49 protein-coding genes, 1 rRNA gene and 1 pseudogene are annotated in these 54,860 nt (G+C 34.2%); 38 read left to right on the forward strand and 13 right to left on the reverse strand.

Annotation, left to right across the window (positions count from 1 at the left end):
- The first annotated feature begins 600 nt into the window (after positions 1 to 600).
- From fliD to fliT, 3 genes are read left to right on the forward strand one after another with little or no spacing between them, the layout of a single operon-like run.
- Complete coding sequence (gene fliD / locus A9G08_RS00790; RefSeq protein ID WP_065561861.1) at positions 601 to 2,034, forward strand: flagellar filament capping protein FliD; 1,434 nt, start codon at positions 601 to 603, stop codon at positions 2,032 to 2,034.
- Between the two features lie 11 nt (positions 2,035 to 2,045).
- The gene (gene fliS / locus A9G08_RS00795; protein WP_065561862.1) at positions 2,046 to 2,414 is read left to right on the forward strand and encodes a flagellar export chaperone FliS; all 369 of its coding nucleotides are present in this window, start codon (positions 2,046 to 2,048) and stop codon (positions 2,412 to 2,414) included.
- Positions 2,415 to 2,416: 2 nt separating this feature from the next.
- Positions 2,417 to 2,761, forward strand: a complete 345-nt coding sequence (gene fliT / locus A9G08_RS00800) for a flagellar protein FliT (RefSeq protein WP_065561863.1) — start codon at positions 2,417 to 2,419, stop codon at positions 2,759 to 2,761.
- A gap of 247 nt (positions 2,762 to 3,008) precedes the next feature.
- Here the strand turns inward: fliT and fliE are convergent, their stop codons facing one another.
- Entirely contained in the window at positions 3,009 to 3,320 is a 312-nt protein-coding gene (gene fliE / locus A9G08_RS00805; RefSeq protein WP_065561864.1) for a flagellar hook-basal body complex protein FliE, read from the reverse strand.
- Between the two features lie 153 nt (positions 3,321 to 3,473).
- Here fliE and fliF point away from each other — a divergent pair, with 153 nt between their 5' ends.
- The 13 genes from fliF (at position 3,474) to fliR (ending at position 14,082) form a co-directional block, all read left to right on the forward strand.
- A complete protein-coding gene (gene fliF / locus A9G08_RS00810) occupies positions 3,474 to 5,168 on the forward strand; it encodes a flagellar basal-body MS-ring/collar protein FliF (RefSeq protein WP_065561865.1) in 1,695 nt (564 codons plus the stop codon).
- Positions 5,168 to 6,166, forward strand: coding sequence for a flagellar motor switch protein FliG (fliG, locus tag A9G08_RS00815; protein WP_065561866.1), 999 nt, complete (start codon positions 5,168 to 5,170; stop codon positions 6,164 to 6,166). Before fliF ends, fliG begins: the two co-directional genes overlap by 1 nt.
- Entirely contained in the window at positions 6,150 to 6,908 is a 759-nt protein-coding gene (locus A9G08_RS00820; RefSeq protein ID WP_081299432.1) for a FliH/SctL family protein, read from the forward strand. Before fliG ends, A9G08_RS00820 begins: the two co-directional genes overlap by 17 nt.
- Positions 6,898 to 8,295: a flagellar protein export ATPase FliI gene (fliI, locus tag A9G08_RS00825; protein ID WP_065561868.1), complete on the forward strand. Its 1,398-nt coding sequence runs from the start codon at positions 6,898 to 6,900 to the stop codon at positions 8,293 to 8,295. Before A9G08_RS00820 ends, fliI begins: the two co-directional genes overlap by 11 nt.
- Complete coding sequence (gene fliJ / locus A9G08_RS00830; RefSeq protein WP_065561869.1) at positions 8,279 to 8,743, forward strand: flagellar export protein FliJ; 465 nt, start codon at positions 8,279 to 8,281, stop codon at positions 8,741 to 8,743. The genes fliI and fliJ overlap by 17 nt, the downstream gene beginning before the upstream one ends.
- Positions 8,733 to 9,824, forward strand: a complete 1,092-nt coding sequence (locus A9G08_RS00835; protein ID WP_065561870.1) for a flagellar hook-length control protein FliK — start codon at positions 8,733 to 8,735, stop codon at positions 9,822 to 9,824. The genes fliJ and A9G08_RS00835 overlap by 11 nt, the downstream gene beginning before the upstream one ends.
- A 175-nt stretch (positions 9,825 to 9,999) precedes the next feature.
- A complete protein-coding gene (locus A9G08_RS00840) occupies positions 10,000 to 10,461 on the forward strand; it encodes a flagellar basal body-associated FliL family protein (RefSeq protein ID WP_065561871.1) in 462 nt (153 codons plus the stop codon).
- Positions 10,462 to 10,466: 5 nt separating this feature from the next.
- Positions 10,467 to 11,498 carry a flagellar motor switch protein FliM gene (gene fliM, locus A9G08_RS00845; RefSeq protein WP_065561872.1) on the forward strand — a complete coding sequence of 344 codons (1,032 nt, stop codon included), beginning with the start codon at positions 10,467 to 10,469 and terminating at the stop codon, positions 11,496 to 11,498.
- Positions 11,499 to 11,544: 46 nt separating this feature from the next.
- Complete coding sequence (gene fliN / locus A9G08_RS00850) at positions 11,545 to 11,859, forward strand: flagellar motor switch protein FliN (protein WP_370632649.1); 315 nt, start codon at positions 11,545 to 11,547, stop codon at positions 11,857 to 11,859.
- A 13-nt stretch (positions 11,860 to 11,872) separates the two neighbouring features.
- Positions 11,873 to 12,244, forward strand: a complete 372-nt coding sequence (gene fliO, locus A9G08_RS00855) for a flagellar biosynthetic protein FliO (RefSeq protein ID WP_065561874.1) — start codon at positions 11,873 to 11,875, stop codon at positions 12,242 to 12,244.
- A 1-nt stretch (position 12,245) separates the two neighbouring features.
- Positions 12,246 to 12,989: a flagellar type III secretion system pore protein FliP gene (gene fliP / locus A9G08_RS00860; protein WP_065561875.1), complete on the forward strand. Its 744-nt coding sequence runs from the start codon at positions 12,246 to 12,248 to the stop codon at positions 12,987 to 12,989.
- A gap of 14 nt (positions 12,990 to 13,003) precedes the next feature.
- Complete coding sequence (fliQ, locus tag A9G08_RS00865) at positions 13,004 to 13,273, forward strand: flagellar biosynthesis protein FliQ (protein ID WP_065561876.1); 270 nt, start codon at positions 13,004 to 13,006, stop codon at positions 13,271 to 13,273.
- A 5-nt stretch (positions 13,274 to 13,278) separates the two neighbouring features.
- Positions 13,279 to 14,082: a flagellar biosynthetic protein FliR gene (gene fliR / locus A9G08_RS00870; protein ID WP_065561877.1), complete on the forward strand. Its 804-nt coding sequence runs from the start codon at positions 13,279 to 13,281 to the stop codon at positions 14,080 to 14,082.
- A 131-nt stretch (positions 14,083 to 14,213) separates the two neighbouring features.
- On the opposite strand, the gene A9G08_RS00875 is transcribed toward fliR, so the two are convergent.
- The 5 genes from A9G08_RS00875 to miaB all read right to left on the reverse strand — a co-directional run bounded on the left by A9G08_RS00875 (position 14,214) and on the right by miaB (position 21,006).
- A complete protein-coding gene (locus A9G08_RS00875) occupies positions 14,214 to 15,395 on the reverse strand; it encodes a serine hydrolase (RefSeq protein WP_065561878.1) in 1,182 nt (393 codons plus the stop codon).
- Between the two features lie 14 nt (positions 15,396 to 15,409).
- Positions 15,410 to 16,519, reverse strand: coding sequence for a peptidoglycan glycosyltransferase MrdB (gene mrdB, locus A9G08_RS00880; protein ID WP_065561879.1), 1,110 nt, complete (start codon positions 16,517 to 16,519; stop codon positions 15,410 to 15,412).
- Entirely contained in the window at positions 16,519 to 18,456 is a 1,938-nt protein-coding gene (mrdA, locus tag A9G08_RS00885; RefSeq protein ID WP_065561880.1) for a penicillin-binding protein 2, read from the reverse strand. The genes mrdB and mrdA overlap by 1 nt, the downstream gene beginning before the upstream one ends.
- 29 nt (positions 18,457 to 18,485) lie before the next feature.
- Positions 18,486 to 19,487, reverse strand: coding sequence for a PhoH family protein (locus tag A9G08_RS00890; RefSeq protein WP_065561881.1), 1,002 nt, complete (start codon positions 19,485 to 19,487; stop codon positions 18,486 to 18,488).
- Positions 19,488 to 19,578: 91 nt separating this feature from the next.
- The gene (gene miaB, locus A9G08_RS00895) at positions 19,579 to 21,006 is read right to left on the reverse strand and encodes a tRNA (N6-isopentenyl adenosine(37)-C2)-methylthiotransferase MiaB (protein ID WP_065561882.1); all 1,428 of its coding nucleotides are present in this window, start codon (positions 21,004 to 21,006) and stop codon (positions 19,579 to 19,581) included.
- Between the two features lie 266 nt (positions 21,007 to 21,272).
- Here miaB and A9G08_RS00900 point away from each other — a divergent pair, with 266 nt between their 5' ends.
- Entirely contained in the window at positions 21,273 to 22,505 is a 1,233-nt protein-coding gene (locus A9G08_RS00900) for an N-acetylmuramoyl-L-alanine amidase (protein ID WP_065561883.1), read from the forward strand.
- Between the two features lie 29 nt (positions 22,506 to 22,534).
- Here A9G08_RS00900 and rsmG read toward each other — a convergent pair whose 3' ends face one another.
- Both rsmG and mnmG read right to left on the reverse strand, forming a co-directional pair.
- A complete protein-coding gene (gene rsmG, locus A9G08_RS00905; protein ID WP_065561884.1) occupies positions 22,535 to 23,134 on the reverse strand; it encodes a 16S rRNA (guanine(527)-N(7))-methyltransferase RsmG in 600 nt (199 codons plus the stop codon).
- Positions 23,112 to 25,004 carry a tRNA uridine-5-carboxymethylaminomethyl(34) synthesis enzyme MnmG gene (gene mnmG, locus A9G08_RS00910; RefSeq protein WP_065561885.1) on the reverse strand — a complete coding sequence of 631 codons (1,893 nt, stop codon included), beginning with the start codon at positions 25,002 to 25,004 and terminating at the stop codon, positions 23,112 to 23,114. The genes rsmG and mnmG overlap by 23 nt, the downstream gene beginning before the upstream one ends.
- A gap of 980 nt (positions 25,005 to 25,984) precedes the next feature.
- Between mnmG and hda the strand changes: the two genes are divergently transcribed.
- Positions 25,985 to 26,668 carry a DnaA inactivator Hda gene (gene hda / locus A9G08_RS00915; RefSeq protein ID WP_065561886.1) on the forward strand — a complete coding sequence of 228 codons (684 nt, stop codon included), beginning with the start codon at positions 25,985 to 25,987 and terminating at the stop codon, positions 26,666 to 26,668.
- A 1-nt stretch (position 26,669) separates the two neighbouring features.
- Positions 26,670 to 27,449, forward strand: a complete 780-nt coding sequence (locus A9G08_RS00920) for a Cof-type HAD-IIB family hydrolase (RefSeq protein WP_065561887.1) — start codon at positions 26,670 to 26,672, stop codon at positions 27,447 to 27,449.
- 63 nt (positions 27,450 to 27,512) lie between these two features.
- On the opposite strand, the gene A9G08_RS00925 is transcribed toward A9G08_RS00920, so the two are convergent.
- Positions 27,513 to 29,018 (reverse strand): MFS transporter, encoded by a 1,506-nt coding sequence (locus A9G08_RS00925; protein ID WP_065561888.1) that lies wholly within the window; start codon positions 29,016 to 29,018, stop codon positions 27,513 to 27,515.
- A 294-nt stretch (positions 29,019 to 29,312) separates the two neighbouring features.
- Between A9G08_RS00925 and A9G08_RS00930 the strand changes: the two genes are divergently transcribed.
- Genes A9G08_RS00930 through A9G08_RS00945 form a run of 4 tightly spaced genes read left to right on the forward strand, consistent with a single transcriptional unit; the run spans position 29,313 to position 35,941 of the window.
- Positions 29,313 to 30,875, forward strand: a complete 1,563-nt coding sequence (locus tag A9G08_RS00930; protein WP_065561889.1) for an oligogalacturonate-specific porin KdgM family protein — start codon at positions 29,313 to 29,315, stop codon at positions 30,873 to 30,875.
- Between the two features lie 39 nt (positions 30,876 to 30,914).
- Complete coding sequence (locus A9G08_RS00935) at positions 30,915 to 32,477, forward strand: SGNH/GDSL hydrolase family protein (protein WP_065561890.1); 1,563 nt, start codon at positions 30,915 to 30,917, stop codon at positions 32,475 to 32,477.
- Positions 32,478 to 32,495: 18 nt separating this feature from the next.
- Positions 32,496 to 33,662, forward strand: coding sequence for a pectate lyase family protein (locus A9G08_RS00940; protein ID WP_065561891.1), 1,167 nt, complete (start codon positions 32,496 to 32,498; stop codon positions 33,660 to 33,662).
- A 35-nt stretch (positions 33,663 to 33,697) separates the two neighbouring features.
- Positions 33,698 to 35,941 (forward strand): right-handed parallel beta-helix repeat-containing protein, encoded by a 2,244-nt coding sequence (locus tag A9G08_RS00945; protein WP_065561892.1) that lies wholly within the window; start codon positions 33,698 to 33,700, stop codon positions 35,939 to 35,941.
- A gap of 224 nt (positions 35,942 to 36,165) precedes the next feature.
- Here the strand turns inward: A9G08_RS00945 and A9G08_RS00950 are convergent, their stop codons facing one another.
- Positions 36,166 to 36,801 carry an RpiB/LacA/LacB family sugar-phosphate isomerase gene (locus tag A9G08_RS00950; RefSeq protein WP_065561893.1) on the reverse strand — a complete coding sequence of 212 codons (636 nt, stop codon included), beginning with the start codon at positions 36,799 to 36,801 and terminating at the stop codon, positions 36,166 to 36,168.
- A gap of 232 nt (positions 36,802 to 37,033) precedes the next feature.
- Here A9G08_RS00950 and A9G08_RS00955 point away from each other — a divergent pair, with 232 nt between their 5' ends.
- From A9G08_RS00955 to kdgR, 4 genes are all read left to right on the forward strand, one after another.
- The gene (locus A9G08_RS00955; protein ID WP_065561894.1) at positions 37,034 to 38,206 is read left to right on the forward strand and encodes an oligogalacturonate lyase family protein; all 1,173 of its coding nucleotides are present in this window, start codon (positions 37,034 to 37,036) and stop codon (positions 38,204 to 38,206) included.
- Between the two features lie 47 nt (positions 38,207 to 38,253).
- Positions 38,254 to 39,048, forward strand: coding sequence for a gluconate 5-dehydrogenase (locus A9G08_RS00960; protein ID WP_065561910.1), 795 nt, complete (start codon positions 38,254 to 38,256; stop codon positions 39,046 to 39,048).
- A 93-nt stretch (positions 39,049 to 39,141) separates the two neighbouring features.
- Entirely contained in the window at positions 39,142 to 39,462 is a 321-nt protein-coding gene (locus tag A9G08_RS00965; protein WP_065561895.1) for a cupin domain-containing protein, read from the forward strand.
- A gap of 111 nt (positions 39,463 to 39,573) precedes the next feature.
- Positions 39,574 to 40,368 carry a DNA-binding transcriptional regulator KdgR gene (gene kdgR / locus A9G08_RS00970; protein ID WP_081299433.1) on the forward strand — a complete coding sequence of 265 codons (795 nt, stop codon included), beginning with the start codon at positions 39,574 to 39,576 and terminating at the stop codon, positions 40,366 to 40,368.
- Positions 40,369 to 40,374: 6 nt separating this feature from the next.
- Here the strand turns inward: kdgR and A9G08_RS00975 are convergent, their stop codons facing one another.
- From A9G08_RS00975 to tusB, 3 genes are all read right to left on the reverse strand, one after another.
- Positions 40,375 to 41,481: an anhydro-N-acetylmuramic acid kinase gene (locus tag A9G08_RS00975; protein ID WP_065561897.1), complete on the reverse strand. Its 1,107-nt coding sequence runs from the start codon at positions 41,479 to 41,481 to the stop codon at positions 40,375 to 40,377.
- Positions 41,482 to 41,485: 4 nt separating this feature from the next.
- Entirely contained in the window at positions 41,486 to 42,049 is a 564-nt protein-coding gene (locus A9G08_RS00980) for a Sua5/YciO/YrdC/YwlC family protein (RefSeq protein WP_065561898.1), read from the reverse strand.
- Between the two features lie 122 nt (positions 42,050 to 42,171).
- The gene (gene tusB / locus A9G08_RS00985) at positions 42,172 to 42,453 is read right to left on the reverse strand and encodes a sulfurtransferase complex subunit TusB (RefSeq protein ID WP_065561899.1); all 282 of its coding nucleotides are present in this window, start codon (positions 42,451 to 42,453) and stop codon (positions 42,172 to 42,174) included.
- A gap of 133 nt (positions 42,454 to 42,586) precedes the next feature.
- On the opposite strand from tusB, the gene tsaE reads away from it, so the two are divergent.
- The 11 genes and pseudogenes from tsaE to A9G08_RS01040 all read left to right on the forward strand — a co-directional run.
- Positions 42,587 to 43,054: a tRNA (adenosine(37)-N6)-threonylcarbamoyltransferase complex ATPase subunit type 1 TsaE gene (tsaE, locus tag A9G08_RS00990; protein ID WP_065561900.1), complete on the forward strand. Its 468-nt coding sequence runs from the start codon at positions 42,587 to 42,589 to the stop codon at positions 43,052 to 43,054.
- A 68-nt stretch (positions 43,055 to 43,122) separates the two neighbouring features.
- Positions 43,123 to 43,815, forward strand: a pseudogene (locus A9G08_RS00995) (N-acetylmuramoyl-L-alanine amidase); the annotation flags it as partial.
- Between the two features lie 20 nt (positions 43,816 to 43,835).
- On the forward strand, positions 43,836 to 45,689 hold the full coding sequence (gene mutL / locus A9G08_RS01000; protein ID WP_065561902.1) for a DNA mismatch repair endonuclease MutL: 1,854 nt from the start codon (positions 43,836 to 43,838) through the stop codon (positions 45,687 to 45,689).
- The gene (gene miaA, locus A9G08_RS01005) at positions 45,686 to 46,597 is read left to right on the forward strand and encodes a tRNA (adenosine(37)-N6)-dimethylallyltransferase MiaA (RefSeq protein WP_065561903.1); all 912 of its coding nucleotides are present in this window, start codon (positions 45,686 to 45,688) and stop codon (positions 46,595 to 46,597) included. The genes mutL and miaA overlap by 4 nt, the downstream gene beginning before the upstream one ends.
- Before the next feature lie 311 nt (positions 46,598 to 46,908).
- A complete protein-coding gene (hfq, locus tag A9G08_RS01010) occupies positions 46,909 to 47,154 on the forward strand; it encodes an RNA chaperone Hfq (protein ID WP_065561904.1) in 246 nt (81 codons plus the stop codon).
- 21 nt (positions 47,155 to 47,175) lie between these two features.
- Entirely contained in the window at positions 47,176 to 48,471 is a 1,296-nt protein-coding gene (hflX, locus tag A9G08_RS01015; protein ID WP_065561905.1) for a ribosome rescue GTPase HflX, read from the forward strand.
- A 23-nt stretch (positions 48,472 to 48,494) separates the two neighbouring features.
- A complete protein-coding gene (gene hflK, locus A9G08_RS01020) occupies positions 48,495 to 49,724 on the forward strand; it encodes an FtsH protease activity modulator HflK (RefSeq protein ID WP_065561906.1) in 1,230 nt (409 codons plus the stop codon).
- Between the two features lie 10 nt (positions 49,725 to 49,734).
- Positions 49,735 to 50,697 (forward strand): protease modulator HflC, encoded by a 963-nt coding sequence (gene hflC, locus A9G08_RS01025; protein WP_065561907.1) that lies wholly within the window; start codon positions 49,735 to 49,737, stop codon positions 50,695 to 50,697.
- 19 nt (positions 50,698 to 50,716) lie between these two features.
- Positions 50,717 to 52,015 carry an adenylosuccinate synthase gene (locus A9G08_RS01030; protein ID WP_065561908.1) on the forward strand — a complete coding sequence of 433 codons (1,299 nt, stop codon included), beginning with the start codon at positions 50,717 to 50,719 and terminating at the stop codon, positions 52,013 to 52,015.
- Between the two features lie 81 nt (positions 52,016 to 52,096).
- A complete protein-coding gene (gene purT, locus A9G08_RS01035; protein WP_065561909.1) occupies positions 52,097 to 53,278 on the forward strand; it encodes a formate-dependent phosphoribosylglycinamide formyltransferase in 1,182 nt (393 codons plus the stop codon).
- 302 nt (positions 53,279 to 53,580) lie between these two features.
- A 16S ribosomal RNA gene (locus A9G08_RS01040) occupies positions 53,581 to 54,860 on the forward strand; the annotation flags it as partial.

The raw sequence follows: 54,860 nt of genomic DNA on the forward strand, positions 1-54,860 counted from the left end.
TTATTCAATACTTTTGCTGATGATTTAGTTATCGGTATTAAAAAAAGAAACTTTAATATTTTTTTTTATTTTTATTTTATGTCGTCGAATAAAACCGAATAACTAATTAAGTTTGATAAAACGCTCAGAGGTCCTAATACATTTTTATATGTAAATTAATCGGTAAAAAACAGTTGATAGCCTTATTTAATAAAGGCCGCAGCAAAAGTGCCGAAACTCCTATCTATTTAAATAATTGCAACATATTTACTAATAATAGAAATTATATTAGAAAGATCACTACTTAATTTTATTTTTAAATAACGCCCACCATCCTTAAAAACATTTAGCTTTTAACACTTTAAAATATCAAAGTTCATTGATTAAAAAGATAATTTATAACTCCAGTAGCGATATGTCACCTACATCTTTTTACAGTGCAAAATTGATATGGATATAACATTGATAACTAAATAAATAACTGGTTTTTGAATAGATAAAATCGTCTAGCAATATATGCATTGCCAAAACCTAATTATTTATTAGTAAAAATATCTAAACTTTTTATTACATCAGTCGATAAAACAAGAGATGAAAGAATTTATAATAGGATAATAAAACATGGCAATGAGTATATTGGGGATTGGTTCTGGTATTGATTTAAATGAAGTATTAGATCAATTAGAAGCGGTAGAAAAAAACCGTCTTACGCCAATAAAAGCACAGCAAAAAACAATTAATAATAAAATAAGCGGTTTTGGCAAATTAAAAAGTGCATTATCAACATTTAATAGCGCAACAGCAAAACTACAAAAAAAAGAGCTGTTCCAAGCTAGAACGGTATCGGGCAATGACAACTACTTTACTACTAACGTAAGTAGCAATGCTCAATTAGGTAATTATGCAGTGAGTGTGCAACAACTTGCTAGCGCACACAGCGTTGCTACTAATACAATAAACGATAAACAAACAGCGTTAGGTAACAATAATGAAACGCGAACAATCACCATCGAACAAGCTAATGGTCAAAAATTAAATGTCACTTTAGGCAAAGATGAAACATCCTTAGAATCAATCGCAAATGCAATTAACCAAGCTAAAGTGGTTAATGAAGATGGCTCAATCAGTGAATCTCCAGTTAATGCTACAATTGTTCGTTCAGGAACCGATAGCTATCAACTGGTTATCACATCTAAAGAAACAGGTGAACAACAAACGATAACTTCAATATCATCCGATGATGAAAAACTCAATTCATTAGTTGGTTTTGATATTAATCAAGCTGATTCATCAGCAATGAGCGAAGTCGCTAAAGCGCAAGATGCTAAATTTAGTTTTAATGGTATTACCGTCAATAGTGCATCAAATACCGTTAAAGATGTCATCCCTGGCGTTGATATCACTTTAAAAGCAGTAACCACCACATCGCAAAATTTAACTATTAACGCAGATAACGAAAAAACCCAAGAGGCACTTAAAGAGTGGGTGGAGGCATTTAATCAATTACAATCAACGATATCAACCTTAACTCAATTTACTGCTAGTGATGCCAATTCAGATGAATTAAATAGTAATAATGGACCACTGGTTGGTGATTCAACACTACGTAATATAGATCAAAGTATCCGATCTATCTTTTCGAAAGGTCAAGCTGGTGAAATCTCTGTATTGGCTCAAATCGGTATCAATATGGATAGTAATGGCAAGCTAATTATTAAAGAAAACGAATTAGAAAAAGCCCTCAAAGAAAACAGTGAAGCAGTCGCCATGCTATTTATTGGTGATGGTGAAACGACAGGCATAGCTAACGAAGTATGTGCCAAAGTGAGTAGCTTCATTGATAGTGATGGCATGATTGATACCGCAACTAACGGCTTAAACTCAACCTTAAAATCATTAGATAAACGCTATGATCAAGTTAACAACTCTATTGAGCAAACTATTGAACGTTATCGTGTACAGTTTACTAAATTAGATATCTTGATCAATGAATTAAATGGCATGAGCAATTACTTAACCACACAATTCGAAATGATGGCGAACATGAAAAAATAAGGAATATAAAAATGGGAGTTCAAGCTTATAAGCAAGTTAATTTAGAAACGAGTGTTAATCAGGCTTCGCCACATCAGCTTATTGTTTTATTATTCGAGGGCGCACTTAATGCTATTCGTTTAGCTGAGTTATATATAGAAAAAGGGAATATTGCAGGCAAAGGGCAAGCCATTTCGAAAGCAATTAATATTATAGATAATGGACTTAAGAGTTCACTTGATCTAGAGCAAGGTGGTGAAATTGCCGAAAATTTAGATCAATTATATCAATACATCAGTCAGCAGTTGGTTTTAGCCAATTTACATAATGATAAAGACAAACTGCAAGTCTGTTTTAATTTGCTTGATAACATTGCTCAAGCTTGGCGGGAGATAGCATAGTTATGGGAATATCAGTTTTAAATAATAATTTATTATTAGAACAATATGAAAAGCTTAATTATGTTGTTGAGCAAATGCTAATTAATGCACAAAAAGAAAACTGGGAATCATTAATCAGCTGGCAAGCTCAATACCACCAATTATCTAAAGATATCCAACTAATTGATACGATACCATCACCACAGCAAGATATGATTCGAATGTATATCAATAATATTTTGGGTTATCAAGAGCAATTAGAACAATTAATACATCTACGGCATGATGAACTTACCAGACTCATTGGCGAGCAGGTTAATTATCAAAATAAAATAGACAGTTACCAAAAAATTGCCAACCTAGCATAATTCACTAAGTAATCAAAAAAATAGACTAAAAATAATTGAGGAGCGGGGTTTTTAGCGATTTTAAAGTGCCAAAAACCCCGCTCCTCAAACTTTTTTTATTATTAATTTAAACTGGATAAAGTTATAAAAGGTGAATAATAGGCTGACTTTTTAACAATCTTTTTAACAAAATAGATGAAAGCCAATTTTTGATAAAAATTGGCAGTTGATGAATGACGATTTTTAAACAAATAAAATAATTAATAAGTTAAACATTCATATTCATGATTTCTTGATACGCCGCTACTAACTTATTTCTAACTTGCACGCCAAATTGCAAAGAAACCGAAGATTTTTGCATATTAACCATTACTTCATTTAATGAAACATTAGGTTCACCCATTTCAAAAGCTTTAGCTTGCTTACTTGCCTCAATTTGAGTTTGGCTAATTTTATCTAATGCCATTTTTAATTCAGCAACAAAATTTTGCTCTTTACTTACCTGTTGATTCGAAGAAAAATCCAATTTAGTTGCCGGATTAAAAGCCTCGATACTGTTCATCATATTAATTATATTCATCTTAATAAAATTACCGCTTAAATTATCACAAAGATAACAATCTAAAAGCGATAACTAAAGGGTAAAGCATGTGCTTTTTTAGCTATTGATTTTTATAAATACACAGATAATAGACCCTAGAATTAATCTAACCTGTTTAGAATTAGGATACATATGGATAGCCAGTCAGTAGGTAACAAAGGCGAATCAATATTGAATAAGTTACCATTTATCAATCAATTAAAACAAAATCGAAAAATGCTGCTCCTTATTGTAGGAGTGATCGTAATAGCTATAAGTAGTATCACCTATTTATGGCTTAAGAGTGATGATTACGGTGTGCTATTTAGTAATTTGAATGATAAAGATGGCGGTGAAATCATTAGCCAACTTGATAAGATGAATATTCCTTATAAGTTTTCATCATCCGGTACAACGATCTTAATTCCCGAAAATAAAATTTATGATACTCGCCTACGAATTGCTCAACAAGGTTTACCTAAAGGCGGTGCTATCGGTTTTGAACTGCTTGATAAAGAAAGCTTTGGAATGAGCCAGTTCAATGAACAAATCAATTATCAACGAGCATTAGAAGGCGAATTATCTAGAACAATTTCAATCATTAGTAGTGTTGATGATGCCAGAGTGCATTTAGCTATGCCAAAACCCTCTTTATTTGTTAGAGAAAGAAAATTCCCTTCTGCATCAGTCGCATTAACTTTATTACCTGGTCGCTCGCTATCTCAAGGTCAAATTGACGCTATTATCCATCTAATTTCAAGTAGTGTGCCGGAATTACAAGCGGATAAAGTCACTATCATCGATCAAAACGGTAATTTATTGACTGGAGAAAAATACCGCGATACTAACGTTAATGTTGCCCAATTAGAATATAGTGAACGAATCGAAAATTTGGTGCGTGAACGCGTAGAAAAAATCATTATACCGATTTTAGGTAAACAAAATGTTAAAGTTCAAGTTAATGCTGACATTGACTTTAGCCGTCAGGAATCAACATCCGAAATCTATGATCCTAATAGCGATGTTAACAATCAAACCATTCGCAGTAAGCAGCAAGTTGAAAACCGTCAATTAGCATCAAGCAATGCTATTGGTGGTGTACCAGGGGCTTTATCTAACCAACCAGTACCAACACCAAGTGCACCAATTGATGGAGAGAATGAAGCAAAAGATAAAGACGACAAGCAAAAAATGTATCATTTACAATCCAATAATACGTTGAACTTTGAAGTTAATCGTCAAATTATTCATAGCAAAATTCCTGAAGGTCGTATCAAGCGCTTATCTGTCGCGGTTCTAGTTAATTACAAATTTGCGACAATCAATGAAGTTGCATCGTCAAATGAAGAAAATCAAAAAAATGAAGCGGTCGAAAAATGGGTAAAACTCGATAAAGAAGAGCTTACTCATATTGAGGCGCTAGCACGTCAAGCTATGGGATTTTCAGACTTGCGTGGTGATTCATTAACGGTGGCAAATTTGAAATTTACAGATCAAATAGATGATGAAAATGACGCCATCACCTTTTTACAAAAACATGAAGTTTACGACATGCTGAAAACGGCAATTAAATATCTAATTTATATCTTAATAATATGGTATGCATGGCGAAAAGTACTGCGTTCGGTATGGATTAAGATTCAAAGACAATACCTCAATACGGATAAATCTGACGGCACGATGGGCGCTGAAGATAAGCTTGATTATAAAGCACACAGTAAACTGCAACAGAAAATTTTTGAAGATAATATGCAACAACAGCAATACATCCGAAAAATTGTCGAAAAAGATCCTCGTGTAATGGCTCTCATTATTCGTGGTTGGATGAATAAGAAGGACACCGAGTAATGAATTTAAGTGAATCTCAAAAAGCAGCGACAATTTTAATGATTTTAGGTGAAGAATTAGCTGCAAAAGTAATGCAATTTTTAGACCATAAAGAGGTACAACAAATTAGTAGTGCCATGATGGGATTGCCACAATTAACACAAGAACAACTCAAAAATATTCTTAATGAGTGTCAAACCACACTTGATGATTGTGCCGTATTAAATACCGATACTAATGGCTATCTACGAAAAGTTCTCGAAAAATCAATTGGTAGTGATAAAGCCAGCCGTCTACTTGATGAACTATTAGATACCGATATTGAAGATACTACCGATGGCTTAAAAATGCTTAACTTTGTTGATGCGGCCAGAGCTGTTGATTTGGTTAAGAAAGAGCATCCACAAATTATCGCCACAATTTTAGTTCACTTAAATCGTGACTTAGCTGCTGAGATATTAAATCTATTTGATGATGATCTGCGTAATGATGTAATGCTACGTATTGCAACCTTCGGTGGAGTAGAGCCTTCAGCGTTAGAGGTATTATCAACATCGTTATCAACTTTACTACATGGACAAAATATTAAGCTTAATAATATGGGGGGTATCCGCACCGCAGCAGAAATCATCAACCTGATGAAATCACAACAAGAAGAATTGGTTATCAATGCATTACGTGATTATGACAATGAGTTAGCTCAAAAAATCATTGATGAAATGTTCTTATTCGAAAATCTGGTTGATGTGGATGATAGAAGTATCCAACGTCTACTCAAAGATGTGGATAATGAAACCTTAATTATTGCCCTGAAAGGTGCGACAGAACCATTACGGGAAAAATTATTATCGAATATGTCGCAACGTGCTGCATCTATATTACGTGAAGATTTAGAAAACAGACCACCAGTGCGCTTGTCACAAGTTGAAACCGAACAGAAGAAAATTTTGGTTATTGCTCGTCGTTTAGCTGAAACCGGTGAGATGATCTTAAGTAGCGGTGATGATGAATATGTATAATCAAGCTAATACCTTAACTTGGAAACCATTACACTTTCAAGATTTAGCAGAATCATCACCACTCATTCCTGAAACCGATGAGCAAGAAGAGTGTGAACCAGAACTTGAAATAGTCGATGAGGCCGATACCAATTTTATTGATATTAATAGCCCTGAAATAACGCTAGAACTTGAAAATATCAAACAACAAGCACGAGAAGAAGCCTATCAAGAAGGTTTTAATCTAGGTAAAGAAGAAGGTTTCAATATTGGTAAACAAACAGGGTATGAGGAAGGGTTAACAATAGGCCAACAAGAAGGCCTGGAGAAAATAGAACAACAGATAAACGAAGAAAAATTAAATACTGTTGAATCCATCAAAAATCTAGCAATTCATTTTCAGCAGTCAATTAATCAAATTGATGAAAAAATTGTACCAAAGCTATTTGATCTCGCTTTACTTGCCGCTGAAAAAACTGTTGGTTCGTTATCCAAAGTAAAACAAAAACAATTAATGCATTCGATCAAGTCATTAATTGAACAAAATACAATTGCACCGATTGTGGTTCGAATCAATCCGAATGATTTTTTATGGCTAGAGCCACAACTAGATGATCAACTAAAAAATGAATGGCAATTTATTGCCGATGCAAATATAGAATTAGGTGGCTGCAAAATATTTACTGAAACAAATGAGATCGACGCAAGTATAACCAATCACTGGCAAATTATTTCTGACACAGTGCATGGAGATGAGCGTTAAGGTGAGCTTTTGTACGCAATGGGCAACTAAAATTGATAGTGCTAAACAGAAATTAGAGTCTACATCTTTAATTCGTCAATATGGTCGATTGGTTAAAGCGTCTGGTCTTGTTCTAGAAGCTATTGGTTTAAAACTACCATTAGGATCCAACTGTTTTGTTGAACGACAATTAGATGGCAAAATCCAAGCGGTTGAGTGTGAAGTAATTGGTTTTAAAGCAAAAACACTATACCTCATGCCGTTTGAATCAACAGACGGTATATTACTCGATGCAAGAGTTTATACATCACAATATGATTTAACACATTTTAGCCACAAAGTTTTACCAATTGGTATGGGGTTATTAGGCCGAGTTGTCGATGCAATGGGAAAACCTCTCGATGGCAAACCATTACCTGAAGATATCGAATATGAAGGATTAATTAATAAAACACTAAATCCGCTAACCCGAACACCAATTCATCAAGTTCTCGATGTTGGCATTCGTGCAATCAATGCATTATTAACCGTTGGTCAAGGTCAGCGAATGGGGCTTTTTGCAGGTTCAGGCGTTGGTAAAAGTGTTTTACTTGGCATGATGGCAAGATACACCAAAGCCGATATTATTGTGGTTGGTTTAATCGGTGAGCGAGGTCGAGAAGTAAAAGATTTTATTGAAAATATTTTAGGTGAAGAGGGCTTAGCTCGATCTGTTGTTGTTGCCGCGCCTGCTGATGTATCGCCATTATTACGTCTACAAGGTGCAGCCTACGCGACTAAAATTGCTGAAAAATTTCGTGACCAAGGATTTAATGTATTACTCATTATGGATTCATTAACACGCTACGCCATGGCACAACGTGAAATAGCCTTAGCCATCGGTGAACCACCAGCGACTAAAGGATATCCTCCTTCAGTATTTGCAAAATTACCAGCATTAGTTGAAAGAGCCGGTAATGACGCTGAAGGCAAAGGCGCTATTACCGCTTTTTATACCGTGCTAACCGAAGGTGATGATCAGCAAGATCCTATCGCTGACTCAGCTAGAGCAATTCTCGACGGACATATTGTTTTATCCCGTTCTCTTGCCGAATCAGGTCATTATCCAGCTATTGATATTGAAGCATCAATAAGTCGCGTGATGACAGAACTAACCAAAGACGAAAAAAAATCACGGTTATTTAAGCAATTATTTTCAAGTTTCCAACGTAATCGTGACTTAATTAATGTTGGCGCTTATGTAGCAGGAACCGATCCTTTATTAGATAAGGCAATAACGCTTTTTCCTGCTATGCAACAATTTTTACAACAAGGAATTTATGAACATTGTAGTTATCAAGACGCTTATCAACAGTTAGCAAGAATTGTTGATTCAAACTTAGGAAAGAACAATGGCCAATCAATATAATGGTAAATTTGCCTTTTTAACATTAAAAAAGTTAGCTGAAAAATCAGTCGACGACAAATTGATTAAATTAAAAAATGCGCATGATAATAAGCGTAATGCTCAATCACAACTAAATGTATTGAATGATTACTATAATGAGTACCAACAGCGCTTAAATAAAGCGTTATCAGTTGGCATTACAGGATCAGAACTGAACAATTTTAATGCTTTTATTACTGCTATTGAGCAAGGGATCACACAACAAAAAAAGTTATTGTTAACTTTAGAAATTAAACAAAAACAGATTACCAATGAGCTAAATCAATCACAAAAAAGTCTCAATACTTACACCACATTATTGGATAAACAAGATAAAAAACTACTGCTACAGCAAAGCCGTTTACAACAAAAATTAACCGATGAATTTGCACAGCAGCAGTTAGCAAGGAGAATGTTGAATGAATATTAATCAATTTAGTGATATCCCATTAATATCACCTATAGAATTGAATGAAGTATCAATTATTGAAGACGATTTTTTTCAGCTTTTATTACAGTTTAATGAAAAACAAGGCGAAAATAATAGCCTAGCCAAAGCTAATATTTTCGAGAACAAACTCGATCATCAATTAGATGATCAAGAAGAGGAAGATAGTGATGAATTATTCACACTATTTCCACTAACTTTGCAAGTCGAAGAACAGCCTATAATTAATAATGAGCATAATCATACTGAACAGCCAGCAATACGTGAATTAAAAATTAATACTACAGCTAATGATATACTTTTAAAGGCACCAATTTCTGATGATATAACACTCAATGTAGATGAAAAAGCAGCAGAAATACTCACTATTATTAATAGTAGTGAACAAGTGATCATTAAAGCAAATGAACAAACAAGCTTGCTAACGAATGATGAACATTATATATCAACCAATATAAATTCAGTTAAAACCTCAAATCAACCATTACCAACTCTTACTAATACTCAAAATAATAATATCGATTTACCTATCACCAATTTTGATATTAACCACTTTGAACAAGAACCTACATTACTAGTCCATAGCCCAAATCAATTAACCACATCAACACCATTAATTGAAAGTCAAAAAACGTTAAATATAAATTTACCTATGCCAATGGATATTACTGAATGGCAAAAAACATTAAACGAAAAAATTAGTCTCGTTTGTCGTCAAGGTATCCAAAATGCGGAAATCAAATTACATCCTGAAGAATTGGGTTCGCTACATATTAAATTGGCAATAGTTGATGACAAAATGAACCTTCACATGGCTGTTGCACATAATATGGTTAAAAGCGTGTTAGAATCAGCTTTACCGCAATTAAGAACTTCATTGGAAGAACAAGGTATTATGTTAGAGCAGACCGATATTAGTGATTTTTCAATGATGAATGACTCCTCATCACCTTATAAACAAGAGTTTGAAATAGAACAATTAATGGACGATAAAAATCAAACACTTCATGAACTTGATCATCCATCAAACATTGTTCAATCAGGATTAAGTATTTTTGCCTAAATAATAGTAATTGAAACAGTACTACGTTTTGATAGCTAGAGATTAAAAAGGTTGAATAGGTCATATTTTTACTGCCTATTCTTCCAATTAATTCTCAAAGCATGATTTATTATTTTGGTAATTTTTGGCTATTTAAATAGACATTTCATTAATTTTCATTGAGACAATAATAAATATGCAAACTACCAAGAAAAAAATAAGTATTTTAAATCTAGTACTTATTTTAATTACCCTTTTAGCAACAGGTTTTGCTGCTTATTTATGGTTACAAGATTCTCCTAAAACGACGCCCCATGTAGAACCAGAAGTGTTATCACCGGTTTTTTTAACATTAAAACCTTTCACAATTTCACTTCCACCATCTAAAGAAAATTTAGAAATCAATAAAATTCTATACGTTGGTATGGTGTTACGCGTCGCTGATGAAGAACAAAAAACCGTTTTATTAGATTATCTTCCTGAAGTAAGAAGTGACGTACTTTTGTTAACTTCAAAACAGTACGTTAATAATTTAAAGAAAGAGTCAGGCAAACTTGAATTACAAGAGCAGATAAAAATGGCATTATCTCGCCAATATGATGCAAAACATTCAGTAAAAATTGATGAAGTTCTATTTACTGATTTCATTGTAAGGTAATTATCATGTCTGATAAGCTTCAACCTAATACCGATAAAAGTGAATCTTTGCATTCACAAAATAATTCAGCCAGCATAAAAAATGATGCTGAGCAAAATTATCATTTACAACAAAGTAAACGGACTGAAGTTAAGCCTTATGATATATCAGTTAAACATAGCTTTATCCCTGAAAGACTAACCGCGTTAGAGATTATTAATGAACGCTTTGCACGTCAATTTAGAATTGGATTATTTAATTTATTACGCCGAAATACTGATGTTATAACCTCACCCATTGAACCCAAAACGTTTAAAGAGTTTTCACATGTTTCAGCAACCAATCATTTAAATTTAGTTCATCTTAACCCTTTGCGGGGAAGTTGCTTATTTTCATTTTCACCTGAATTAGTATTTATTGTTGTTGATACTCTTTTTGGTGGGGATGGCCATACTACTAATGTTGATACTGAAGGACGAGAGTTTACTCATACTGAGCAAGAGATTATTCGACGAGTATTAAGTCTTGCTTTAACAACTTATCAAAGCTCCTGGATTGATGTATACAATATTGAAACCGAATACATCCGCTCTGAAGTAGAAAGCAAATTTACCAACATTACCAGCTCGCCTGACGATGTTGTGTTAACTTCATCATTTTTAGTCGAAATTGGTAATTTTAAAGGAACATTTTGCATATGTATTCCTTATGCAATGGTTGAACCAATTAAAGAGCTATTAATTAAACCACCGATAGAAAACCAAACTCACCAAGATGATAACGTGTGGATGAGCTCACTGACGAGTGGTATTAAACAATCAACCGTTGAGTTAGTCGCAAACTTTACAAACATTCAAACAACTGTTGCCAAATTATTAGCATTAAAAGTCAGTGATATTTTGGATATCGAAAAACCAACAAGCCTTGATGTCACCATTGGCGGTGTACCAGTATTAAAAGGTCATTATGGTAGCGTAAATAAACAATATGCAATCCAAGTAGATCAGATAAGCAATCCAGTTTTAGAACAATTGAATGAAGGAGTGTTCAATGAGTGATATACCAAGTGATGATAGCCAACTAAATATTAGTGATGAATCAGTAATGAAAGAAGCTATTTTCGAAACCCTTTCACCACAACCAACAGACGTAAAAAAGCAAGATATTAACCTTATCCTAGATATTCCAGTTAATCTAAGCGTAGAACTTGGTCGAACCAAAATGGCCATTAAAGATCTTTTAAATTTAACTCAGGGTTCAGTTATAGCCTTAGACGGCTTAGCTGGTGAACCTTTAGACATCCTTATTAATGGCTATTTAATTGCGCAAGGTGAAATCGTTGTAGTTGGAGATAATTATGGAGTACGAATTACCGATATTATTACGCCATCAGAACGTGTTCGTAGATTAAGCCGTTAAAAATGAGATAACCATGACCCAAACTTTATCCGCCATTCCAGTAGAATCAAGCCTATATAGCCAGATCGGCATGGCATTTTTTTGTGTAATTGCTGTTATCTTATTTTTAGCATGGATAATAAAACGAATTGGTTGGAAAAAGTCTACCAAACAATTCATTGATATTAAAGCAACTTATAATATAAGTGCTAAAGAGCGCATTCTTCTGGTTTATGTTGATCATCAATTACTGGTAGTTGGTGTTACTGCACAACAAATGACATTACTGCACACCATAAATGAACAACGCACTGAAATGTTATTAGCTGAGCCCGCTGAGGTTGAGCAATTGTCAAAAAGTAACCTGTTTAATCAGATATTACAATCTGTGTTAGACAAGAGGTAAGATAGTGCGGTTAATACATATTATTTTGCTAAACGTACTGTTTTTTAGTCAATGTAGTTTTGCTCAATTATCACCATTAACAATTGTTTCTCAAACACCCTATCAAGAAGGACAAAGTTGGTCTTTACCTGTTGAAACCTTAGTCTTTTTAACTTTACTCACTTTTATCCCTATTATTCTACTACTAATGACGAGTTTTACTCGGATCATTATTGTATTAGGATTATTGCGAAGTGCACTTGGCACACAATCTGCACCACCTAATCAAGTGATAATAGGCATTGCGTTATTTATGACATTTTTTATCATGTCACCAACACTCGATAAAATATATCAAGAGGCGTATGTGCCTTATTCGAAACAACAAATCACCATGCAAGAAGGGTTAAATGAAGCAACAAAACCGCTTCGTGAATTTATGCTCTCTCAGACTCGTGAAAGCGATTTAGGGTTATTTGTAAATATGTCTCATACGAATGAAATTCAAACTCGTGAATATATCCCACTACGAATTTTGGTGCCGGCTTTTATCGTTAGTGAACTCAAAACCGCTTTTCAAATTGGCTTTACACTGTTTATTCCTTTCTTAGTAATTGATTTAGTTGTCGCCAGTACCTTAATGGCGTTAGGGATGATGATGGTCCCACCAGCAACGGTATCTCTACCATTTAAAATTATGTTGTTTGTATTAGCTGATGGCTGGCACTTACTATTAGGTTCGTTAGCACAAAGTTTTTTTAGTTAAAGTAAAGGAATATAATGCCATCTGAATATATTAGCCATTTCGCCATACAAGCCATCAAGGTTGCAGCATCGCTTGCTGGTCCTTTATTAATAGCGGCACTGGTTACAGGATTAATTATCAGTTTACTACAAGCAGCAACCCAAATTAATGAGATGACGTTATCTTTCATCCCAAAAATTTTGGCTGTTATTCTAGTATTAATTATTTTAGGTCCATCAATGCTAACCACAATGATCGACTATATTCGCCTTGTCATCACTAGCATTCCCAACCTAACAAGTTAACCTTAATGGATTTAGCTATTGTCGATCTATTGAATATTGATTTTTTTGCTTGGGTTCAATCAAGTTTTCTCCCTTTTGTTCGTATTTTAGCTTTAATTATGGTCGCACCAATCACTGGCGAAAAAGAAGTACCAAACCGTGTAAAAATAGGTTTAGCAATACTTATTGTCATTGTGTTACCTTTACCAAAGTTAGACGACAACCTTACCCTTTATTCGTTAATGGGCATCTGGATTATTGCTCAGCAAATCATGATTGGCATCCTAATTGGTTTTGCAATACAACTTACCTTTATGACGGTTAGATTTTCGGGGGAGTTAATTAGTATGCAAATGGGATTAGGAATGGCCACTTTTTATGATCCTATCAGCGGTCCATCAACCTCGGTATTATCACGTTTAATTAATATTATTGCTATGTTGATATTTCTTAGCTTAGATGGTCATTTATGGTTACTTTACGGATTAGCTAACAGTTTTGATATCATTCCTATTACGGTCTATCCTTTAAAACAAAACGGCTATTTAGCCTTAATCGAAATAACGGGTCTATTATTTAATAACGGTATTATGTTGGCATTACCATTAATGACATTATTACTTATTATTAATCTGTCATTGGGCTTATTAAATAGATTTACACCACAACTATCAATTTTTGTGGTCGGCTACCCGCTTACATTATTATGTGGGCTAACGATGTTATCGTATCTATTTTCTGCTTTACCATTGTTTGTCGAATCAATTTTAGAACAGATCTTTTCAACAATTTCTCGAATCTTAATCTATCTTGCTGATGTATCTACTTAGTAAAAAAAGTTGAGGAACGGGGTTTTTGAACGCCTAAATTAGAGATAATTAACGCTTGATAAAATCAAATTTTGCTTAAAATAAAAAACCGCTGCGTAAACAAAAGTCACACAGCGGTTATTAAGAAAAAATTAATTAAATAATTTATGGAATTGTAAACATATCCAATCCCAAATGCCGCCGAAGAATCCAGTTTCCTCAATATTTTCAAGCGCAACTAAAGATTGTTCATTGATAACTTTATCATCCAATAAAAATTGAATTTTACCAACCGAGGTTCCTTTGGTTATTGGTGCATAAATATAATCATCAATGGTATATTGCACTTTAACATCTGCTGAACGACCTTTCGGCACTGTGATATAAGCGCCATTGATCGCACCTAATTTAACTTTATTTTCATCACCATACCAAATTGACTCAATCGCGAGTGGATCATTGGGTTTTACTGGATTTGCCGTTTCAAAGAATCTGAATCCCCACGTAAGTAATTTTTTACTTTCTTCTTCACGACCTTTAAATGTTCGACCACCCAATACCGCTGAAATTAAACGTGTATTACCATCAACAGCAGAAGCAACAAGGTTATAACCGGCTGCGTTAGTATGTCCAGTTTTAATGCCATCTACATTTAATGTAGTATCCCAAAGTAATCCATTACGATTCATTTGAGGTTTAGAAAGATTGTAGGTAAATTCTTTTTCTTTATAAATTGCATATTCTTTTGGTAAGTCACGGATTAAAGCCTGACCTAACAACGCCATATCTTTAGCTGTGGTATATTGACCCGGTGCATCAAGCCCGTGCACAGTTTCAAAATGAGTGTGTTGTAATCCAATTTTTTTCGCATATTCATTCATCAAATTAACGAAAGCACCTTGGCTACCTGCAACATGTTCAGCCATAGCAATACATGCGTCGTTACCCGATTGAATAATGATACCTTTATTTAAATCAGAGACCGAAACAGTCTTACCGACTTCTAAAAACATTAATGATGAGCCTTTTAATACTGGGTTACCTGTTGCCCAAGCATCTTTACTCACTAATACCATATCATCATTTTTAATTCGGCCTGATTCTAAGGCTTGACCAACAACATAACTTGTCATCATTTTAGTTAAACTTGCTGGATCACGTTGTTGTTCCGCATTATATTGCGCTAAAATTTCGCCAGATTTGGCATCCATTAAAATATACGCTTCAGCATCTAGTTGTGGAATAGCCGGTATAGGAAAAGCCATTTCCGCAGAAGCAGAAGAACATATTGCGAGCACTAATAATCCAAAAGATAATTTAAATTTCTTTTTCATTTATAAAAATTCCGTTAAATATTTTTAGATAACATATATCGATGAGTGTGAATAGACATCATAATGCCAAAACTTGCCATTAAAACGACTAATGATGAGCCACCATAACTTATTAGTGGTAATGGTACACCAACTACTGGCAATATTCCACTGACCATACCGATATTAATAAATACATAGACAAAAAAGACCAAAATTAAACCACCAGAAAGGATTCGGCCAAAAGTCGTTTGTGCTTGAGAAGCAATAATCAAACCTCTAATTATTAAGCATAAGAATAAGACTAGCAAAATAATCGAGCCAATAAAACCAAACTCTTCTGCGATGACTGAAAAAATGAAATCAGTATGGCGTTCAGGTAAAAATTCTAACTGTGACTGGGTACCTTCTAGCCAGCCTTTGCCCCATATTCCACCTGATCCAATTGCTGTTTTAGATTGAAGAATATGATAGCCAGTACCATTAGGGTCACGTTCAGGATTAATTAGCGTTAATACTCGTTCACGTTGATAATCGTGCATTAAGTAGAACCACATAATCGGTACAAAGATAGCCAACAATATCAAAGCAACAAGAATAAATCGCCAATTAATACCAGCCAAAAAGATAATAAAAATACCAGACATGACAATTAAAATAGCAGTTCCCAAATCGGGTTGCATTGCCACCAATAGTGTTGGCACACCGATAATAGCTAATGTTTGTAAGGTCGTTTTTAGTGGTGGAGGGCAACCATCACGATGAATAAATTTAGCTACCATTAAAGGAACAGCAATTTTAGCAATTTCTGAGGGTTGAAAACGAATAACTCCTAAGTCTAACCAGCGTTGAGCGCCTTTACTGGTGTAGCCAAAAATATCAACCAATAGTAATATAAAAATACAGGCAATATAAAGATAAGGTGCCCACTGTTCATAACTTCTTGGTGAAAACTGTGCAAAGACAATCATCACAAAAAAACCAAGTAATATTTGGATCACTCTTTTTTGCATCATATCTATATCTTGGCCGCTAGCACTCCATAGAATATAAAGGCTATAACCAAGTAGTAAAGAGATAAATAAGCAAAAAAGCGGATCGATATGTATCTTTTGCCAAAAAGATTTCTTAATATTATTCATCATTAATCTTCATGTCCTGTATTAGGTGATTCATCGTTTAATTCCGTTGAGTTATCACCTTCAAGATAATAATCTAGTATCTTACGTGCGACTGCACCACCGTTGGAGCTTCCTCCTCCACCATTTTCCAGAACAATCGCTAAGGCTATTTTCGGTTTATCGTAAGGTGCGTAAGCAATAAATAAAGCATGATCGCGTAAATGTTCAGGTATTCTATGTGCGTTATAGGTTTCGTTTTCTTTTAAACCATAAACTTGAGCAGTACCTGATTTACCCGCGGCTTGATATTTAGCGCCTGCATAAACTTTACGCGCGGTGCCTCGAGCACCAAACATTACTCGGTGCATACCTTCTTTTGCTAATGCCCAATAGGTTGGATTAACATCAACAAGACTGTTTTTTTCAATATATTTTGATGGTTCAATCAACGGTTGATTTTGATTGGTATTGATAATGTCGCTCTTTTTATATAATAAAAAGTGTGGTGTATAGGTTTTACCATTATTAATTAGTGTAGTTAATGCTTTAGCCATTTGCATTGGCGTTGCTGTCCAATAACCTTGACCTATACCGACAGGAATAGTGTCTCCTTGTAACCAAGATTTTTTATGGCGTTTTAATTTCCATTCACGGCTTGGCATGACAGCTCGTGTCTCTTCACTAGGCGAAATATCAATGCCTGTTCGCTGGCCATAACCAAACTTAGTCATCCATAAATTTAAGCGATCTATCCCCATATCATATGCAACTTGGTAAAAATAGGTATCTACTGATTCTTCTATCGCTCGTAATACATCGACATGACCATGTCCCCATTTTAACCAGTCTCGATAACGTCTTTCAGTACCCGGTAATTGCCACCAACCAGGATCGTTAACCACACTTTTTGGTGAAACAACGCCTTCACTTAATGCTGCTATCGAAATAAATGGTTTAACAGTTGAAGCTGGGGGATAAGCACCGAGCAAGGCACGGTTAAATAGTGGTTTACTTGGATCATTAAGTAACTCACTATATTTCTTACTTGAAATACCACCTACAAAGTCGTTGGAATCATAACTTGGGCTTGATACCATTGCTAATATTTCACCATTATTTGGATTAATAGCAACAACCGATGCTTTACGGCCAGCAAGCAGTGATTCAATATAGAGTTGTAATTTGAGATTAATGGATAAATAGATATCTTCACCCGCTTGTGGTGGATGTTGTTCAAGTAAGCGAACAATACGACCTCGGCTATTGACTTCAACCTTTTCGTTACCCGCCGTGCCATGTAAAACATCTTCGTAATATCGTTCAATCCCCATTTTTCCAATATTAAAGGTAGCCACGTAATTGCTAGCTTTATTTTCTTCTTCTAGACGTTGCTTATCTTGACTGTTTATTTTAGATATATAACCAAGAATATGGGTAAGTGAAGCACCGTATGGATAATATCGATGTTGAATTTTTACAATCGATACAAAAGGAAATCGATGCTGATCAACAATAAACCGAGCAATTTGTTTTTCGGTTAAGTTTTCTTTAAGTGGTACAGGTCGATGAGATCGATAATTTCGTCGCTCCTTTTGGAAATTTTCAATATCTTCATCAGTTAAATCAACAATCTTTTTTAATTGTTCAAATTGCTCATTAAGGTTTTTAGTTTTGTCAGGAACAATATTAAGTTGATAGGTAATATTATTTATCGCTAATGGCGTGCCATTACGATCATAAATCATACCGCGACTTGGAGGAATAGGGATAATTTCAATACGATTATTGTTCGATTTGGTGCTGTAATAACTAAAATTCGATATTTGCAAATCAGCTAAATTGGCTAATAATACAAAAATTAGTAGTATAATTACGACAAATGCAAACAGTGCTCTACGCAAAAATAAGTTTGTTTCTGCGGAGTGATCGCGAATATAGCCTTTTTTTGTTTTACCTGAAATAGAGATAATCTAACTCCTCTAAATTCTGTTTATAGATGTTCTTTTTGTTCCCATTTTTCATAAGCATTAACAATTCTAGCTACCACAGGATGGCGAACTACATCTTCACTCTTGAAAAAATTAAAACTAATATCTTCAACTTCATTTAATACTTCTATTGCGTGACGTAACCCAGATTTTTGATGACGAGGTAAATCTATTTGGGTTATATCTCCCGTTATTACCGCTTTAGAATTAAAACCAATGCGCGTTAAAAACATTTTCATTTGTTCTATTGTTGTGTTTTGGCTTTCATCAAGAATAATAAATGCATCATTGAGTGTACGCCCACGCATATAAGCTAACGGTGCAACTTCAATCACACTTTTTTCAATTAGTTTTTCGACTTTTTCAAAACCAAGCATTTCAAATAAAGCATCGTAAAGCGGACGCAAATAAGGATCGACTTTTTGGCTTAAATCACCTGGTAAAAAACCCAATTTTTCACCGGCTTCAACTGCAGGGCGTGTTAATACAATTCGTCTAACTTGTTGTTTTTCAAGTGCATCAACTGCGGCAGCTACAGCTAAATAGGTTTTACCTGTACCAGCAGGACCGATACCAAAAGAGATGTCATAATCTAATACATGAGCAATATATTGTGCTTGATTAGGCGTGCGGGGTTTTATTACTCCTCGCTTGGTCTTTATCATCACTTGTTTGCTACCATGCAGATCAACATAACTAGGTGCGTGTTCATTAGCTTTTTCTAACGCACCTGATTCTTTAATAGCTAAATGTATCTGCTCTGGTTCTATATCGACAATACTGTCTTTTACTTTAGTTTGTTTATACAGCGATTGTAAAATCTCAGTTGCCGCTTTTGCACAAATTATATCGCCAGTAATAGCAAATTGATTACCCCGATGGTTTATTTCTAATCCTAATCGTCGTTCAAGTTGTTTGATATTGTCATCATAAGGACCACAAAGACTATTAAGCCGCTGATTATCTGCTGGTTCAAGCATTGTTTCATATGTCGTAATATTCAAAGATATGTCCCCAAATCGTTTATTTTAAACACGTTCTTTTGAGCCAAAATTTATCAACATGTTATATATTATTATTTCAATCATTATTTAATTATGGTTGATAGATAGCCACACCTAAATCGTTTTCTTTACGGGTACGAGAGATGACCGATATTGGTGATTCGCTCACACGTAAATTCATCTGATTCTCTGTTCTTACTACTTTACCACGCAATGAGTTAGGATAAACATCGGTAATTTCAACATCAACAAATTTACCAATCATATCCGGACTACCTTCAAAATTAACAATACGATTATTTTCTGTTCGTCCAGTTAATTCCATAAGATCCTTTTTAGAAGGGCCTTCAACTAAAATACGTTGCACAGTATTTAACATGCGACGACTAAATTGCATTGCTTGTTGATTGATTCGTTCTTGGAGAATATAGAGCCTTTGTTTTTTCTCTTCTTCAGAAACGTTATCTTCCATTTCAGCAGCAGGTGTACCTGGTCGTGCTGAATAGACAAAGCTATAACTTAAATCAAAATTAACATCAGCAATGAGTTTCATGGTTTGTTCAAAATCTTCTTGGGTTTCACCAGGGAATCCAACAATAAAGTCTGAACTAATTTGAATGTCAGGACGAACTTTGCGTAATTTGCGAATGATTGATTTATATTCAATTGCTGTATGAGTGCGTTTCATTAAATTTAACACTCGGTCAGAACCACTTTGTACCGGCAAATGTAAAAAGTTAACCAGTTCTGGCGTATCACGATATACATCGATGATATCATCAGTAAATTCAATTGGATGGCTAGTTGTAAAGCGAATGCGATCAATACCATCAATAGCAGCAACTAAGCGTAGTAGTTCAGCGAAAGAACAAATATCACCATCGAAAGTTGGCCCTCGATAAGCATTTACATTTTGACCCAGTAAATTAACTTCGCGTACACCTTGTTCAGCAAGTTGAGCTATTTCATAAATTACATCATCACAAGGTCGGCTCACCTCTTCACCACGAGTGTAAGGTACCACACAATAAGTACAGTATTTATTACATCCTTCCATAATTGAAACAAAAGCTGCTGGACCTTCACTGCGAGGTTCGGGTAAACGGTCAAATTTTTCAATTTCAGGAAAACTAACATCAACCACATGATGACCATTACCACTACGAATTTGTTCAATCATCTCGGGTAAACGATGAAAAGTTTGTGGTCCAAAAATAATATCAACAAAAGGAGCACGCTTACGGATATGTGCACCTTCTTGTGATGCTACGCAACCACCTACACCAATGATGATATCAGGGTTATGTTGTTTTAAATTTTTCCAACGGCCTAGTTGATGAAAGACTTTTTCTTGGGCTTTTTCTCGAATAGAGCAAGTATTTAATAGTAAAATATCTGCTTCTTCGGCATTTTCTGTTAAAGTTAAACCATGGGTGGATTCAAGGAGATCTGCCATTTTTGTTGAATCATATTCATTCATTTGGCAACCCCAAGTTTTGATATGTAATTTTTTGCTCATCAATAACTCAGCTATATTTAATTGTTAAAATGAAAACGGGTTTAAATCCGTGATTTTAGCGTGCCATATTGTAATCCTTTGTGATTGTAGGGTCTATAATTAATATAAAAAACTATATTTATATGCTTTATTTAGAAAATAATGTCTAATTAGTAATTAATCTATCGAAAAAACAACTGATTATGATAATCATTCTTTTTAATATCGTTTTATTTTATGCTATTATTCTTGGCCTATTAATATTACTAATATAAAAGTGTCTAGGTATGTCGAAAACTTTTAGTCCAACAAAGCGCTTTTTGATCAAAGGCATTATTGCTACTTGCCTATTATCTGTTACACGAGTTGGCTTTGCTGCGGCAATGGCTCAAGTTGTTGCTGTGCGCGTTTGGCCTTCATCAACCTATACACGAATAACGTTAGAATCAAACGTTAAGCTTAATTATAAAAGCGCACAATTATATAACCCTGATCGTATGGTGATTGATATTGATAATCTCAATTTAAATCCAATATTAAAAACCGTTTCGACAAAAGTTTTAAGCCGTGATCCTTTTATTAAATCTATACGTGCATTACAGTTAGATCCTAAAACTGTACGTATTATGATCGAATTAAAACAGGGTATTGATCCTAATACATTTACATTACCACCGATTGCTGAATTTAAACATCGATTAGTCGTTGATCTTTATCCGTCTAAACCGACTACAGCTAATGATGATCCTTTACTTGCTCTTTTAGAAGAGTATCAAAAAGGGGATCTAAATAAAAAACAAGCGCAAATAAAATCGCCAACGAATAAAAATAAAAACTCGCCTGTTATTGTTATGCTCGATCCTGGTCATGGTGGTGAGGATCCTGGTGCGATTGGCTACAAAAGAACACGAGAAAAAGACATTGTTTTGCAAATTGCCAGACGAACATATAGTTTGCTAAAAAAAGAACCAAATATAAAAGTTTATATGACTCGTAATGAAGATGTTTTTATTCCATTAAAAGTTCGAGTAGCGAAAGCGAGATCTTTACATGCGGATCTATTTGTCTCTATCCATGCTGATGCTTTTGCGAGTCGATCTGTTAGAGGGTCATCTGTATTTGCTTTATCAACACGTGGAGCTAGTAGTTCTGCTGCAAGTTATTTAGCCCAAACTCAAAATGATGCAGACCAAATAGGTGGTGTTAGCCGAAGTGGTGATAAATATTTAGATAACACTATTTTAGATTTAGTGCAAAAAACAACCCTTTCTAATGGTGTATTATTAGGAAGTGCTATTTTAAATCGAATGAAAAATGTGAATAAATTACATAAACCATCGATAGAAAAAGCGGGTTTTGCAGTGTTAAAAGCACCAGATATTCCATCAGTTTTAGTTGAAACAGCCTTTATTAGTAATATAGCTGAAGAGCAAAAACTTAAAACAGCAGCCTTCCAAAATCAAGTTTCTAAAGCCATAGTTGATGGTATTAAGGATTATTTGAAAAGACGTAAGAATTGATCTAAAAAGTGATTAGATCAATTTATTTTTTATTCAATGATCATTAATCGTCTTTCAGCATTCAATTCAGGTATGGTAAGTTTTATATCTTGTTTAAGCGTAAATCCTTCAGGGATCGGATCAAGATCACTGCCTTTTAACGCATAAAATAATCCTTGTTCATTAGGAAGATGTTTACACCAGGTTAACATATCTTGTAAAGAAGCAAATGCTCGACTTATTACCCCATCGAATTTTTTTTGATTATATTCTTCAATACGGCTTTGAATTGGTTGAATATTTGGTAGCTTTAATTCAAATTGAACTTGTTTTAAAAAACGGATCCTTTTACCTAAACTGTCAACGAGATCAAATTGTTTGTCTGGATTGATGATTGCTAAAGGAATCCCTGGTAATCCAGGGCCTGTACCTACATCAATAAACGTGCTACCAACTAAATAAGGTGAAACAACTAAGCTATCCATAATATGTTTTATTAACATTTCATTAGGATCACGCACCGCTGTTAGGTTGTAAGCTTTATTCCATTTATTAAGCATTTCAACGTAATTGATCAGTTGATCAATTTGCTGACAATTGATTGAAAGATCCGTTTGATCAATAAGATTAATGAGTTTCTTTTTTAACATAGTTCTTCTTTTTTAAATAAACTAATAACATTGAAATTGCAGCTGGTGTAATACCTGAAATACGTGAAGCTTGACCAATTGAAACCGGCTTATGTTGTTTTAATTTAGCAACAACTTCGTTAGATAATCCTGATATTTCAGCATAATCTATATGCTCAGGTATGAGAGTTTCCTCATTTCGTTTTTGTCTTTCTATTTCTTCAATTTGTAATTTTATATAGCCGTCATACTTAACTTGAATTTCAACTTGTTCTGCTGCTTGATCATCACTTAGCCCTGGTGCAAATAGAGACAGGGATTGTAGAGTTTTGTAGCTCATTTCAGGGCGTTTAAGCAACTCTTCTCCATTGGCTTCTTTGGTAAGGTTAGCGCTTAATACCGCATTAACTTCATCAATTGTTTCAATGTGAGGATGAACCCAAATGTCACGAAGACGTGCTCTTTCTTGTTCAATAGCTTCAAATTTTTCGTTAAAACGTTGCCAACGGTAATCATCAACCATTCCAAGTTGTCGTCCAATTTCTGTTAAACGAATATCTGCATTATCTTCACGTAACATTAAGCGATATTCAGCTCGTGAAGTAAACATACGATAAGGTTCATTAGTACCTAAAGTACAAAGATCATCAACCAAAACCCCTAAATAAGCTTGATCACGCGTTGGATACCATTGATCTTGATCATAAACAAAACGAGCTGCATTTAATCCTGCCAGCATACCTTGAGCAGCAGCTTCTTCATAACCTGTAGTACCATTGATCTGTCCTGCTAAAAACAAGCCTTTGATCACTTTACTTTCAAGAGTTGGTTTGAGATCACGAGGATCAAAGTAATCATATTCAATCGCATAACCTGGTCTGACTATATTGGCATTTTCCAGTCCTTTCATACTGCGAACAAATGCTAATTGTGTATCAAACGGTAAGCTTGTAGATATCCCATTTGGATAAATTTCATTACTGTCTAAACCTTCTGGTTCTAAATAGATCTGATGTGAATTACGATCAGCAAAGCGCATTATTTTATCTTCGATTGATGGACAATATCGTGGACCTACACCTTCAATAACACCTGTATACATAGGGCTACGATCTAAGCTGTTTCGAATAATATCATGTGTGGTTTCATTAGTACTTGTTATATAACAAGGAATCTGTCTAGGATGCTGTTTAGCATCACCTAAAAATGAAAATACAGGCACAGGATCATCACCGTATTGTGTACCTAATTTAGAAAAATCTATGGTTCTAGCATCGATACGAGGTGGCGTTCCTGTTTTTAAACGACCCATTCTAAATGGGTATTGATGTAACGATTTGGAAAGACCTATCGAAGCAGGATCACCAGTTCTACCGCCACTATAATTATCAAGTCCTATATGGATCTTGCCATCTAAGAAAGTGCCAGTAGTTAATACAACAGATCTTGCTTTAAATGAAACACCCATTTGTGTAACCACGCCTGTGATCTGATCGTTTTCAATGATCACGTCTTCAACTGATTGTTGAAATAACATTAAGTTTTCTTGGTTTTCAAGTGTTGTTCGTATTACTTTACGATATAAAGATCGATCCGCTTGAGCTCGTGTTGCTCTTACAGCAGGACCTTTGCTGCTGTTTAAGATCCTAAATTGGATCCCAGAAAGATCAATAGCATGTGCCATTAATCCACCCATTGCATCAATTTCTTTTACTAAATGTCCCTTACCAATACCACCAATAGCAGGGTTGCATGACATTTGTCCTAACGTATTGATATTATGGGTTAAAAGTAATGTTTTTCGGCCCATTCTTGCTGATGCCATTGCTGCTTCTGTTCCGGCATGGCCACCACCAACGACGATGACATCAAAAAGATCTGGATAAAACATATAAAGCCTCGTTTTTTATTTTACAGATAGATGATCATTATTTTGATCAGGTGATTTGGTTTTATTTAGCGTAAGGAATTTTACTCATCTTTTTTATTACGTCAAATGATCTATTTTGATCATCATTTAAATTAAATAAGATCTTTTTGTGATCTTTTTTATTTTTACTATTATTAGTTTGGATCATTTTTGTTGATAACTCTTTTTTATGATTATTTTATAGGATCTTAATGATCGTCTAATGCTGTTAATTGATCGGATCTTTTTTTAGTTAATCCTGTTTATAACTCTTATTTTTATCCACAACCTTTTTTGCTTTTAAGGTTATTAATATGATTATAACAGCTTATATAGTGGGTTTATCACAGAGTTATCCACAAAAAATAAATTTGTTTGCTTAAATTTTATCTTTTATTGTCTATAATTTAATCTTAATTATTTAGATCATTCTGGTTAAAAAAGTTATACATCTTAAATATTATGATCAATAAAAGGTAATTATGAGTTTTAATGATCATTATAAAGTTCGAAATATGATCTTTGATCATACTTAGCGACATTAATATTATTAATTTAAATTTTAAAAATACCTGAAAAAGAGATTTTTCTAAAAGATATTGGTGTTTTTGGTAGAAAGCTAATGTAACTAATGTTTAAAAGTGGGATTATAGGTATTTGTTTCTTTTAATTCGGAAGTTCTGTGAGGTGGCAGTACCATCATCACTTAAAATAATAGTACTTATTAAAAGCTATTTAGGAAAAGGTTAAAATGTTTTTTTAAGTATTAGATAATAATAAAATGGATTAATTTCTATATCTAAATGAATTTTTAATTAGGTTATTATTTAGTTTTTTAGGATTGATATATTAATTTTTGATAGTTACTTTCGTTAACTTATTTGTTTGCTGTAAAAGTGATTGATTTTTGTAAAAGCAAATTTATACTTAGTAAGATTATATTTTTATTGTGAGGTTATTTTATTACTCTTTCACAGTTGCCTTTACCTTTTATATTACCTAATAACGAAACATTTGATAGTTTTTATGTAGGTAATAATCAATTATTGTTTGAATCTTTGCAAACCTTACTTGATAAGGAAGGCTTCAACGTCTTTTATATATGGTCAGCAAGTGCCGCTGGTCGTACTCATCTATTACATGCTTCATGTCAAAATAAGTTAGCAAGCTATATTCCTTTAAAACAGCATGTTCTACTTGTACCTGAGATTTTACAAGGTTTAGATAATTATGATTTGGTTTGTTTAGATGATATTGATGCGATAGCAGGTCATCGTGATTGGGAAGAAGCAATATTTGATCTTTTTAATCGTTTAACCGAAAAAAACGTTAGTAAATTATTGATAACTGCCAGTGCTCCTCCAAAACAAGTTCCTTTTATACTACCTGATTTGGTATCAAGGTTAACGTGGGGGCAAGTTTATCAGTTAAAAGAGTTAAGTGATGAGGATAAACTAAAAGCTTTACAACTTAGGGCTAAGCTAAGTGGATTTGAGCTATCAACGGAAGTTGGATTATTTTTGTTAAAACGTGTTAATCGCGATATGCGAACTTTATTTTCTTTAATGGAAGAGTTTGAAGTAGCTACGTTAGCTCAACAACGCAAATTAACCATTCCTTTTATTAAACATATTTTGGATTTATGAAATGAAAAAGAAACCTGAAGCTATTGTTTTTTTCGATTTAGATGGAACCTTATTTAATAAAGATATAGATGTGTTACCTAGTTCTTATGATGCAATTAGAAAACTAAAACAAAATAATATTGTACCAATAATTGCAACTGGTAGAACACCACCTGAAGCGGTTGATTTGATGAGGGATACTGGTATAGATTCAATTATTGGTATGAATGGCCAAGTAGTTATTTATGAAAAAGAAGTTGTTTTCACAAATAATATTGATAAAAACCTCATTACTCGATTATATGAATATTCAAGAGAAAAGATGAATATTCCATTATCTTTCTATAGCTATAAGACTATGCGAGTGAGTGAAAACAGTCTTCCTGCTCAAAAATTCTATACTTCTTTAAAACAACAAGTACCTCCTGTTGATGATCAAATTTACTTAAAAGAACCGATTCAAATGTTATTACTGCTTTGTGAACAAGGCGAATCACCTTATAGAGAAGTTTTTCCTGAATTGACGTTTATCCGTAATACACATTATTGTGTTGATGTTTTTAATCATGGCGGTTCTAAAGGTAATGGCATTAAAGAATTATTAAAAACTAAAGGTTTTAATGACGTACCTACTTATGCATTTGGTGATGGTATGAATGATTTTGAAATGTTCCTAACCGTTGACCATCCTGTAGCAATGAGCAATGCGGTTGATCAGCTAAAAGAAAAAGCTGAATATGTCACTGATACCAATAATAATGATGGCATAGCGAAAGCATTGAAAAAGTTTGGATTAATTTAATATAAAAAAAATCATCTAATTGTTTAGATTAGATGATTTTAAGTTTAATTATATTACTTTTGTTTAGTGGTGTTGTTTAAAGCCTACATTATTGTTACCAAAACAGTTGTCATACTCAAAGCCTGTTAACTCTTTAACTAAACTTCTTATTTCTGGTGTTGCATCTTGTTTTTTGCCACCATTTTTTAATCTATCAAGTTCTTGAATAATAAGTGCATGAGTCGATTTATCTAATTTCATACGATATGTGAAGAAGATACCTAATAGTGCCATTCCACACACACCGAAGATTAATACTAAGTTAATTGCAGTAACGGCACTCTCTGGTTGAACAGCATCTACGCCAGACACAAAACCAGAATATTTCAATACAATACCTAAGACAAAGACGATAGTTGCACGCATTAATTTACCGGCCATGGTCATAGCACCAGCATAAATACCTTCGCGACGTCTTCCTGTTAGTACTTCATCGATATCTGCTAAGAATGTGTATACACTCCAAGGAATATAATAAACACCACCCGTTCCTAACCCAAACCAAATAGTAATACCAATTACAATCCATGTAACATGAGGCATATTAAAGTAGTAGACACCGATATAGCCGATTACCGAAGATATTACTATCAATATTGCAATAACAAATGGTCTTTTGAATCCACGTTTTACACACCAAGCCATGAAAAAGGCAGTTGAGATTAATTGGCAAATACTACTTAAACTGTTCATTTGTGAAACGAAGGTTTTGGGTTGGCCTAAGTTAAATACCACAAAATAAGTAAATGTTGCTGCAAATAACCATTCAGCACCAAAGCCAAATAGATACATACCTAAATGGTTTCTAAAAGTTTTTAAACGGAAAGTTGAAAAAACATCTGAAAATAATTTAACAATACTTTCCCAAAGGCCAGAAGTTGTTTCATCTTCAATTTCATCAACTGATTTTTCCCAGCTATTAAAATAAAGCAAAATTAGTGCTATCGCCATAATAGATGCATAAGTAATACCTGTTAATAAGAATGGTAGTGGAGAGTCTTTACCATCAAATAGATAGAAAAATACACCAGGAATAGCTGCAGCTAAGAAGTTTGCTACTTTACCAAACATCGCTTTGGAACCTGCTAGGTAAGTTCTTTGATCGAAGTTTTTAGTCATCTCTACCGGTAAAGTATTATATGGAATCATAATCATGGTATAGATGAATTCAAATAAAATATAAGTAGTTAAGTAGTACCAGAAATTCATCCCATCTACCCAAAGTAATGGGTAAATAATCATACATGGAATAGCAAATAGGATGAAGAATCGACGGCGACCAAATCGACGTCCAAGTTTAGTATGGTTAAAGTTATCAGTAATAAAACCCATTAGTGGATTTAAAATTACATCTAAATAGGTAGCTATAGAAAAAATTAACGTAGCTTGAAATGCCGAAAGTCCACAAAATGTTGTATAAAAGTATAGTAACCAAGCGGCACTAATTGCTAGAGCACCACTTCCTATCAAATTACCACTACCATACGAAAATCGAGTGAGTGTGGTTATTTTTTTCTGATTATCAGCCATAAATCTATTTCCTTTAATAATTATGAAATACTGTTTTAAAATTATTATTTAAATAATACTAAATTTATACAAATTAATTTTAATTTTTTTTTAGAAATGTGACGTTGGTAACAAATTATTTTGATTTTTAAGGTATATATATTAATATTATTTTAAATAAAAATTAAATATATCATGTAGTTATTGTTTTTTTTGAATTGTTTTCTGAAACTGTGATCTTATTAACAGAAAAAATTAATAAAAAATATAAAACAGTATTTCAAAAAATAAATTTAAAAATTTAGGAAAACAATAATGAGTCAATTTAAATTAAAAAAAATACCGCTTTTAATGTTTCTGTCTACCTTTCCTATTTATTCTTTTGCTGGTCAAACAACTTTTCAATATGAACATAACTGGAAATCTATGGATAGGATTCATGGGGATACAATTAAGTTAATCCATAAAACCGACGATAATTGGCAATATGAATTTAAATTTGGTGTTACTGAAGGTGGCGGGAACAAACGTGATGTTTTATATGATGATATGCAAGGTGGATCGGGTGGTGTTGTTATTCAAAAAACATTTACGTTTGATGATGGCTGGGGATCGATTATTCCATCATTAGAATTAGGTTTCAGCAAAGATTCAACTCTTTATCAACCAGGATTGAAATATAGTTATAAAATTAATAGTGATTGGTCAACAAGTTTTCGATATCGCTATGAATGGAAAAAAATATCTCACGCTGAACGTTATAAAAGAGCAAAAATAGCTGGCAAACAAGTTAAATATGTTGCTAGTAGTAATACAGGAAGGAATCGTTTAGATTGGGCATTAATGTATTCTGGTATAAAAGCATTTAACTTTGCCTATACCTTTAACTATTATTTTGGTGATTATACTAACAATTCTTATAAAGCATTGAGGAACGGTTTTTCTAAAAATGAATATAAAGCTTATAACAATAAAAAAACTGATTATGAGCAAGAATTTAAAATTACCTATAATTATTCAAAATTGTTCCGTCCTTATTTTTCCATTTCTGATGTATCGAAAAATAAAACCACTAATACTCGACAAGCTAAGTTTAAAGTTGGTTTCAATTACGCATTCGGTCAATCAAATAGCAAAGATTCTAATTTCGCTTATAAAACCTATTTCAAATATGCGCATCATTATGGTTTAACTTCACATTACCATGGTGATAGTTTTGGTCTATATACTGATTTTGATAAAAAAGGCTATGTTGGTCTAAGTGTAAATACCTATAACCAATTAAAAAATAGATTATTCTTTGATGATATTGTTTCTAGCCATTATCAAATTTATGGAGGTTACAATTTTTATTTAGCTGATAATTGGGTACTAACACCAAATATGGATGTTAGATTCTATTCAGGTGGTGGTTATAAAGCTAAAAGTAAAGAAAACTTACCCCATTATCAGTTAGGTGATGTAAGTGATTCACAACGTCCAGGTGTTCGTTATTCTCCCGCTTTAAAATTGACTTGGTTACAAAGTGATGATCTATCTTTTTATGGCCAATATCGATTTGAATATCGCAAAGTTTCAAGAAGTAAACGCGAAGATAGTGTTCAAGGTTATGTCGATAATCGAGCGCGCAATCGTTTTGATATAGGTACTGATATTAATCTAACTCCTGATTGGAACATTGGCTATCGCTTCTCATACTTAAAAGGGAACTATGTATTACACAATGATAAAAAGCATGATTATCAACAAGAACTGGATATAAATTGGCAAGCAACCAAAGTTTGGCAAGTTAACTTTGCTGCAGAAGATGTGGCAAAAAGTGTTCATTCTGACGCAAGGGAAGCTAAGTTAGCACTAGGATTATCTTATTTATTTTAATTAATAGAAAAAGTGTTAAAAACAGTTAGTGGAGAAAAGATGATAAAGAAAATTTTTTTCGGATTTTTATTGGTTGTCACTTCAATCAATCAAGTATTGGCAAGTACTGTAATACAAGGTTATGTTTATGTTAATAAACCAGTTGTTTCATCGGTGATAGTCCGTGATGTGAATAATAAAATTTTAAAAACTGCGACTAATAGCGATGGGTTTTATCAACAAGATGTTTCTGAAATGACTCCACCACTAATTGTTTTTAGTAATGAAAACTCACTTGCCCGAAAAGCGGATGAAGGGCAAATGTGTAACGGTAATTGTTTGGTTTCATACGTTCATACCTTACAAAAAGATGAAAAAAATACTGTTAATATTAATCCATTAACTGATTTTTTAACTAGTGAACTAGCTAAACAAATCAATCTTTTAGGCCCAGAACAATTTACTGATAATCAATTATCTTTTTCAATAGATGATGCTGCATTAAGCCATGCTTATAAAAATTATCATTTGCTGTTTGATAAAGCATTACACCAAGTAGGTATTAGTGCTAATTTATTTGATCCACTTACTACTGCAAATTCAGATATTAACAAGCTACTTAATGTAATGTACTTTAATCGTGGATACGATTCTTCTACTGGTAAAGTAAGTGGTACTGTATTGTTTGATATGCGTTTAAGACCCATTAGCCAAGATTCACCTTTTGATTATGATCAAGCAGTTAAGCAAAAAGAAAGAAATATAAATGCTAAGCAACGTATTTTTATTTTAGGTGATTCGACTGCGTCCAACTATGATAAAAAAGTTTATCCAAGAATGGGATGGGGCCAAGTTTTTGATCAGTTTATTGATGATAAGGCTGATACGGTTGTCATCAATGGCGCACAGTCAGGCCGTTCAAGCCGTAGTTTCAAAACTGAAGGATGGTTCGATTTACTGATCCCTTTAATGAAAAAAGGCGATTATATGATCATCGCTTTTGGACATAATGATGAAAAATGTAACGGTAACAATCCGAAACGAGGTAAAGTGGATGTTGCTAATTTATGCACTTATCCTAATGATGATAATAACCAAAAACAGTATCCATCAACGCAAGAAAATATGTCATTCCAATCCTCTTTAGAAGGTTATCTCTCTGTGGCAAAAGCGTTGGATATGACGCCAATTTTAATGACACCAGTCACCCGTTATAAAGATAAGAATAATAACATTGCTTATCAAAATCAAAGTACTAATCCTGTTAGTCATATGCATTATACCGCCAATAAACCAGGTTTTGCTTATTGGGGAGATTATTCGAATACGATTAAACATACGGCTAAAGTTAATCAGGTTGCTTTAATTGATTTGGAGTCCTTTAGTATTGATTTTGCGAACCAACACAAAGATGACTGGCAGTCTTACTGGTTAGCTGTGGATCCTAATGATCCTAAATATCCTTATTATAAAAATCAAACTTCTGGCGTGATTAACAATCCTGATGCTACGCATTTTCAAGAAAAAGGCGCATTAGCTATCGCCAAAATTATTGCTAATGCCATAAACAACGATCCTTGGTTACAGCAAGGAATCACTTTCGATCAAACTCAGATTAACTAATAAAAAGGTATTTGTTAAATGAAAAAATTAATCATTGCGCTATTAGTTCCTTTAGCAATTAATTCATCTATTGCTGAATGTCATGCATTATCTCCGTCCCCTATCAAAATTAGAGAAGCTCGTGATGTTGCACCTAGAGACGGTTTTGGTGGTTATGATTTAGCGACAAATACGGGCACGATCGGTGGCGCTAAAGCAAATGAAAAAATGATCTTTATGGTGAATAACAAAAAAGATCTTTTAGATGCGATTGCGATCAATAAAAATCAGCCTCGTATTATTCAAGTCTCTGGGATTATAGATATTAGTGAAGGCAAACCTTACAAAGACTTCGATGATCAAAAATCTCGTTCGTTGATCAAAATTCCTAGTGATACCACATTAATTGGTGTTGGTAATAATGCTGGTTTTATCAATGGTTCACTTATGTTGTCTAAAGTAAATAATGTCATTATTCGAAATTTAAAAATTGAAGCACCAATTGATGTTGCGCCAAAATTTGAAGAGGGAGATGGATGGAATGCTGAATGGGATGGGATAAATATTATTACCTCAACTTATGTTTGGATTGATCATGTCACTCTAACTGATGGTAAATTTACCGATGATATGTACCAGGAAAAAGATGGCTGGAAATATGTACAACATGATGGTTTATTGGATATTAAGCGTGGTAGTGATTTCATTACTATCTCTTATTGTCTATTTGAAAACCATGATAAGACTATGTTAATTGGCCATAGTGATAAAAATGCTGATCAGGATGAGAATAAGTTAAATATCACGCTTCATCATAATGTTTTTTTAGACATCACTCAACGCGCACCAAGAGTAAGGTTTGGCAAAATCCACATGTATAACAACCTGTTTAAAGGATCGGTTAATAAATCTAAAACTGTATACCCATATCAATACTCTATTGGCTTAGGCTATAAAGGTAGTGTGCTTTCGGAAAATAATCAATTTATGATTGATGGTTTAAAAGATAACTGCAAAGTAGCTAAACAGTTTAAAGGTGATAACCTTCGGGATAATAATTCTCTATTTAATCAATCTAAGTTGAAATTATCATCATGTGGTTTTGTTGATAATTTGATTTGGTCTGTGCCTTATCAATATAGCGTGGATGATATTAAGCAATTTAGTAAAAACTATGGACGATTAGTCGGTAGTGGAAAGCTTTAGAATTATTGAAATAAACAAAAATGTTAGGACCCATAATGAAAAAAATATTAACTTCAATACTTTGTCTGTCTTCGCTTTATGTTAGCGCAGCTTCTGCACAAGAGTGGAAAGCGATAGCTTTTGGCCAATCGACTGACTTAAATTTTGCCTCACTTATCAAGCCTGAAAAAGTGGGAACCAATAATGCCTGGATTGCTGGTCAAAAAGATTATTTAGTTCCAAATCAACCTTATCAATTACCGTCAGATTTCTATTTAGAGAGTCGTGGCGGTAAAATTGCTAACTCGCATGATGGAATGGTGGTTTTTTATACTCAATTACCCGTTAATCAAACTTTTACTTTAGAAAGTGATGTTACCTTAGAGCAAATAGGACCTGAAGTGGATGGAAAAACGCCTGCCGCTCAAGAAGCGGTGGGTTTATTTGCTCGTGATACTATTGGCGTAGCTAGAAGTGATCCTCAGCCGGCTGGTTATGAGGAGTTTCCAAATGCTTCAAATGTAATAATGAATGCATTGATTACTCAAAATCAAAAAAATGATAATTTAGTAAAAGTAACCGGCTTAGTACGTGATGGTGTAAAAAAAGCATGGGGTAATGAAGGCATATCAATTGAGAAAGTTGGTTATGTTGAAAATGTTAATTATGTTGATGTTAAAAGTATGCATTTAACAATGACCAGAACGGCAGATCAATTTATCTTATCGATGAAAAATAATGCGACTGGTGAAGAGAAACAGTGGGCAATCAATGATTATTCAGGATTCTTAAATCAACAAGATAACAAAAATATTTATGTCGGCTTTTTTGCTTCTAGAAACGCAAAAGTTGAGTTCAAAAATTCTAAATTAACCCTCAGTGATATAACGGTTGATTATGATAAATTACCCGCTAAACCTGAGGTAATTGTTGATATTAAACCAACGTTAATTTTATCATCACCGAATGATGTATATAGTAAAAATTATACATTACAATTTTTCCCAAATACTTCAGGTACCGTATTTGTTAAAGAAATTAATAAAACGTTGAATGCGGAAGTTGGTAAGTTATTACAATTTCCAGTTCAGCTAAAAGATGGAACTAATACCTTTACTGTTGAGTTTACAGCTAATGCAAAAAATAATACTCAAATTTTTACAATTAATCTAAATAAATCATCGATTGAAAATTTATCTAATATTATTGTTTCGCCAGAAGGTAAAAAGGATAATAAAGGTACCAAACCATCACCGGTTGATTTCGAAACGGCTGTTAATAGCGTTGAACCGGGCGGTGTTATTCATTTGATGGATGGTTATTATGACGGCATAACTCTTCCGGCTCAATTAAGTGGATTACCCGGTAAATTAAAAACCATACAAGCCATTAATAAGCATAAAGCGATTTTTACTAACACTACGTTTAATTTAGATAGCAATTATTGGGCTATTAAGCAGGTTATCTTTGATGGAAATATTGATGATAAAGATAATAAACCAGCTTATTTAAGAATTTCGGGCAGTCATAATGTGATTGATCAAGTTATTACACGTAATAATAATGATACAGGTTTGGCTATCTCAGCTAAAAAGAAAAATCAAAATCGAATTTATTGGCCATCTTATAACCTAATTCTTAACTCTGATTCTTATAATAATATGGATAAATCAGGTAAAAATGCTGATGGTTTTGCCGCTAAATTGGGTGTTGGTAAAGGGAATGTATTTAGAGGGTGTATTGCCCATAATAATACTGATGATGGTTTCGATCTTTATAACAAGATTGAAGATGGCCCAAATGATCCGGTATTAATTGATAGTTCTGTTACATATTCAAACGGTTTTCCTTTTTCAAAACCCAATATTGCTAAAGGAAGTATAGGTAATGGTTTTAAATTAGGAGCAGAAGGTCAACCTGTAAATCATAAAATTATCAATTCAATTTCCTTAAATAATAATATGGATGGCTTTACTGATAATTTTAATACTGGTTCTTATATCATGAAGAATAATCTTTCGATCAATAGTGCGAGGTATAATTATATTTTACGCGCTAATCCTTATGAATTTTTAAAACCAGTGGTCATTTTTGAACACAATTATTCTATTCGTGATAGCTGGCAATCAGCGATAAAAGATTCATTTGGACCACAGATTAAAAGTAAAGATTTTAAATCTGTAACCAGCAATCAATTATGGAAAGGAAATAGTGACTTTAAAATCACTCGAGATAAAAACGGTAATATAGTGTTACCAAAAGAGCTAAAAACGCTAATCGAAAAAAATAAAGCTAAATAATTAAAATAATAGAGTGCTAGATCTAGTAAGATTTAGCACTTTTAATCTTTTCAATCAGCAATCTCATTCCTCTATTTTTAAATTAAATCGGTTTAATCATTTGTTAATGAAAAATACATTAGAATTTATTCTATTAAGTTAGAAACGATTAAAAATAGTGAATTGAGCCATTTCACCAGTTAAGTTGAAATGGCACAAAATTGACGGATGTAGTAAACTCTAAATTAAGCTAGTAAGCTTTTGATGTAATTGGTTATTTCAGAATCTTGACTATTTTCAAATAAACATTTTTGGAAACGCTCACCTCTGATCGCATCTTTAAGTAATGATTGATCAATTGACTTCAATGCTTCAATTAAACTTTTTCCTGCTGCATTTTTCATATCATTTAAAATTACAGCATTAGCATTTTGAGATTCACGACGCTCAGGTGGATAACCCAATCCTTTTTCGCCATCAAATGCTTTTTCAAAAATATAACGAGCATTGAGTTCTGCACCCCAACCAAAGCCTTTAGCAAATGCAAGTGATAACGCATTACCGTTATTTACTTGTGCAAATAAATAGGCATCAGTAGGTTCAATACAATAACCACAGTTAACACCTGGGAATGCATTTAACGCCATTAATGCGCCTTGTCCTGTACCACATCCTGTGATAACAAAATCAACGGCTTTACTGTTTAATAAAATAGCGCTAATAATACCTAAATGAACATAAGTTAATTTTTTATCATTGTCGCCATCCATGCCAACGTTAAAAACAGTATGTCCGTATTTCTCAGTTGCATTTTTCAATTCATTTAAAATAATTGGATTTTTAGCTGCTTGGCTAAATTCGTTCATTAGTGCTATTTTCATGATTTTCCTCTATTTTGATAGAAATAATAACTAATTATATATTAGTACATTTCGTTTTCATTATAAGCTCACCCAAAAATATATCAATTTTTTTAACTAAAATAAAACGATGTTTTAATAAATTTATTGCAATGTGATGAAAGTCACAAAAACGTCTTAATTTTTATATTACTATATTTAATAAATGAAAATCTTTTAAACATTTAATTATATTTATATTCAGGGAGTTCATATGGCTAAGGGGAATATCGTAAGGCTATCATATTCATCATTTACAGATGAAGATTCAAAAAATGAAATTATTCGGTTAACGCCAGAAGGTATTTTATGCCACCGTAATTATTTTTATCAAAAATGTTTTACTAATGATGGTCAAAAATTACTTTTTGCTGGTGAATTTGATACTCATCGTAACTATTATTTACTCGATATTGAAAAACAAACAGCAAAACAACTTACTGAAGGACCTGGCGATAATACTTTCGGCGGTTTTTTATCACCAGATGACAAATTTTTATACTATGTTAAAAATGAACGTAACTTACAACAAGTTAATCTTGAAACATTAGAAGAAAAAAATGTTTATACTGTTCCTGATGAATGGGTTGGTTACGGCACATGGGTTGCTAATAGTGATTGTAATGAAATTGTTGGAATTGAAATTGATAAAAAAGATTGGACGCCACTTACCGATTGGACAATATTTAAAGCATTTTATGATAAGAATCCACACTGCCGTTTAATCAAGATTGATATTGAAACAGGTGTAGCTAAAACAGTTATTGATCAGAATGTATGGTTAGGTCACCCAATTTTTAGACCTTTTGATGATAAAACTATCGCATTTTGTCATGAAGGTCCTCATGATTTAGTTGATGCAAGAATTTGGTTGGTTGATCGTGATGGTAAAAATGAACGAAAAGCGCATGATAATTTACCTGGTGAAAGTTGCACTCATGAATTTTGGGTTCCAGATGGTTCTGGATTAGCTTATGTATCTTATATGAAAGGGCAACAAGAACGATATATTCGTCTTTATAATCCGGTAACTGATGAAGATAAAGAAATCATGGAGATGCCAGCTTGTTCGCACTTAATGAGTAATTTTGATGGAACACTTTATATTGGTGATGGAACAGGCAGTCCTGTAGATGTAATAGATACAAGTGGCTATAAAATTGAAAATGATCCATGGCTTTATATTTTAGCACCTAAAACAAAAACAGCTCATAAGTTGGTTAAGCATAATAGTACATGGCGAGTTTTAGATGGTGATCGTCAAGTTACTCACCCTCATCCATCATTTTCACCTGATAATAAATACGTTTTATATTCATGTGATGCACAAGATGAACCTGCACTTTATTTAACCAAAGTGCCAGCTAACATATTAGAAGAAATGTGATAGACCTTTTGTTTATCATAACTATAACGGAGAATATAATTATGTCGATTTTAAATAAATTTTCACTCAACAATAAAATAGCGTTGGTAACGGGCGCTTCTTATGGGATCGGTTTTGAGATAGCAAAATCATTAGCCGGTGCCGGAGCGAAAATCGTATTTAATGATGTCGTGCCTGAAAATTTACAAAAAGGACTTGATGCTTATAAAGCAGCTGGTATTGATGCCCATGGCTATCTATTTGATATTACGGATGAAACTGCAGTTGAAAAATCTATTGCTCAAATTGAAAAAGAACATGGTGTGATTGATATTTTAGTCAACAATGCTGGTATTATTCAACGCAAATCAATGCTTGAAACAAGTGCGGCTGATTATCGTAAAATTATTGATATCGACCTGACTGGTCAATTTATTATGGCAAAAGCAGTCCTTCCTTCAATGATCAAAAAAGGAAGTGGAAAAATTATCAACATCTGTTCAATGATGAGTGAGCTTGGTCGTGAAACGGTTGTAGGTTATGCATCGGCTAAAGGTGGTTTAAAAATGTTAACCAAAAATATCTGTTCTGAATTTGGTCATGCCAATATTCAATGTAACGGTATTGGTCCAGGTTATATTGCCACTCCTCAAACTGCGCCATTACGTGAAAAACAAGCAGATGGTTCTCGTCACCCATTTGATCAGTTCATTATTGCTAAAACACCGGCAGGCCGATGGGGGACTCCTGATGATTTAGCTGGTGCAGCCGTATTTTTAGCATCGGAAGCATCAAATTTTGTTAACGGCCATATTCTTTATGTTGATGGTGGTATTTTAGCTTATATCGGTAAACAACCTTAATAAAATAAGGTTAAAAATTAGATAATTTAAGAGATAATAAAATAAAAGGATATTATTTATTATCTCTTTTTCTATAAATTTAGGAGTAATGTCATGTTTTGTTTTAATTCAGATATTGAATTAATTGATTTAGGAAATGGGGTTAAACGTAAAATTTTAGCTCATGATGGTAATATGATGGCGGTTGAAGTTCATTTTGAAACTGGCGCAATTGGTGCGATGCATCATCATCCACATGAACAACTAACCTATGTTTTGTCTGGTGAATTTGAATTTACTATCGGTGATGAGACTAAGATTGTTCGTGCTGGTGATACATTATATAAAAAACCCAATATTGAACATGGTTGTGTTTGCAAACAAGCTGGCGTTTTGCTTGATATGTTTACTCCTCAAAGATTAGATTTTTTATAAAATAGCTAGTTCATTATTAATTATGATATACTTTCGATAATTTTGATTTGTTCTAGTTGATCATTTAATAATAGAATAATGACTAATTTTTAGTAAGGAGATGTGCTAATAATGAATGATAGCTCACCAGAATCGGTTGCTTCGGTTTTAAAAGTTTTCGGAATTTTAGAAGCTTTATCCGAATCTAAAGACATTGCTATATCAGAATTATCGCAAAAAGTAATGATGCCTAAAAGCACTGCCTACCGTTTTTTACAAACCATGAAATCATTAGGTTATGTTAATCAAGAAGAAGATTCAGATAAATATTCTCTTAATTTAAAATTACTTGATTTAGGCAACCGTGTACTTTATCACCAAAACTTTTTAGCTATTGCTGATTTAGAAATGAGAAAGCTAAGGGATAAAACTAAAGAAACGATCCACTTAGCTGTTCGTGAAGGTGACCAAATTATTTATATTAATAAAGTGGCATCTGAACAGTATAGTCTTTGTTTAACCTCTAAAATTGGTAATCAAGCAACTGTACATGCCAGTGGATTAGGTAAGGTTTTATTGGCTTGGTTAGATGATGAAAGCAAAAAAAGTTTAGTAAACGGCATTAATTTTGTTCAATACACACCTAAAACAATCACTAATAAAGAGGCATTTTTTGCTGAACTTGATGAAGTTAAACGTTTAGGTTATGGCAAAGATGATGAAGAATCAGAGCTTGGTTTACGTTGTTTTGCTGTGCCAATTTATAATCGTTTAGGTAATATTATTGCAGCCTTAAGTTTATCAACCTCTATCTTTAGATGTAATACAGCAGAAGATGAAGCTAAACTTGTCGGTGAAATTAGCCAAGCTGCCGCTAAAATATCTGAACTAATTGGTTATAATAAGCAATCAAAATTATCAGATTAAAGGTTATTATTGATAAATAACTCCTAAGCTTACCGCTTGGTTTGCTCCAGTTACTTCTGGAATATTAGATGGAATATTATTCATCCTACAATATGCAAGCCAAGCGAAAGCAATCGCTTCCATATCGTCACTGCTTACCCCTTTCACATCTGTGGTCAAAACTTCCCATTTTGGTAATAATGCTGACAATCGTTTCATAATCAGAGGATTTTTTGCCCCTCCGCCACAAACTAGCAATTGACAAGGTAAATGAGCATTTATTGATAATTTATTAATCTCATGAGCAACAGTGGTAGCAGTAAATTCAACGAGTGTTGCTTGAATATCTTGAGCGTTTAGATTGAAGTTACTGAGTTTTTGGTTAAGCCAAGTTAAATTAAATAATTCTCTACCAGTACTTTTTGGGGCTGGTAGTTGAAAATAATTTTCATCACATAACGCATTTAATAAACGTTGATCTACCTTTCCTAATTTGGCCCATAAACCGTCTTTATCGTAGTTTTTTCCTAGATTTTTATTTATCCAACTATCAAGTAAAACATTGCCTGGCCCAGTGTCATAACCAATTACAGGTTGGCCTGGTATTAGAACGGAAATATTGCTAATACCACCAATATTTAAAACAACACAGTTAATTGACGGATTTAAGAATATCGCTTTGTGAAAAGCCGGAACTAATGGTGCTCCTTGGCCACCATAAGCCATATCTTTACGACGAAAATCAGCAATTGTTGTAATGCCTGTTTTAGCAGCAATGATATTGGCATCACCAATTTGCATAGTAAAGGGATGTTGGCTATTAGGAGAATGATAAATAGTTTGCCCATGGCAACCAATGGCTTTAACTTGTTTTTTATCAATATGATTTTGCTTTATAAACTGATCAATGCTTATTGCGTAAAGCATACCAAGCTGGTGATCAAGCTCACCGAGCGCTTGTAATGTAGTTTGCTTACTATTACAAAGCGTTAATAATTGACTTTTAATTTCAGTTGGCATTGGGTAGCAATCACTAGCAATCGAAGTAATATTCCCATCAGTAATATTAACTAATGCAATATCAACACCATCCATACTGGTACCTGACATCACGCCAATGTATAAATTTTGCATAATATTATCCTTGTCGAATGATAGTACCAGTTTGGACATCCCGGATGATTGATGGTTGTGAACGCTCACCGGTTTTACCATCTAAAATTGGAAAAAATTGACCAAATTGGTTTGCAACTTCTATTGCTGTTTTACAAGATTGATGACCAGAAAGGTTGGCACTTGTCGAAACTAATGGCTTACCAAATAAATCACAAAGTTTACATACTAATGGATGATCAGTAACGCGAACGGCGATAGAATGATATTTTCCGCTCAAAAAATTTGGTGTATTAATATTTTTCGGAAAAACCCAAGTATTAGGACCGGGCCAACTATCAATAGCCATCTGTTTTTGAACTTGAGTCAAAGCCGATTGATCAATATAAGGGATCAGTTGTTCATAGTGACTCGCAATTAAAATTAAACCTTTTTCAACTGAACGTTGTTTTAATTTTAATAATTTAAAAACTGCTGATTCACAATCGGGATCACAACCTAAACCAAAAACAGCTTCAGTTGGATAAGCAACCACTTCACCTTTTTTTAATAATGAATTGATTTCTAAAAGACTTAATAAGTTTGCCATTAAATTTTGTATGTTTACCAACTATTGTTAAAAATTATATTAAACTGAGGTAAGCCTATTTGCAAATTGAAGATGGTAGCAGTGATATTAAGATAAATACTGGTTTAAGATAATTAGTCAAATTACTCCCAATTCATTTGTGGGAAATAGTTAACAGTTAAATCAACAACCTGCTGCATACTGATTATTTTTACTCTTGGATCTATTAGTGAAGCTAAACTACGAGCATTAATATCATTATCAAGCACAAAACAATTTTGGGTATTTTGTAAAATAGCCTTCAATATGGGATTATTTTGACAAGCTATAATTACGCCATTTTGCCAGAAAAGTACTGCATCTTGCGCTGAAATTAGCGTTGGATCAATTGTTGATTGGTTATTTGTTGTGATGGTATGTAGCATTTGTTCCTTTTACCTTTAAATACCCTTCAAAAACCCCGTTCCTCAACTTTTTTGATATAAATTAGAGTTAATTTTACTTGGTACATCTTTATTAGTATATAATAAGGACTATTTATTGAGCAAAGAATTCGTCATGAAACCCATTATTTTAGCCAATGAACAAGAGACAATTTTGTTTGGTCAACAATTGGCTGAGCAGTGTTTAAAATATTTGTCTAATCATGATAGTGCAATTGTTATCTATCTGATAGGCGATCTTGGTGCTGGTAAAACAACGTTTAGCCGTGGCTTTTTGCAGCAGCTCGGGCATGTCGGAAATGTTAAAAGTCCGACTTATACTCTTGTTGAACCTTATCAATTTGATCTGTTTTCAGTATATCACTTTGACTTATATCGATTAGCTGATCCAGAAGAGTTAGAGTTTATGGGGATTCGTGAATATTTTTCATCGAAATCAATTTGTTTAATTGAGTGGCCTATGCAGGCTGAAGGTATTTTACCTCCTGCCGATATTGAAATTCATTTGGCTTATTTGGCGCTTGAACGTACAGTTTGTTTGCAAGCAAACAGTGAAAAAGGGCAAGCTATTATTAACCAATAAAATTAGCGAAAAAAATGAAAAAAATACTCACTTTTTTTATATTATTACTGCTTTGTGGCTCAGTTTATGCTTCACAAGTTATCATTGCGGTTGATGCTGGTCATGGTGGTAAGGATTCTGGTGCCGTTGGTAAAAATAAGTTATACGAAAAAAATGTCACCATTTCGATAGCAAAAAAATTAACTAATTTATTGAATAAAGATCCTAACTTCAAAGGCGTATTAACACGTAGCACGGACAATTTTATTTCTGTACCTCAACGTTCTGATATTGCGCGTAAAAGTAAAGCAAACTTATTAATTTCTATCCATGCAGATGCCGCACCTAATCGCAGCGCGTCTGGTGCATCAGTTTGGGTATTATCTACTAAGCGAGCGGATACAGAATTGGGGCGCTGGCTTGAACAAGATGAAAAGCAATCTCAACTATTAGGCGGTGCTGGTGATGCATTAAGTGATGATCATGACCAAAATTTAAGCCAAGCAGTATTAGATTTACAGTTTTCATATTCACAGCAGGTTGGCTATGAATTAGCCACTCAGGTTTTAAAAGAGATGAAAGGTGTTATTAAATTGCATAAGAATAGGCCTGAACATGCAAGTTTAGGTGTATTGCGTTCACCTGATATCCCTTCAATATTAATTGAAGTTGGATTTATTACTAACGAAACTGAAGAAAGTTTGTTAGCAAGTAATGCCCACCAAGATAAAATTGCTAAATTGATTTATCAAGGTATAAAAAATTATGTCAAACAGAACCCTAAATTTGGAAAACAGCATTAATGGCTATTCATATATTATCTCCTCAATTAGCTAACCAAATCGCTGCTGGTGAAGTGGTTGAACGACCAGTATCGGTGATCAAAGAGTTAGTTGAAAACAGCATTGATGCTGGTAGTACTCAAATTGATATTGATGTTGAACAAGGTGGCAGTAAATTAATTCGTATTCGTGATAATGGTAATGGTATTGCTAAAGATGAATTGGCATTAGCTTTAGCTCGCCATGCAACCAGCAAAATTAATACGTTGGATGATTTAGATACCATAATGAGTTTGGGGTTTCGTGGTGAAGCGCTGGCAAGTATCAGTTCTGTTGCTCGGTTAACCTTAACTTCACGCACAGCCGATCAGTCTGAGGCATGGCAAGTTTATGCTGAAGGCCGTGAAATGAAACCAACAATTAAACCGGCTGCACATCCTGTTGGAACGACGGTTGAAGTTCTTGATCTGTTTTACAATACGCCTGCTAGACGTCGCTTTCTTAAAACTGATAAAACAGAATTTATGCATATTGAGGAGTTTGTTCGTCGAATTGCACTTGCTAGACCTGATATTACTTTTAATTTGCAGCACAATGGGAAACTCGTCAAACAGTATCGAGAATCACTTCTTGAAAAACGTGTTGAATTAGTTTGTGGACGTACATTTGTTCAAAAAGCAATAAAATTAGATTGGCAACATAATGATTTATTCATCCAAGGATGGGTAAGTAGCAGTGAAGTGAGTGAGTTGCAATATTTTTATGTTAATGGGCGAGTAATAAAAGATAAATTAATTAATCATGCTTTGCGTCAAGCTTATAGTAGCCGGACTAATGAACAACAGAGTTATGTCATTTTTTTACAGATCGACCCTAAACAAATTGATGTGAATGTTCACCCAGCTAAGCATGAAGTGCGTTTTCATGAAGCAAGATTGGTGCATGACTTTGTTTATCAAGCTATTGTCATGGCGCTTGAGTCAAACCAACAACTTGCCAATGACGAAAATGTGCTAATGATGCCGAATCGGCAAGCAGCTGGTGAGAATATTTTTAATAATAAAACTGAAAATAAAACTTATTCACCAACTAGCGCATTACCTAAAAAAGCAATTAATCATGTTAAAGAAAATAGACTATATGGGCAATTGGTTGATACTAAGTTAAAAGGAGCAATAGAAAAAACGCTCTTAAAATCTTTTGAATTATCGGATGATGATAGTTCTATAACTGCACCACAACAAGCGGTTATTGAGGGATTGTTTCCTAAACGAAATGTACCTTTGCAATCACTACATCAGCAAATTGATAGATCTTCACTAGTACAATTTGGTAAAGTATTAACGGTTATTCAACCAGATATAGCCTTAATTGAAAAATCAGAAAATAATCAACAAAAGTTCATGTTAATGAAGTTGTCGGTTGCTCAACAGAAAGTAAATTCAGTTAAATTATTATCTAACGAGTCAGAAAGATTACTCATTCCATTGACAATTTTAATTAATAAGAAAGAACAAAAAGTATTAAATGATTATCAAGAACAATTGAAGTTTTTAGGCTTTGATTTTTATATTGATAAAGCAAAATTGCATTTGCATAATGTGCCAAAAATGTTAAGAACTACAAATTGGCAAAAATTATTACCAACTTTAATTTCGTTTCTTTTATCATCCGGTAAGGATGTGCTCGATCCAACGCAAATTATAGCTTGGTTGGTTGAAAATTGTGGAGATGATTCTGTTGAAAATTGGAATATAACTAAAGCTATCGAGTTATTAGTACAATTAGAACAGATAGATATTAATTTATTACAACAAGATAGCTTTTTATATCCGATTGATCTTCAATCTTTTTCACAATCAATTTTATCATGAATAAACCAAATATTATTTCGTTAATGGGGCCAACCGCATCGGGTAAAACTGCTTATGCCATGGCACTTTACGACAAGTATCCTATAGATATTATTAGTGTTGACTCCGCACTTATTTATCGAGGTATGGATATTGGCAGTGCAAAACCAACTAAAGAAGAACAACTTAAATATCCACATAAACTTATTGATATTTGTGACCCTGCAGAAAGTTATTCTGCTGCTAACTTTAGGCATGATGCGATTGTAGAAATTGAAAAATCATTAAGTAATGGCCGAACGCCATTATTAGTTGGTGGAACAATGTTGTATTTTAAGGCGTTAATTGAAGGACTTTCTCCTCTTCCTGCGGCAAATAGTGATATTCGCGATCAAATTGAGGAAAAAGCAAATCGATTAGGTTGGCAAGCGATTCATGAGGAGTTAAAAAAAGTTGATCCTGTATCAGCTCAGCGAATCCATCCCAATGATCCACAACGCCTTAATCGAGCATTAGAGGTTTATCTTATTACTGGTAAAAGTTTAACTGAATTAACTAAAGAAAGTGGTGATGCATTACCTTATGATATTATGCAATTAGCTATCATGCCGGAAGATAGAGCAGAATTACATCAACGAATTGAACAACGCTTTTTACAAATGCTAGATCAAGGCTTTGAAGATGAAGTAAAAAAACTTATGCAGCGCCCCGATCTTCATTTAAATCTACCTTCTATACGTTGCGTAGGGTATCGTCAAATGTGGGAATATTTAAATGGCGATACCAGTTATGATGAAATGGTTTTTAAAGGAATTTGTGCTACTCGCCAATTAGCAAAAAGGCAAATTACATGGCTTAGAGGTTGGAAACAATCGATAACATGGTTAAATAATGATAATATAGATTCAGTTCTTAATCAGATTTTTTAAGTTACAAATAGTAGTAATAGTTTTTGGTATTTTTTCTATTGGTTATTATAATACGCTAAATTTTTTCATTTCTTAAAAAAATTTCTACTTTTCTTAACGATTAAGGTTACTTGTTTGTATAAATTTCGTTAATTTATTAAATTTTTAGTTATTTGTGCATAAATTACTGTTGATTAGTTTAAGAGCTGAGTTTTTTATGTTATTTTGGTAAATACTACATAAGTATTTTATATTGCGATCAATTAAATTATTATGTTGATTGTAAACTTATTTTATCTTTATATTTTTATTTCATCTTAAAGGATAAACTCATGTCAAAAGGGCAGTCATTACAAGATCCTTATTTAAATTTGCTTCGTCGCGAGCATATTCCTGTATCTATTTATTTAGTTAACGGTATTAAATTACAAGGACAAATTGAATCATTTGATCAGTTTGTTATTTTATTAAAAAACACTGTTAGCCAAATGGTATATAAGCACGCTATCTCAACTGTGGTACCATCAAGACCAATTTCTGGATTGATATCACAACCTGAAGAGGACAGCGAAAGCTAATTAGTTGGGTGGAGAATGTGATTGTTTGAGCGATATAAAGGTGGTGAATCTGCCTTATTAGTCCATGTATTCTTCCCTCAAGAAAGCGATATCGAGGATTTAAAAGAGTTTGAAGTGCTTGTTTCTTCTGCTCAAATTGAAATTCTCGATATTGTGACAACCTCAAAAAAGTACCCACAAGCTAAATATTTTATTGGTGAAGGAAAAGCATTAGAAATCGCCGATAAAGTAAAAGAACTAAATGCTTCAGTCATTTTAGTTAATCATACTTTAACACCGACCCAAGAACGCAATCTTGAGCAATTATGTGAATGTCGCGTAGTAGATAGAACTGGATTAATTCTCGATATTTTTGCTCAGCGCGCTAGAACACATGAAGGTAAATTACAAGTTGAATTAGCACAATTACAATATTTATCTACTCGATTAGTTCGTGGTTGGACTCATTTAGAACGCCAAAAAGGTGGAATTGGCCTTCGTGGACCAGGTGAAACTCAGTTAGAAACTGATAGAAGATTAATTCGCCATCGTATTCAATTAATTTTATCAAGACTTGCTAAAGTTGAAAAACAGCGCAATCAAAATCGTCAATCTAGAAGTAAAGCAGATTTATCAACGGTATCATTAGTTGGTTATACAAATGCTGGTAAATCGACTCTCTTTAATGCATTAACTAATGCTGAAGTTTATGCTGCCGATCAATTGTTTGCAACGCTAGATCCGACTTTAAGACGCATTAATGTTGAAGATGTTGGAGAGGTTGTTTTAGCTGATACAGTCGGATTTATACGTCATTTACCACATGATCTTATTGCTGCTTTTAAAGCAACTTTATTAGAAACACAGGAAGCATCACTACTATTACATGTTGTTGATGCAGCTGATCCTAATATATTAGATAATATTCATGCCGTTGATGAGGTATTACTGGAAATTGATGCACATGATATTCCTACTTTGTTAGTGATGAATAAAATTGATTTAATAGAAGGTAAGGAACCGAGTATTGATCGGGACGAAAATGGTGTACCAATTCGCGTTTGGATTTCAGCTCAAAATAGTTTAGGATTAGATCTTTTATTTACCGCATTAAAAGAGAGGCTCTCTGGGCAAATTCAAGTTTGCCAATTAAACTTACCTCCTTATTTAGCTAAACTTAGAAGTCGGCTATATAAATTAAATGCAGTGGAGAATGAAGTCATTGAAGATGATGGGAGTTTTCACCTAAATATAAGAATACCTTTAATTGAATGGAATCGCCTCTGTAAACAAGAGCCAGATCTGTTATACTTAATCAATACGCAAAATAACAACTAATTGTTAAATGGAGCATATAAAATATGGCGTGGAATCAGCCCGGCAATAACGGACAAGATAACGACCCATGGGGAAATAACAAAAAACCTTCCAATTCTTCGTCGGGAGGAATATTTGATCAAATTAAAGATCTCTTAAAAAAAGGTGGATCAAGTAATAATCGAGGTTCCTCAGATATTAACTTGAGTTCTTCTAAAATTATTATGTCGATGATTTTAGTGCTTGCTTTGATTTGGGGGGTAAGTGGTTTTTATACCATCAACCAAAACCAACGAGGTGTAATAACTCGTTTTGGACAAGTTCAACCTGAAATTATCCAACCTGGTTTAAATTGGAATCCAGCATTTATTGATACAGTTTATAAAGTAGATACCCAAGGAACTTATAACTTTAATGTTCAGGGTGATATTATAACGACTAGTTATAACGGTGAAAATCTAGTCTTTGTTGAAATGAATGTTCAATATCGAATTAGTGATCCTATCAAATATTTATTTAATGTAACTAATGTTGAAGATAGCTTACGTCAAGCAGCAGATAGTGCGCTTAGAACATCTATCGGGAGCTCTAATATTGATGCAATTATTTCAGATGGACGCTCAGTTCTAGAGAACAGTACAAAAGAAGAACTCATCAATGTTATTTCTCATTATGATATGGGTATTACTATTGTCGATCTTAACTTCCAAGTAGCGCGTCCTCCTGTCGAAGTGCAAGATGCTTATGCTGATGCTATTCGAGCTCAAAATGATAGTGAGCGGGAAATAAAAAAAGCTGAAGCATATAAAGTGCAGTTAATTCAGCAAGCGGAAGGTCGTTCTGCCACTATTTTAGAAGATGCAAATGCTTATAAAGTACAAGTTGAATTAGAAGCAGCTGGTGATGTTGCACGGTTTGAAAAATTATTACCACAATATAAAGCAGCGCCTGAAATTACTAAAGATCGTTTATATATTGAAACAATGGAAAAGGTATTAACTAAAACCCAAAAAGTGATTGTTAATGATAAGAGTGGAAACTTATTGGTATTGCCGTTAGAAAAATTAATGAAAAATAAAATTGAACCTGAATCCGCAAACTTATCAAATTTAAGTAGTGATGGCAATAACAACCCGCCAGCAGCTTCAGAAACAGTTGATAGTACTTCTCAAAATAACAATGAAGCACAAAACGCTACAACTGATAACACTCATAACACTGCAACTCAAAATAATAGTTCTATTAATCGAAGTAACCGAGCTATGGGTCGATAAGGAGAGAAAAATGCGAAAATTATTGATTCCTATAGTTTTAATTTTAATTGTTGGGCTTTATTCAAGTGTTTATGTGATTGAAGAAGGCACGCGTGGTGTGGTTCTACGTTTTAATAAGATTATTGGGTTATCTCAACCGGGTCTCCATTTTAAAATGCCTCTTGTTGATAGCATTAAAATAATCGACGCTAAAATACAAACCACTAATAGCTCAAATAATAATAACGAAAAGCGCTTTTTTAACGTTCATAAGAAAGAGTTAATAGTCGATTATTTTGTGCAATGGAAAATTGTAGATTTTAATCGTTATTATGAAACTATTGCTGGTGGTAATGATGTTAATGACTTAATCTTGGCTCGTTTAAATGGTCGTTTGCGTTCTGAAATAGGTAAATTAAGTAACCGAGATATCATTAATGATACTAATGCTGATACCAAATCAAGAAATTCATTAATGGCAAGTGTTAAAGATGCATTAAATGGTTCACCGCAAGATGTAGAAGAAAATTTACCAATCGATAAATTGGTCAATGATGCGAAAAAGGATCCTGAAAATAGTAAAGCCAGTTTGAGGTCCTTTGGGGTTGTTGTGATCGATGTTCGAATCAAACAAATCAATTTCCCTGCTGAAGTGTCAGGATCAATTTATGCTAACATGCGAGCTGAACGTGATATTATTGCGCGTGAAAAACGATATGAAGGTGTTAAAAAAGCTGAAGAAATAAGAGCGAAAGCTACATTTGAAAAAACTAAAATAATATCGGAAGCTGAGCGCCAAGCTCGATCTATTCGTGGTGAAGGTGATGCAAATGCAGCTAAACTTTATGCAGAAGCTTTTGGTAAAGATATTGAATTTTTTAGTTTTATTCGTAGTTTGAAAGCTTATGAACAAAGTTTTACAGGTAATGATGTTATGGTCATTAGTCCTGATAGTGAATTTTTCCAATATATGAAACTAAAGTCTAACAAATAATACAATGAGTAAATAAACTATGAGTAATAATGTTGTTGTGCTAGGTACACAATGGGGTGATGAAGGCAAAGGAAAAGTTGTTGATTTACTCACAGAAAAAGCAAAATATGTGGTACGTTATCAAGGCGGACATAATGCTGGCCATACCTTAGTTATTAATGGTGAAAAAACAGTATTACATTTAATTCCATCAGGTATTTTACGTAATGATGTCATTAGCATCATCGCAAATGGCGTTGTGCTTTGTCCTGATGCTCTTATGAAAGAGATGAAAGAGCTTGAGGAAAATGGTATCCCTGTTAAAGAGAGACTTCTAATTTCAGAATCATGCCCTTTAATATTACCTTATCATATAGCATTAGACCAAGCTCGAGAAAAAGCACGTGGTAATAAAGCCATAGGCACCACAGGTCGAGGTATCGGTCCTGCATATGAAGATAAAGTCGCTCGTCGTGGATTGCGTGTTGGTGATTTACGTGATCGCCAAGCATTTGCTGAAAAATTGAAAGAAGTTATGGAATACCACAACTTTCAATTAGTAAATTACTATAAAGTTGAAGCGGTTGATTATCAAAAAGTCCTTGATGACACATTAGCGATTGCAGATATTTTAGTGGCTATGATTGCAGATATTCCGACACTATTAGAAGATGCTCGGAAAAAAGGCGAAAGAATCATGTTTGAAGGGGCGCAAGGTACTTTACTTGATATTGATCATGGTACTTATCCTTTTGTTACCTCTTCAAATACTACTGCTGGCGGTGTAGCAACAGGATCAGGCTTTGGTCCTCGTTATGTTGGTTATGTTTTAGGTATTGTTAAAGCTTACTCTACTCGTGTCGGTGCAGGCCCTTTCCCAACTGAATTATTTGATGATGTGGGTGAATATCTTTGCAAACAAGGTAATGAATTTGGTGCAACAACTGGTCGTCGTCGTCGTACTGGTTGGCTTGATGCGGTTGCTGTACGAAAAGCCGTACAACTAAATTCAGTTTCTGGTTTCTGTTTAACTAAACTTGATGTTTTAGATGGTCTTAAAGAAGTCAAAATCTGTGTTGGTTATCAATTACCAAATGGTGATGTCATCAAAAATGCACCAGCTGCTGCTGAAGATTGGAGTTTAGTAAAACCTGTATATGAGTCTATGCCTGGTTGGAGCGAGTCAACGTTTGGTATTAAAAGTTATGATGCTTTACCACAAGCAGCCAAATCCTATATCAAACGAATTGAAGAATTAACCGAAACACCAATTGATATTATATCAACAGGTCCGGATCGTAGTGAAACCATGATTCTACGTGATCCTTATCAAGCGTAATTGTAAATAAAAAATCGGGTGCGTTTTCCCGATTTTTTATTTTTAGGATATTAAAAATAGTTAACTGAGTATGAGGACATTATGGCTAAATTAGGGACGCCGTTATCACTCACTTCAACCAAAGTTATGCTGTGTGGCGCAGGTGAATTGGCTAAAGAAGTTGTGATAGAGCTACAAAGGTTTGGTTGTGAAGTTATTGCTGTTGATCGCTATGCTAATGCACCAGCAATGCAAGTTGCTCATCGTTATCATATTATTAATATGCTAGATGGTAATGAACTGAGAAAAATTATTGAACAGGAAAAACCGGATTTTATTGTTCCTGAAATTGAAGCCATTGCAACGCAAACTTTAGTTGAGTTAGAGCAAGAGGGATTTACGGTTATTCCTACTGCAAAAGCAGTCGCGTTAACCATGAATAGAGAAGGAATTCGTCGCCTCGCTGCTGAGCAACTAAATCTACCAACTTCACCTTATCGGTTTGCTTCAACCGAAATAGAATTTAAAGATGCTGTAAAAGAGATTGGTTATCCCTGCTTAGTTAAACCAGTGATGAGCTCTTCCGGTAAAGGGCAAACATTATTACGCAGTGAAGCTGATCTTCAATTAGCCTGGAAATATGCGCAAGAAGGTGGTCGAGCTGGTGGCGGTAAAGTCATTATAGAAGGTTTTATCGACTTTGATTACGAAATTACCTTATTAACAGTTAGGCATATCAATGGTGTTTCTTACTGTGAACCGATTGGGCATCGTCAGGAAAAAGGTGATTATCGGGAATCTTGGCAGCCTCAACAAATGTCTTGTAATGCTTTAGAGCAAGCAAAAGATATTGCAACTAAAATAACTCAAGCATTAGGCGGGTACGGTTTATTTGGTGTTGAACTATTTGTTAAAGGCGATAAAGTCTGGTTTAGTGAAGTATCGCCTCGTCCTCATGATACCGGAATGGTAACTTTAATTTCCCAGAATCTATCTGAGTTTGCCTTACATGCCAGAGCTATATTAGGCTTGCCTATTCCACTTATTGAACAATATCATGCTAGTGCATCTGTGGTCATAATGGTTGAAGGTGAATCAAAACAGGTATCGTTCACAAATTTAGATAACGCATTAAGTCAACCAAATACTGATTTACGTTTATTTGGCAAACCACAAGTTGAAGGTTGCCGTAGAATGGGGGTTGCACTTGCTAGTGCTGTAACAGTGGAAGAAGCAATAAATAAAGCCGATGCTATCGTAAAACAGTTAAAAATAACCCTATAAGACGTTGCTTTGTGTAAAAAGCAATCACTTAATCCAAAAAAAGCAAATTTTGCAAAATAGGGGTTGACGTAAACATGTGAAGTGAGTAACATACGCAACCCTTGAGACAGCAAACTAAAACAACAAAATGTTTAGTTAAATTTAAAGCTGTCAGCTCTTTAAAAAGAAGAAACAGACAATCTGTGTGGGCACTTGCGAGACAAAAAATTAAAAGTCTACGGACTCAAAAAATTAAGTCTTGATAAGTGACACTGAAGATTCATTTGAATTATGTCAGAGACAGTTATTGAGCATCAAACTTTAAATTGAAGAGTTTGATCATGGCTCAGATTGAACGCTGGCGGCAGGCTTAACACATGCAAGTCGAACGGTAACATGAGTGCTTGCACTTGATGACGAGTGGCGGACGGGTGAGTAAAGTATGGGGATCTGCCGAATGGAGGGGGACAACAGTTGGAAACGACTGCTAATACCGCATAAAGTTGAGAGACCAAAGCATGGGACCTTAGGGCCATGCGCCATTTGATGAACCCATATGGGATTAGCTAGTTGGTGAGGTAAAGGCTTACCAAGGCGACGATCTCTAGCTGGTCTGAGAGGATGACCAGCCACACTGGAACTGAGACACGGTCCAGACTCCTACGGGAGGCAGCAGTGGGGAATATTGCACAATGGGGGAAACCCTGATGCAGCCATGCCGCGTGTATGAAGAAGGCCTTCGGGTTGTAAAGTACTTTCGGTAATGAGGAAGGTGGTGTATCTAATAGGTGCATCAATTGACGTTAATTACAGAAGAAGCACCGGCTAACTCCGTGCCAGCAGCCGCGGTAATACGGAGGGTGCGAGCGTTAATCGGAATGACTGGGCGTAAAGGGCATGTAGGCGGATAATTAAGTTAGGTGTGAAAGCCCTGGGCTCAACCTAGGAATTGCACTTAAAACTGGTTAACTAGAGTATTGTAGAGGAAGGTAGAATTCCACGTGTAGCGGTGAAATGCGTAGAGATGTGGAGGAATACCGGTGGCGAAGGCGGCCTTCTGGACAGATACTGACGCTGAGATGCGAAAGCGTGGGGAGCAAACAGGATTAGATACCCTGGTAGTCCACGCTGTAAACGATGTCGATTTGGAGTTTGTTGCCCTGAGTGATGGGCTCCGAAGCTAACGCGATAAATCGACCGCCTGGGGAGTACGGCCGCAAGGTTAAAACTCAAATGAATTGACGGGGGCCCGCACAAGCGGTGGAGCATGTGGTTTAATTCGATGCAACGCGAAGAACCTTACCTGGTCTTGACATCCACAGAATCTTGCAGAGATGCGAGAGTGCCTTCGGGAACTGTGAGACAGGTGCTGCATGGCTGTCGTCAGCTCGTGTTGTGAAATGTTGGGTTAAGTCCCGCAACGAGCGCAACCCTTATCCTTTGTTGCCAGCGATTCGGTCGGGAACTCAAAGGAGACTGCCGTTGATAAAGCGGAGGAAGGTGGGGACGACGTCAAGTCATCATGGCCCTTACGACCAGGGCTACACACGTGCTACAATGGCGTATACAAAGGGAGGCGACCTCGCGAGAGCAAGCGGACCTC

It is taken from the genome of Gilliamella sp. wkB195, from assembly GCF_001690445.1.
GTDB lineage: Bacteria > Pseudomonadota > Gammaproteobacteria > Enterobacterales > Orbaceae > Gilliamella > Gilliamella apicola_E.

Coding starts and splice junctions, on each gene's coding strand:
- fliD (WP_065561861.1), top strand. CDS start 601: ATGGCAATGAGTATATTGGGGATTGGTTCTGGTATTGATTTAAATGAA.
- fliS (WP_065561862.1), top strand. CDS start 2,046: ATGGGAGTTCAAGCTTATAAGCAAGTTAATTTAGAAACGAGTGTTAAT.
- fliT (WP_065561863.1), top strand. CDS start 2,417: ATGGGAATATCAGTTTTAAATAATAATTTATTATTAGAACAATATGAA.
- fliE (WP_065561864.1), bottom strand. CDS start 3,320: ATGAATATAATTAATATGATGAACAGTATCGAGGCTTTTAATCCGGCA.
- fliF (WP_065561865.1), top strand. CDS start 3,474: ATGGATAGCCAGTCAGTAGGTAACAAAGGCGAATCAATATTGAATAAG.
- fliG (WP_065561866.1), top strand. CDS start 5,168: ATGAATTTAAGTGAATCTCAAAAAGCAGCGACAATTTTAATGATTTTA.
- A9G08_RS00820 (WP_081299432.1), top strand. CDS start 6,150: ATGATGAATATGTATAATCAAGCTAATACCTTAACTTGGAAACCATTA.
- fliI (WP_065561868.1), top strand. CDS start 6,898: ATGAGCGTTAAGGTGAGCTTTTGTACGCAATGGGCAACTAAAATTGAT.
- fliJ (WP_065561869.1), top strand. CDS start 8,279: ATGGCCAATCAATATAATGGTAAATTTGCCTTTTTAACATTAAAAAAG.
- A9G08_RS00835 (WP_065561870.1), top strand. CDS start 8,733: ATGAATATTAATCAATTTAGTGATATCCCATTAATATCACCTATAGAA.
- A9G08_RS00840 (WP_065561871.1), top strand. CDS start 10,000: ATGCAAACTACCAAGAAAAAAATAAGTATTTTAAATCTAGTACTTATT.
- fliM (WP_065561872.1), top strand. CDS start 10,467: ATGTCTGATAAGCTTCAACCTAATACCGATAAAAGTGAATCTTTGCAT.
- fliN (WP_370632649.1), top strand. CDS start 11,545: ATGAAAGAAGCTATTTTCGAAACCCTTTCACCACAACCAACAGACGTA.
- fliO (WP_065561874.1), top strand. CDS start 11,873: ATGACCCAAACTTTATCCGCCATTCCAGTAGAATCAAGCCTATATAGC.
- fliQ (WP_065561876.1), top strand. CDS start 13,004: ATGCCATCTGAATATATTAGCCATTTCGCCATACAAGCCATCAAGGTT.
- fliR (WP_065561877.1), top strand. CDS start 13,279: ATGGATTTAGCTATTGTCGATCTATTGAATATTGATTTTTTTGCTTGG.
- A9G08_RS00875 (WP_065561878.1), bottom strand. CDS start 15,395: ATGAAAAAGAAATTTAAATTATCTTTTGGATTATTAGTGCTCGCAATA.
- mrdB (WP_065561879.1), bottom strand. CDS start 16,519: ATGATGAATAATATTAAGAAATCTTTTTGGCAAAAGATACATATCGAT.
- miaB (WP_065561882.1), bottom strand. CDS start 21,006: ATGAGCAAAAAATTACATATCAAAACTTGGGGTTGCCAAATGAATGAA.
- A9G08_RS00900 (WP_065561883.1), top strand. CDS start 21,273: ATGTCGAAAACTTTTAGTCCAACAAAGCGCTTTTTGATCAAAGGCATT.
- rsmG (WP_065561884.1), bottom strand. CDS start 23,134: ATGTTAAAAAAGAAACTCATTAATCTTATTGATCAAACGGATCTTTCA.
- mnmG (WP_065561885.1), bottom strand. CDS start 25,004: ATGTTTTATCCAGATCTTTTTGATGTCATCGTCGTTGGTGGTGGCCAT.
- A9G08_RS00920 (WP_065561887.1), top strand. CDS start 26,670: ATGAAAAAGAAACCTGAAGCTATTGTTTTTTTCGATTTAGATGGAACC.
- A9G08_RS00925 (WP_065561888.1), bottom strand. CDS start 29,018: ATGGCTGATAATCAGAAAAAAATAACCACACTCACTCGATTTTCGTAT.
- A9G08_RS00930 (WP_065561889.1), top strand. CDS start 29,313: ATGAGTCAATTTAAATTAAAAAAAATACCGCTTTTAATGTTTCTGTCT.
- A9G08_RS00935 (WP_065561890.1), top strand. CDS start 30,915: ATGATAAAGAAAATTTTTTTCGGATTTTTATTGGTTGTCACTTCAATC.
- A9G08_RS00940 (WP_065561891.1), top strand. CDS start 32,496: ATGAAAAAATTAATCATTGCGCTATTAGTTCCTTTAGCAATTAATTCA.
- A9G08_RS00945 (WP_065561892.1), top strand. CDS start 33,698: ATGAAAAAAATATTAACTTCAATACTTTGTCTGTCTTCGCTTTATGTT.
- A9G08_RS00950 (WP_065561893.1), bottom strand. CDS start 36,801: ATGAAAATAGCACTAATGAACGAATTTAGCCAAGCAGCTAAAAATCCA.
- A9G08_RS00955 (WP_065561894.1), top strand. CDS start 37,034: ATGGCTAAGGGGAATATCGTAAGGCTATCATATTCATCATTTACAGAT.
- A9G08_RS00965 (WP_065561895.1), top strand. CDS start 39,142: ATGTTTTGTTTTAATTCAGATATTGAATTAATTGATTTAGGAAATGGG.
- kdgR (WP_081299433.1), top strand. CDS start 39,574: ATGAATGATAGCTCACCAGAATCGGTTGCTTCGGTTTTAAAAGTTTTC.
- A9G08_RS00975 (WP_065561897.1), bottom strand. CDS start 41,481: ATGCAAAATTTATACATTGGCGTGATGTCAGGTACCAGTATGGATGGT.
- A9G08_RS00980 (WP_065561898.1), bottom strand. CDS start 42,049: ATGGCAAACTTATTAAGTCTTTTAGAAATCAATTCATTATTAAAAAAA.
- tusB (WP_065561899.1), bottom strand. CDS start 42,453: ATGCTACATACCATCACAACAAATAACCAATCAACAATTGATCCAACG.
- tsaE (WP_065561900.1), top strand. CDS start 42,587: ATGAAACCCATTATTTTAGCCAATGAACAAGAGACAATTTTGTTTGGT.
- mutL (WP_065561902.1), top strand. CDS start 43,836: ATGGCTATTCATATATTATCTCCTCAATTAGCTAACCAAATCGCTGCT.
- miaA (WP_065561903.1), top strand. CDS start 45,686: ATGAATAAACCAAATATTATTTCGTTAATGGGGCCAACCGCATCGGGT.
- hfq (WP_065561904.1), top strand. CDS start 46,909: ATGTCAAAAGGGCAGTCATTACAAGATCCTTATTTAAATTTGCTTCGT.
- hflK (WP_065561906.1), top strand. CDS start 48,495: ATGGCGTGGAATCAGCCCGGCAATAACGGACAAGATAACGACCCATGG.
- hflC (WP_065561907.1), top strand. CDS start 49,735: ATGCGAAAATTATTGATTCCTATAGTTTTAATTTTAATTGTTGGGCTT.
- A9G08_RS01030 (WP_065561908.1), top strand. CDS start 50,717: ATGAGTAATAATGTTGTTGTGCTAGGTACACAATGGGGTGATGAAGGC.
- purT (WP_065561909.1), top strand. CDS start 52,097: ATGGCTAAATTAGGGACGCCGTTATCACTCACTTCAACCAAAGTTATG.